54 protein-coding genes and 3 tRNA genes (1 of these 57 only partly in view) are annotated in these 56,805 nt (G+C 67.5%); 32 read left to right on the top strand and 25 right to left on the bottom strand.

Annotated elements, in window-relative coordinates; translation table 11 throughout:
- Positions 1 to 362, top strand: partial view of a hypothetical protein gene (locus tag TF1_RS12075; protein ID WP_049755095.1) — the final stretch only. 895 nt of this gene lie to the left of the window's left edge; 362 of the gene's 1,257 nt are visible here — the last part of the coding sequence; its start codon lies beyond the left edge, outside the window; its stop codon occupies positions 360 to 362.
- 49 nt (positions 363 to 411) lie between these two features.
- Here the strand turns inward: TF1_RS12075 and hisC are convergent, their stop codons facing one another.
- The gene (hisC, locus tag TF1_RS12070) at positions 412 to 1,497 is read right to left on the bottom strand and encodes a histidinol-phosphate transaminase (RefSeq protein ID WP_016189417.1); all 1,086 of its coding nucleotides are present in this window, start codon (positions 1,495 to 1,497) and stop codon (positions 412 to 414) included.
- A 188-nt stretch (positions 1,498 to 1,685) separates the two neighbouring features.
- On the opposite strand from hisC, the gene TF1_RS12065 reads away from it, so the two are divergent.
- Positions 1,686 to 2,405 carry a hypothetical protein gene (locus TF1_RS12065; protein WP_011293436.1) on the top strand — a complete coding sequence of 240 codons (720 nt, stop codon included), beginning with the start codon at positions 1,686 to 1,688 and terminating at the stop codon, positions 2,403 to 2,405.
- Positions 2,406 to 2,618: 213 nt separating this feature from the next.
- Here TF1_RS12065 and TF1_RS12060 read toward each other — a convergent pair whose 3' ends face one another.
- Together TF1_RS12060 and TF1_RS12055 are read right to left on the bottom strand one after the other, a co-directional pair.
- Positions 2,619 to 3,389, bottom strand: coding sequence for a MauE/DoxX family redox-associated membrane protein (locus tag TF1_RS12060; RefSeq protein ID WP_011293437.1), 771 nt, complete (start codon positions 3,387 to 3,389; stop codon positions 2,619 to 2,621).
- The gene (locus TF1_RS12055) at positions 3,386 to 4,357 is read right to left on the bottom strand and encodes a hypothetical protein (protein WP_081430439.1); all 972 of its coding nucleotides are present in this window, start codon (positions 4,355 to 4,357) and stop codon (positions 3,386 to 3,388) included. Before TF1_RS12055 ends, TF1_RS12060 begins: the two co-directional genes overlap by 4 nt.
- A 316-nt stretch (positions 4,358 to 4,673) precedes the next feature.
- Here TF1_RS12055 and TF1_RS12050 point away from each other — a divergent pair, with 316 nt between their 5' ends.
- Together TF1_RS12050 and TF1_RS12045 are read left to right on the top strand one after the other, a co-directional pair.
- On the top strand, positions 4,674 to 5,201 hold the full coding sequence (locus TF1_RS12050; RefSeq protein WP_011293439.1) for a SigE family RNA polymerase sigma factor: 528 nt from the start codon (positions 4,674 to 4,676) through the stop codon (positions 5,199 to 5,201).
- Between the two features lie 182 nt (positions 5,202 to 5,383).
- Positions 5,384 to 5,472 (top strand) — tRNA-Ser (locus TF1_RS12045).
- 101 nt (positions 5,473 to 5,573) lie between these two features.
- On the opposite strand, the gene TF1_RS12040 is transcribed toward TF1_RS12045, so the two are convergent.
- A complete protein-coding gene (locus TF1_RS12040; RefSeq protein ID WP_011293440.1) occupies positions 5,574 to 6,086 on the bottom strand; it encodes a flavodoxin domain-containing protein in 513 nt (170 codons plus the stop codon).
- Between the two features lie 248 nt (positions 6,087 to 6,334).
- Here TF1_RS12040 and TF1_RS12035 point away from each other — a divergent pair, with 248 nt between their 5' ends.
- From TF1_RS12035 to TF1_RS12025, 3 genes are all read left to right on the top strand, one after another.
- Positions 6,335 to 7,093 carry a DUF4389 domain-containing protein gene (locus TF1_RS12035; protein ID WP_061783903.1) on the top strand — a complete coding sequence of 253 codons (759 nt, stop codon included), beginning with the start codon at positions 6,335 to 6,337 and terminating at the stop codon, positions 7,091 to 7,093.
- Between the two features lie 66 nt (positions 7,094 to 7,159).
- A complete protein-coding gene (locus TF1_RS12030; RefSeq protein ID WP_011293442.1) occupies positions 7,160 to 8,302 on the top strand; it encodes a glutathione-independent formaldehyde dehydrogenase in 1,143 nt (380 codons plus the stop codon).
- An 11-nt stretch (positions 8,303 to 8,313) separates the two neighbouring features.
- On the top strand, positions 8,314 to 8,712 hold the full coding sequence (locus tag TF1_RS12025; protein ID WP_011293443.1) for a GlcG/HbpS family heme-binding protein: 399 nt from the start codon (positions 8,314 to 8,316) through the stop codon (positions 8,710 to 8,712).
- Positions 8,713 to 8,859: 147 nt separating this feature from the next.
- On the opposite strand, the gene TF1_RS12020 is transcribed toward TF1_RS12025, so the two are convergent.
- From TF1_RS12020 to TF1_RS12005, 4 genes are all read right to left on the bottom strand, one after another.
- Positions 8,860 to 9,507, bottom strand: a complete 648-nt coding sequence (locus tag TF1_RS12020; protein ID WP_011293444.1) for an NADPH-dependent F420 reductase — start codon at positions 9,505 to 9,507, stop codon at positions 8,860 to 8,862.
- A gap of 150 nt (positions 9,508 to 9,657) precedes the next feature.
- The gene (locus TF1_RS12015; RefSeq protein WP_011293445.1) at positions 9,658 to 10,176 is read right to left on the bottom strand and encodes a MarR family winged helix-turn-helix transcriptional regulator; all 519 of its coding nucleotides are present in this window, start codon (positions 10,174 to 10,176) and stop codon (positions 9,658 to 9,660) included.
- Positions 10,177 to 10,222: 46 nt separating this feature from the next.
- Positions 10,223 to 10,585, bottom strand: a complete 363-nt coding sequence (locus TF1_RS12010) for a fluoride efflux transporter FluC (RefSeq protein ID WP_016189422.1) — start codon at positions 10,583 to 10,585, stop codon at positions 10,223 to 10,225.
- Entirely contained in the window at positions 10,585 to 11,055 is a 471-nt protein-coding gene (locus TF1_RS12005; protein WP_011293447.1) for a fluoride efflux transporter FluC, read from the bottom strand. Before TF1_RS12005 ends, TF1_RS12010 begins: the two co-directional genes overlap by 1 nt.
- A gap of 124 nt (positions 11,056 to 11,179) precedes the next feature.
- On the opposite strand from TF1_RS12005, the gene TF1_RS16595 reads away from it, so the two are divergent.
- Positions 11,180 to 12,853, top strand: a complete 1,674-nt coding sequence (locus tag TF1_RS16595) for an LLM class flavin-dependent oxidoreductase (protein WP_061783902.1) — start codon at positions 11,180 to 11,182, stop codon at positions 12,851 to 12,853.
- Between the two features lie 28 nt (positions 12,854 to 12,881).
- On the opposite strand, the gene TF1_RS11995 is transcribed toward TF1_RS16595, so the two are convergent.
- The gene (locus TF1_RS11995) at positions 12,882 to 13,805 is read right to left on the bottom strand and encodes a universal stress protein (protein ID WP_011293449.1); all 924 of its coding nucleotides are present in this window, start codon (positions 13,803 to 13,805) and stop codon (positions 12,882 to 12,884) included.
- Positions 13,806 to 14,069: 264 nt separating this feature from the next.
- On the opposite strand from TF1_RS11995, the gene TF1_RS11990 reads away from it, so the two are divergent.
- The 4 genes from TF1_RS11990 to TF1_RS11975 are packed head-to-tail and all read left to right on the top strand — an operon-like array spanning position 14,070 to position 17,314.
- Entirely contained in the window at positions 14,070 to 14,747 is a 678-nt protein-coding gene (locus TF1_RS11990; RefSeq protein WP_011293450.1) for a helix-turn-helix domain-containing protein, read from the top strand.
- Complete coding sequence (locus tag TF1_RS11985) at positions 14,744 to 15,688, top strand: universal stress protein (protein WP_011293451.1); 945 nt, start codon at positions 14,744 to 14,746, stop codon at positions 15,686 to 15,688. Before TF1_RS11990 ends, TF1_RS11985 begins: the two co-directional genes overlap by 4 nt.
- A 36-nt stretch (positions 15,689 to 15,724) precedes the next feature.
- Entirely contained in the window at positions 15,725 to 16,396 is a 672-nt protein-coding gene (locus TF1_RS11980) for a response regulator transcription factor (RefSeq protein WP_011293452.1), read from the top strand.
- Between the two features lie 27 nt (positions 16,397 to 16,423).
- Positions 16,424 to 17,314 carry a universal stress protein gene (locus tag TF1_RS11975; protein WP_011293453.1) on the top strand — a complete coding sequence of 297 codons (891 nt, stop codon included), beginning with the start codon at positions 16,424 to 16,426 and terminating at the stop codon, positions 17,312 to 17,314.
- A gap of 629 nt (positions 17,315 to 17,943) precedes the next feature.
- On the opposite strand, the gene TF1_RS16540 is transcribed toward TF1_RS11975, so the two are convergent.
- From TF1_RS16540 to TF1_RS11955, 3 genes are all read right to left on the bottom strand, one after another.
- The gene (locus TF1_RS16540) at positions 17,944 to 18,231 is read right to left on the bottom strand and encodes a UTRA domain-containing protein (protein WP_234351634.1); all 288 of its coding nucleotides are present in this window, start codon (positions 18,229 to 18,231) and stop codon (positions 17,944 to 17,946) included.
- A 757-nt stretch (positions 18,232 to 18,988) separates the two neighbouring features.
- A complete protein-coding gene (locus TF1_RS11960; protein ID WP_061783901.1) occupies positions 18,989 to 21,706 on the bottom strand; it encodes a cation-translocating P-type ATPase in 2,718 nt (905 codons plus the stop codon).
- A 54-nt stretch (positions 21,707 to 21,760) separates the two neighbouring features.
- Positions 21,761 to 22,612 (bottom strand): universal stress protein, encoded by an 852-nt coding sequence (locus TF1_RS11955; protein ID WP_016189428.1) that lies wholly within the window; start codon positions 22,610 to 22,612, stop codon positions 21,761 to 21,763.
- A gap of 316 nt (positions 22,613 to 22,928) precedes the next feature.
- Here TF1_RS11955 and TF1_RS11950 point away from each other — a divergent pair, with 316 nt between their 5' ends.
- From TF1_RS11950 to TF1_RS11930, 5 genes are all read left to right on the top strand, one after another.
- Positions 22,929 to 23,645, top strand: a complete 717-nt coding sequence (locus TF1_RS11950) for a CBS domain-containing protein (RefSeq protein WP_061783900.1) — start codon at positions 22,929 to 22,931, stop codon at positions 23,643 to 23,645.
- A gap of 132 nt (positions 23,646 to 23,777) precedes the next feature.
- Positions 23,778 to 24,560, top strand: a complete 783-nt coding sequence (locus TF1_RS11945) for an HAD family hydrolase (RefSeq protein ID WP_016189430.1) — start codon at positions 23,778 to 23,780, stop codon at positions 24,558 to 24,560.
- Positions 24,557 to 26,971 carry a glycoside hydrolase family 65 protein gene (locus TF1_RS11940; RefSeq protein WP_061783899.1) on the top strand — a complete coding sequence of 805 codons (2,415 nt, stop codon included), beginning with the start codon at positions 24,557 to 24,559 and terminating at the stop codon, positions 26,969 to 26,971. Before TF1_RS11945 ends, TF1_RS11940 begins: the two co-directional genes overlap by 4 nt.
- Before the next feature lie 81 nt (positions 26,972 to 27,052).
- Complete coding sequence (locus TF1_RS11935) at positions 27,053 to 27,556, top strand: universal stress protein (RefSeq protein ID WP_011293462.1); 504 nt, start codon at positions 27,053 to 27,055, stop codon at positions 27,554 to 27,556.
- 152 nt (positions 27,557 to 27,708) lie between these two features.
- A complete protein-coding gene (locus tag TF1_RS11930) occupies positions 27,709 to 29,427 on the top strand; it encodes a sensor histidine kinase (protein ID WP_061783898.1) in 1,719 nt (572 codons plus the stop codon).
- Between the two features lie 163 nt (positions 29,428 to 29,590).
- On the opposite strand, the gene TF1_RS11925 is transcribed toward TF1_RS11930, so the two are convergent.
- Positions 29,591 to 30,430 (bottom strand): phosphatase PAP2 family protein, encoded by an 840-nt coding sequence (locus TF1_RS11925; RefSeq protein WP_016189432.1) that lies wholly within the window; start codon positions 30,428 to 30,430, stop codon positions 29,591 to 29,593.
- A gap of 655 nt (positions 30,431 to 31,085) precedes the next feature.
- Here TF1_RS11925 and TF1_RS11920 point away from each other — a divergent pair.
- The 4 genes from TF1_RS11920 (at position 31,086) to TF1_RS11905 (ending at position 35,454) form a co-directional block, all read left to right on the top strand.
- On the top strand, positions 31,086 to 31,763 hold the full coding sequence (locus TF1_RS11920) for a GntR family transcriptional regulator (protein ID WP_011293465.1): 678 nt from the start codon (positions 31,086 to 31,088) through the stop codon (positions 31,761 to 31,763).
- 271 nt (positions 31,764 to 32,034) lie between these two features.
- Positions 32,035 to 33,132 (top strand): pyruvate dehydrogenase (acetyl-transferring) E1 component subunit alpha, encoded by a 1,098-nt coding sequence (gene pdhA, locus TF1_RS11915; protein WP_011293466.1) that lies wholly within the window; start codon positions 32,035 to 32,037, stop codon positions 33,130 to 33,132.
- A 20-nt stretch (positions 33,133 to 33,152) separates the two neighbouring features.
- Complete coding sequence (locus TF1_RS11910) at positions 33,153 to 34,148, top strand: alpha-ketoacid dehydrogenase subunit beta (protein WP_011293467.1); 996 nt, start codon at positions 33,153 to 33,155, stop codon at positions 34,146 to 34,148.
- A gap of 10 nt (positions 34,149 to 34,158) precedes the next feature.
- Positions 34,159 to 35,454, top strand: a complete 1,296-nt coding sequence (locus tag TF1_RS11905; protein ID WP_011293468.1) for a dihydrolipoamide acetyltransferase family protein — start codon at positions 34,159 to 34,161, stop codon at positions 35,452 to 35,454.
- 184 nt (positions 35,455 to 35,638) lie between these two features.
- On the opposite strand, the gene TF1_RS11900 is transcribed toward TF1_RS11905, so the two are convergent.
- From TF1_RS11900 to TF1_RS11875, 6 genes are all read right to left on the bottom strand, one after another.
- Positions 35,639 to 36,418 (bottom strand): hypothetical protein, encoded by a 780-nt coding sequence (locus TF1_RS11900; RefSeq protein WP_016187936.1) that lies wholly within the window; start codon positions 36,416 to 36,418, stop codon positions 35,639 to 35,641.
- Between the two features lie 416 nt (positions 36,419 to 36,834).
- Positions 36,835 to 37,782: a prephenate dehydratase gene (gene pheA, locus TF1_RS11895; RefSeq protein ID WP_016187937.1), complete on the bottom strand. Its 948-nt coding sequence runs from the start codon at positions 37,780 to 37,782 to the stop codon at positions 36,835 to 36,837.
- A gap of 10 nt (positions 37,783 to 37,792) precedes the next feature.
- Positions 37,793 to 38,596: a glycosyltransferase family 2 protein gene (locus TF1_RS11890; RefSeq protein WP_011293471.1), complete on the bottom strand. Its 804-nt coding sequence runs from the start codon at positions 38,594 to 38,596 to the stop codon at positions 37,793 to 37,795.
- Positions 38,597 to 38,609: 13 nt separating this feature from the next.
- Positions 38,610 to 38,948, bottom strand: coding sequence for an STAS domain-containing protein (locus TF1_RS11885; protein ID WP_370492689.1), 339 nt, complete (start codon positions 38,946 to 38,948; stop codon positions 38,610 to 38,612).
- A 126-nt stretch (positions 38,949 to 39,074) separates the two neighbouring features.
- Positions 39,075 to 39,557: an ATP-binding protein gene (locus TF1_RS11880; protein ID WP_051122445.1), complete on the bottom strand. Its 483-nt coding sequence runs from the start codon at positions 39,555 to 39,557 to the stop codon at positions 39,075 to 39,077.
- A 585-nt stretch (positions 39,558 to 40,142) separates the two neighbouring features.
- The gene (locus TF1_RS11875; protein ID WP_011293475.1) at positions 40,143 to 40,475 is read right to left on the bottom strand and encodes a rhodanese-like domain-containing protein; all 333 of its coding nucleotides are present in this window, start codon (positions 40,473 to 40,475) and stop codon (positions 40,143 to 40,145) included.
- 80 nt (positions 40,476 to 40,555) lie between these two features.
- On the opposite strand from TF1_RS11875, the gene TF1_RS11870 reads away from it, so the two are divergent.
- Positions 40,556 to 41,014 (top strand): SSI family serine proteinase inhibitor, encoded by a 459-nt coding sequence (locus TF1_RS11870; RefSeq protein WP_016187940.1) that lies wholly within the window; start codon positions 40,556 to 40,558, stop codon positions 41,012 to 41,014.
- A gap of 43 nt (positions 41,015 to 41,057) precedes the next feature.
- Here TF1_RS11870 and TF1_RS11865 read toward each other — a convergent pair.
- Positions 41,058 to 41,140, bottom strand: a tRNA-Leu gene (locus tag TF1_RS11865).
- Positions 41,141 to 41,365: 225 nt separating this feature from the next.
- Between TF1_RS11865 and TF1_RS11860 the strand changes: the two genes are divergently transcribed.
- The 8 genes from TF1_RS11860 to TF1_RS11825 all read left to right on the top strand — a co-directional run bounded on the left by TF1_RS11860 (position 41,366) and on the right by TF1_RS11825 (position 50,915).
- Positions 41,366 to 42,127, top strand: a complete 762-nt coding sequence (locus tag TF1_RS11860; protein WP_011293477.1) for an FhaA domain-containing protein — start codon at positions 41,366 to 41,368, stop codon at positions 42,125 to 42,127.
- Positions 42,128 to 42,380: 253 nt separating this feature from the next.
- Positions 42,381 to 42,860: an FHA domain-containing protein FhaB/FipA gene (locus TF1_RS11855; RefSeq protein WP_011293478.1), complete on the top strand. Its 480-nt coding sequence runs from the start codon at positions 42,381 to 42,383 to the stop codon at positions 42,858 to 42,860.
- The gene (locus tag TF1_RS11850) at positions 42,857 to 44,281 is read left to right on the top strand and encodes a Stp1/IreP family PP2C-type Ser/Thr phosphatase (RefSeq protein WP_011293479.1); all 1,425 of its coding nucleotides are present in this window, start codon (positions 42,857 to 42,859) and stop codon (positions 44,279 to 44,281) included. The genes TF1_RS11855 and TF1_RS11850 overlap by 4 nt, the downstream gene beginning before the upstream one ends.
- Entirely contained in the window at positions 44,278 to 45,720 is a 1,443-nt protein-coding gene (locus TF1_RS11845; protein WP_011293480.1) for an FtsW/RodA/SpoVE family cell cycle protein, read from the top strand. The genes TF1_RS11850 and TF1_RS11845 overlap by 4 nt, the downstream gene beginning before the upstream one ends.
- Complete coding sequence (locus TF1_RS11840) at positions 45,717 to 47,165, top strand: peptidoglycan D,D-transpeptidase FtsI family protein (RefSeq protein ID WP_011293481.1); 1,449 nt, start codon at positions 45,717 to 45,719, stop codon at positions 47,163 to 47,165. The genes TF1_RS11845 and TF1_RS11840 overlap by 4 nt, the downstream gene beginning before the upstream one ends.
- Positions 47,158 to 48,657, top strand: coding sequence for a serine/threonine-protein kinase (locus TF1_RS11835; protein ID WP_061783897.1), 1,500 nt, complete (start codon positions 47,158 to 47,160; stop codon positions 48,655 to 48,657). The genes TF1_RS11840 and TF1_RS11835 overlap by 8 nt, the downstream gene beginning before the upstream one ends.
- Positions 48,658 to 48,701: 44 nt before the next feature.
- Entirely contained in the window at positions 48,702 to 50,498 is a 1,797-nt protein-coding gene (gene pknB / locus TF1_RS11830; RefSeq protein WP_011293483.1) for a Stk1 family PASTA domain-containing Ser/Thr kinase, read from the top strand.
- A gap of 159 nt (positions 50,499 to 50,657) precedes the next feature.
- Positions 50,658 to 50,915: a cell division protein CrgA gene (locus TF1_RS11825; protein WP_038042970.1), complete on the top strand. Its 258-nt coding sequence runs from the start codon at positions 50,658 to 50,660 to the stop codon at positions 50,913 to 50,915.
- 198 nt (positions 50,916 to 51,113) lie between these two features.
- Here the strand turns inward: TF1_RS11825 and TF1_RS11820 are convergent, their stop codons facing one another.
- Entirely contained in the window at positions 51,114 to 51,830 is a 717-nt protein-coding gene (locus TF1_RS11820) for a rhomboid family intramembrane serine protease (RefSeq protein ID WP_338010685.1), read from the bottom strand.
- Between the two features lie 190 nt (positions 51,831 to 52,020).
- On the bottom strand, positions 52,021 to 52,545 hold the full coding sequence (locus TF1_RS11815; RefSeq protein WP_011293486.1) for a peptidylprolyl isomerase: 525 nt from the start codon (positions 52,543 to 52,545) through the stop codon (positions 52,021 to 52,023).
- A 263-nt stretch (positions 52,546 to 52,808) separates the two neighbouring features.
- Here TF1_RS11815 and TF1_RS11810 point away from each other — a divergent pair, with 263 nt between their 5' ends.
- Entirely contained in the window at positions 52,809 to 53,372 is a 564-nt protein-coding gene (locus TF1_RS11810; protein WP_061783896.1) for a hypothetical protein, read from the top strand.
- Between the two features lie 68 nt (positions 53,373 to 53,440).
- Here the strand turns inward: TF1_RS11810 and TF1_RS11805 are convergent, their stop codons facing one another.
- The 3 genes from TF1_RS11805 to TF1_RS16380 form a co-directional block, all read right to left on the bottom strand.
- On the bottom strand, positions 53,441 to 54,061 hold the full coding sequence (locus TF1_RS11805) for a DUF1707 and DUF4870 domain-containing protein (RefSeq protein WP_227480952.1): 621 nt from the start codon (positions 54,059 to 54,061) through the stop codon (positions 53,441 to 53,443).
- A gap of 569 nt (positions 54,062 to 54,630) precedes the next feature.
- Positions 54,631 to 54,703: transfer RNA gene (locus TF1_RS11800), tRNA-Ala, on the bottom strand.
- 141 nt (positions 54,704 to 54,844) lie between these two features.
- A complete protein-coding gene (locus TF1_RS16380; RefSeq protein WP_218016133.1) occupies positions 54,845 to 54,967 on the bottom strand; it encodes a DLW-39 family protein in 123 nt (40 codons plus the stop codon).
- 903 nt (positions 54,968 to 55,870) lie between these two features.
- Here TF1_RS16380 and TF1_RS11795 point away from each other — a divergent pair.
- Positions 55,871 to 56,179 (top strand): hypothetical protein, encoded by a 309-nt coding sequence (locus tag TF1_RS11795; protein ID WP_011293491.1) that lies wholly within the window; start codon positions 55,871 to 55,873, stop codon positions 56,177 to 56,179.
- Positions 56,180 to 56,805 lie beyond the last annotated feature (626 nt).

The following is a 56,805-nucleotide window of genomic DNA, read 5'->3' as shown; positions in this document are numbered from 1 at the left end:
GCTCCCAGGCCACGACCCGGCAGAGCTTCGCGGTGGACCGGGAGGGCCGCTCTCTGGTGCCCGCGCAGCGAGCCCCGCAGCGCCAGCAGAGCGAGCCGCTGCGGACCAAGGGCCGGGAGACCCTGGCTCGGCTGGCGGAGAAGATCGCCGAAGAGAACGCTCCGCTGGTGGTGGACGCGGAGACCGCGGGCCGCATGCTGGGGGTGACCCCGCGTACTGCCAGGCGGCTGCTGCGCACCCTGGTGGAGGAGGGCTTGGCCTGGCCGCTTCCCCCCAATCGCACCCTGCAGCCGGGACGGCCCCGCCAGTTGTACCGGCTCATTGTGGAGAAGCTGGACCGGGACAGGGCAGACAACAGGTAGCCGCCGGACGGCCGTCAGCTCCGGCGGCTGGCCTGCCACAGCCCGGAGGCTAGTTCCGTTTCGGATAGGTCCGGGCCACCGTCAGGAAAGCATCGTTGTCGTCGGGAAGGCCGATGCTGACGCGGACGCCTTCCCCGGCGAACGGGCGGACCGCGATCCCGGCTTGTTCACACGCGGCCGCGAAGTCGAGCGTGTCCTCGCCGAGCCGCAGCCAGACGAAGTTGGCTTCGGTTTCCGGCACGGTCCATCCGTCGGCGAGCAGCGCGGCGCGGACCCTCTCGCGTTCCTTGACGGTGACAGCCACCCGCTCCAAGAGTTCCTGTTCGGCCGCGAGCGACGCGACAGCCGCGGCTTGGGCGAGGTGGTTGACCGCAAAAGGCACGAGGGTTTTGCGGACTGCGTCCACAACCTGTGGATGGCCGATGAGGAAACCCACCCGCAGTGCAGCAAGCCCGTAGGCCTTGGAGAAGGTGCGGAGCACGGCGACGTTAGGCCGGTCCCGGTAGAGCTGCACCCCGTCGGGCACCCGGGGGTCTTGGACGTATTCGCGGTAGGCCTCGTCGAGAACCACCAGCACGTGCTCGGGGACCGTGTCGAGGAACTCGGCGAGTTCGGTCTCCCGCACCGCGGTGCCGGTGGGGTTGTTCGGGTTGCAGACGAACACCATGCGGGTGCGGTCGGTGACTGCCGCGGCGAGCGCCTCCAGGTCGTGGGTCTCCTCGCGCAGCGGGACGTGGATCGGGGTCGCCCCGGCAAGACCGGTCAGCAGCGGGTACGCCTCGAAGGACCGCCAGGCGTAGACGACTTCCGCCCCCGGCTCGGCGGTGGCTTCCAGCAGCTGCTGGAGGAGGCCCACGGATCCTGCGCCGAGCGCCACGTGCTCTTCGGGGACGTGGAAGCGGCGGGCGAGGGCAGCGGTCAGCTCGGCTGCCGCGGGATCGGGGTAGCGGTTGAGGTCTGCCGCGGCGTCCGCGATGGCCTGGCGCACCGAGGGCAGCGGACCGAACGGGCTCTCGTTGGAGGAGAGTTTCGCTGACCGACCGTCCGGCCCGACGACCTTGCGTCCCGGCCGGTAGGGCGGGATCGAGTCGAGCGCTGACCTCAGGTAAGGGGGTTTCCGCTCCGACACCGTCATCCTCTCTCAATACTTTGTGCAATCATTTGATTACTCTTAATGACCAGTGTTTGCCTCCCAGGGGAGGAACACCGCCCTCATTTCACTGAGCAAACCGCATGGGCGTCCGTTCTCGGGGTCCGCACACCCCGTCGCGGTCGCTGCCCGGTACCGCCTCCGGCGGAACACCAGAACAGGAATGACGTTTCATGAACTTTCCCCAAAAGCTGTCTACTGCCGTTGCAGTCGTGGGAGCCGCCGCGCTGGTCTGCGGACTGGCGGGCTGCGGAAGCGAGTCGGAGACCGCATCGGAGGCCTCCAACAGCCACTCCCTGTCCGCTGAGGAAGCCGCGGCTCGGCTGCACGAAGCCCAGTTGAGCGAGTTCCAAGGCTTCGAACGCGTCGAAGAGGAGAGCCGCACCGGCATCTACAGCGAGCTCGACGTGGTGCGCCAAGCCGCGGAAGAGCGCGAGGCATTGACGCTGGACAAGCCGCAGTGCGCGGACGCCGTGAACGAGTGGGAGCAGCTTCCCGACGTGCAGGAGGCGCCGGCTTCGCTGGCCCTCTTCCGCGGCGCGGAGGGCGCGCTCACCCACGTGCTGCTGGAACTCCCCGAAGACCTGGCCATTCAAGCGGTCGAGACCGTTCCCTCGGACGAGTGCGCGACCTACGAGGCGACCACGGAGGACGGCTCCTCCCACTCGTACCGGGTGCGCCAGTTCCACGTGGAGACGGTCGGCGACCAGTCCCGCGGCGTGGTCGTCGAAATGGAGTCCGCGGAAGGGGCTCCGATAGCGCTCTACAGCCTCCTCTACCGGGAGGACGGGCGTCTGGGGTCGGTGTCCATGATCGGGGGCCCGGAGACAGAGCAGCGGCTCACCGAGTTCGCCATCGCCGCCCTGGAGCACCAGCACCAGGTCCTGGGGTAAGGCACCGCCCCCTTCACGTAGCCCCCACTGTCGCGTTCCACCCTCATCGGTGGTGAGGCGAGCGGAGGTTCCCCAGCGGCGGGGGACGGACACCGGCCGGTCGTGCAGGCCGTGGCGGGTCGGGCAGCCGCCCGGTCCGCTACGGCAGGGCCGTCTCCGCCCCCGCCCCCTCGCCTCCCACAACCGTCCGCGGGCCGCCACTATCAGCACCCCCTATTCCGCCGGAGGTTCCACGACCAGGGACCGCACGTCGGGGCGGCGCCGCCCCACCTCAACCGCGAAAACCACGGAGAACTCCCGATCCCCTTCCTGACCGGCGAAGCGGGCGAACCACCAGCAGCCGTGCCGCCACGTGTCCACGGGCTCCGGGGAGGCCAAGAGGGGACGCTGCTTGTGCCACTCCCGGCTGGCGTGCAGCCGCCGCACCATCTGCTTTCGGGACACTTCGCGCAGCTCGCACGGGACCGGGGAGCGCAACCGGACTACGGCTTCCCGCAGTTCCGGGGAGAGCACCGCCACGACAGCGACTTCTGCAGCGCACAGCACCCCATGCCAGGGCGTGGCATGGACGAGGGCCGCCCATCCGGAGTGCGGCAGGCCGAACGTGGCGACCGCTGCCGCAAGGAACAGCCCGCTGCGGGTCAGTGCCCGCCAGCCGATGGGCTCCGTGCTCAACCCGCCGAAACAGCCGCACCCCATCTCCGGGTCGCGCTGCCGCAACCGGACGAGCGCCACCAGGCCGACCGCGAAAAGAACCGCAGTCGCCCCTCTGACGGCATATGCCGCGCCCCCGGAGCAGAAGAGCAGCCCCGCCGCTAAACCCGCTTCAACGGCCGCGTGAGCCACGGTGAACGGCCGCCGCAGCGGGACCGGGAGCAGCACTGCCGGTCCTTGGGCGGTGCGGTCCACCGCCTTGGTTCCTGCGCCGAGCAGCAGGACAGCGGTCAGGATCCACAACTGGACGTCTTGGAGGGTTTCGCTCACAGTCCACCTACGGTCAGGGTCGCGCTCCAGCAGCCGGATTCCGGCTGTCCCCCCAACGCCACGAAGGCGGCAAGGGTCAGTTCCGCGATCCGACCGCTGGCCGGGGCGTCGCACACCGTGCAGCGGTCACAGAAGTGGCTGGCTGCCGCCCCGCAGGCCACGACAGGCAGGACCGCGAAAACACGCGTGCACTCGTTGACCACGCGGACTGTCGCCCCGAGGGACAGCAGCGGCAGCGGTGCGCACGGGGTTGCCCGGTCGCAGGCAGGGCCGCAGTCGCCCGTCCGGTCCAGGGCCGGGTAGGCCACCCCCATGAGCATGCCGTCCGGGTCGGTGTCCGTGTCCTGTCCGCGCACCGGGTCGTACCAGGAGGCGATTCCTGCCACCTGCGCGCTGGAGCGGTGCTGCGGGGGCCGCCGCGGAGTCTCCACTACGGGGTAGGGCGGCTGGGTGGTGGCGGGGATGAGGGCCCGGACCGTGTCCCCGTCGCGCACGCCCACCGCGTCGAACAGGTATCCCGGTTCCAGGCGGGGGTGCCGGACCCGCATCCGCCCGGATGCCCGGTAGGGGATGACCGCGGTGACCGGGGCACGGTCGTGTCCCGTGGCGACGGTCACCGTGTCGCCGTCGACCGCGGTGATCACCCCGGTGGCCCGGGCGAGGTCCGCCCAGACCCGTTCCACGACGAGTTCGGCCCCTGGAGTGCAGCGGAGGAGGACGTCCTGTCCGGGGCGCAGTTCACGGGGCGCGCATTCGCCCCCGTACCAGAAGGTGGTCTGCGGGGTGAGGATGAAACGCCGCTCGCCTTCGGGGGTGGCGAGGCCGAGCATGTGCGGGCTGATGTCCGTGAGCGTCCCCCGGACGACGTGGGCGGGGGCCGGATGGGGGTCGGGGGCTGCCTCCGGGCCGAGGAGGGCAGCGGTCAGCCGACGACGGTCGTGAATGTACCCTGTCCGGTCCGCTGCCACCGTGTGTCCTTTCCACTGGGGACCAGCGCGTCCCGCTGTCCACACGCTGGGGAAAAGCCCTCCCATTGTCCCCTAGTGCCGTGCCCAGCAACGGCACGGCGGCTGTTCTCGAGGCGTGCGCCGCCACGCGAGCCCGTCCAGCCCTGACATACCGAACCAATGTCCTCATCTCGGCAGCTTCGGACCATGGGGCGCATATCCTCCCTTTTTACCAAAGAATGCCCCTGAGCAGGGAAAACACGGACATCGTCCATGCCACAGTGAGAACACTATGGCTATGTGACGGAAAACACTCTCCCCAGGGATCGGTGGTCATGTGGACAGAGCGACGCAGGCCACGCACGACGAGTTCGCCGAATACGTGCGGCGCCGTGGCCCTGCCCTGCGGCGCATGGCGCAGTCGCTCGTGGGCAACCACGCTGACGCCGAAGACCTCCTCCAGAACGCGCTACTCAAAACGTTTTTCGCCTGGGACCGCATCACGAGCCCGAACGCCAGGGACCAGTATGTGCGCCGCGCGATGGTCAACACGCAGATCTCCGAGTGGCGACGCCGCCGTCTCGACGTCTACCCCACCGACGAGATCCCCGAGCAGCGGGTCGACGATCCGAGCTGGCGCACCGACCTGACCGACACGGTCAGCCGCGCCATCAACCGGCTGCCGCACCGGCAGCGCCTCGCCGTGATCCTGCGCTACTACGAGGACATGTCCGAAGCAGAGATCGCCTCAGTGCTGGGAATCAGCGTGGGCACGGTGAAAAGCACGGTCTCCCGCGCCGTGGCGAAGCTGCGGCACGACGCCGACCTGGTGCGGGAACAGCCCTCCCGCCCACGATCCGGCTGACGCTACGCCTGCCCCCGCTGGGCCCCGCCCCACCCCAGCAACCTGCGCGTTCCCGGCCACAGGAGCCGTCTCCCGTCCCACTGTCCCCAACCGCAGAACCCCGCTAAAGTATCAGTAGGTGGACGGGTGCTCAGTTTTGTTTTGCACCTTGGCCCCTTCTCTCTGTACCCTTGTCCCAGCCAGGAGGATTCGCCTAGTCCGGTCTATGGCGCCGCACTGCTAATGCGGTTAGGGCGTAAGCCCTTCCGGGGTTCAAATCCCCGATCCTCCGCGACAGAGCCGGGACCTCGACACGAGGTCCCGGCTCACTGCTTTTCCCGCTCTTTGCCTCACCCGGGTCAAGCCGACCCCCTGGCACAGGCCCGCCCCGGCTTACCTGGTGACCATGGTCAACTGGGCAGCGATGCTCTCCGCCCAGTCGTCCACCTCTGCCCAGTCCCGGAAGTCGCCGTAACGTCCCCCCATCGCCTTGTAGAGGAAGCGGCCGAACACCGGCAGATGGCTGGGCTGGATCGCCCCCGCGAACAAGTGGTGGTCGCGCGCCCCGGTGTCGCGGATCACCTCCGGCACTCCTTTAGGCACGTCCCCGGCGGAAGCGAACCGGCCGCCGAGGACCCGCGCCAATCCGACACTGAACAGCCACACGGGCCGCCGCGACAGGATCTCCGCCTCCCGCTCAGCAAAGCCGGTGGCCTGCCGCAGCCACGACCCGCCGTGCACGGCACTGCCCAGGATGAACGCGTCGTAGAGGACGAGCGCATCCATGGGCTTGTCCAACGGCCGGACGTCCACGCTGTGGCCGTAGGCGCGGAGACGGTCGGCTAACCGCCGCGCAATCCCCTCCGTGGAACCGTGCACGCTCGCGTATCCGATCATCACCAGCATGTCGTGCCTCCCGAAACCGTGTCCGGTGTCCCCTACCCGGCGTCGGCCGGTTGTGACCTGGTACGACGGCACGGGACAGGCCGACCGCGCCAGTGGGCTCGCGCACCCGCTCTTTGCCGCGCCCCGCCCAGCGCCTGCTTTCCGGAGTGTTGGCTGCTTGCTTGGACTGCGCGGACCGGGAGTGGTGAATCGTGGTCATCCGGCTGGGTAGCCGCGTGCCTACCGCACAACCTCGAGGAGGTGGCGAGGTGTCCGAGTTCGCGGTTCCTACCCGGCACTATCCGCTCCATGTCAGCGGCACTCTCGACCCCGGGGTCAGCCGGTGGCTGTGGCTTGTCAAATGGCTGCTGGCGATCCCGCACTACATCGTGCTGTTCTTCCTGTGGATCGCGTTCGCTGTCCTGACCGTGGTCGCTTTCTTCGCGATCCTGTTCACCGGCCGCTATCCGCGCGGCATCTTCGACTTCAACGTGGGCGTGCTGCGCTGGAGCTGGCGGGTCACGTTCTACGCCCACGGGGTACTGGGCACCGACCGCTATCCGCCGTTCTCGCTCTCCGCCGACGTGGACTATCCAGCACAACTGGATGTGGCCTATCCCCAGCGGCTGTCCCGAGGGCTGGTCCTCGTCAAGTGGTGGCTGCTGGCGATCCCGCACTACCTGGTGGTCTCAGCGTTCTCTTCCGGCGGGTTCCGGAAGTCCGGAGGCATGGACTGGTTCAGCGACAGCACCACCACCGTGTCGGAGAACGGCCAGTGGATGATGCAGGGCTGGTTCATGCCCAGCCTGATGAGCCTGCTCGTCCTGATCGCCGCGCTCGCGCTGCTGTTCACCGGCGGATACCCGCGCGGCATCTTCAACTTCCTGCTGGGCCTGCACCGCTGGGCGCTGCGGGTCGTCGCCTACGCCGCGCTGATGACCGACCAGTATCCGCCGTTCCGCCTCGACCAGGGCGGCCCGGACCCGACCTCGAACACCGGACCGCAACCTACCCGGCAAGCCACGTGACCGGGGCATAGGGGGCAGCGACCGCGGGTAGCCGGCCCCCAACCGGCAACGACGTGAGGAGGAACTGTGAAAGCGGTCGTGTACAAGGAGCCGTTCACTGTCGCAGTGGAAGAGGTGGCCGATCCGCGGATCGAGGATCCCAACGACGTGATCATCCGCGTGACCACGTCCGCGATCTGCGGCTCCGACCTGCACATGTACGAGGGGCGCACCGGCGCCACCCCCGGCATGGTGTTCGGTCACGAGAACATGGGGATCGTCGAAGAGGTCGGCTCCGGGGTGGCGAGCATCCGCAAAGGCGACCGGGTGGTTCTCCCGTTCAACGTGGCGTGCGGGTTCTGCAAGAACTGCCTTGCGGGCAAGACCGGGTTCTGCCTCACCGTCAACCCGGGCTTCGCGGGCGGCGCGTACGGCTACGTGGCGATGGGCCCCTACCAAGGCGGCCAGTCCGAATACCTGCGGGTGCCGTTCGCGGACTTCAACTGCCTGAAGCTGCCGCCGGGCACCGAGTTCGAAGACGATTTCGCGCTGCTGGCCGACATCTTCCCCACCGGCTACCACGCCACAGAGTTGGCGCAGGTCAGCCCGGGGGAGACGGTGAGCGTGTTCGGTGCGGGACCGGTGGGGCTCATGGCGGCCTACTCCGCGATCCTGCGCGGCGCTTCCCGCGTGTTCGTGGTGGACCGGGTGCCGAGCAGGCTGTCTTTGGCCGAGCGGATCGGAGCCATCCCCATCGACTACTCCAAGGGGGACCCGGTCGCCCAGATCAAGGAGCACACCAACGGCGAGGGCACGGACAAAGGCATCGACGCGGTTGGCTACCAGGCGACGGCCCCGGAAGGCGAAGAGCAGCCCGCGCTCGTCCTCAACACGCTGGTCGACACGGTCCGTCCCACGGGCGCTCTCGGGGTGGTGGGCCTGTACGTCACCGAGGACCCGGGCGCCCCGTCGGAGAGCGCGAAGCAGGGCGAGCTGCTGTTCGCGATGGGCAAGCTGTTCGAGAAAGGCCAGCGGATGGGCACCGGGCAGGCCAACGTCAAGGCCTACAACCGGCAGTTGCGCGACCTGATCATCGCTGGGCGGGCCAAGCCGAGCTTCGTGGTTTCGCAGCGGATCCCGCTCCAGCGGGCTCCCGAAGCCTACGAGAAGTTCGACAAGCGGGAGGAAGGCTGGACGAAGGTCCTGCTCAAACCGCAGCAGGAGAGCTGAGGGGGAGTACGGTGAGTGTGACGTTGGCGGAGGCCCGCCGGGTCATCGAAGCTGGCGAGGCCAAGGCAGCCGAGATCGGGCAGCCGATGAACATCGCGGTCGTGGACGCGGGCGGCAACCTGGTGGCGCATGTCCGGATGGACGGCGCGTGGATCGGCAGTATCGACATTTCGATCAACAAGGCGTACACGTCGCGAGCGTTCGACATCTCCACCAAGGAGCTGGCCGAGCACTCTCAGAGCGGAGGGCAGTTCTTCGGCATCCACGCCTCCAACGGGGGCCGCGTGATGATCTTCGCGGGCGGGGTCCCGCTGCGGCGCAACGGCACGGTCGTGGGTGCGGTCGGGGTGAGCGGCGGAACCGGGGAGCAGGACCAGGCGGTGGCGGAGGCCGCCGCAGCCGCGTTCTGACCGCTGCCGCACCTGAGGCCGACGAGGGCGCCCCGCCGGGTGGGGCGCCCTCTGCTGTCGGCTGGGAGGCTGCTGCCTGCCCTCACGCGTCCCACCCGCTGCTTCTCGGCAGGCAGCGCCTCCGGCTGCGGGGTGTCCGAGCGCTGCTCAGATGGGGGTGAGGATTTTCAACCCGGTGTTCCAGTTGAAGTCCTGTTTCGCCGGATCGGCTTGGAGCGTCATCATCAGGAACTGGAACCCTTCCAGCTCCTGGGCGCGGCGCAGCGGTCCCACGTCGATGGGTCGCAGCCCCATCTCCTCGACCAGGTTCGCGACCGCGCGTTTGGCTTCTGCGTCATCCCCCGCGATGAAGACGTCGAGCGGCTGGCCCGCCACTTTCCCTTCGGTCAGGGTCTCGGCGAACGTGGTGTTGAACGCTTTGACGACGGAAGCACTGTCGGGGGCGAGGTCGGCAATGATTTCGGCTGCGGAAGTGCCCGGTGGGACGACCAGCGAGTCGAACGTGGCGAAGTCGACGGGGTTGGAGATGTCCACGATGGTCCGTCCGGCCAGGGCGTCCCCGTAGGAGCGCACCACGGCTTTCGCTGATTCGAAGGGCACCGCCAGCACGACGATGTCCCCGTCGGGGGCGTCGCCGACAGCTCCGGTGAGGATGTCTCCTCCTAGCTGGACGGCGAGGCTCCGCGCCTTGTCCGGGTCCCGGTCGAGGAGTTGGATTCTGCGGCCCGCCGCGACAGCACGGGTGCCGATTGCCCGGCCCATACTGCCAGCGCCGATGATCGTGATACCGGTCATGGTTGGCCTTCCTCGCGCAAGGTGACAGGGACAGGGCCTGCGGTTCGACAGCGCCCAGCACGGGCGCTGGGCGTGGGAACCGCGCGGCCGTGACTGCCGACTACCCGGGAAGGCAGTCCGGTAACGGCGGCCGCGGCTGTGCAGCAGGGCTCAGCGGCTGTCTCGGCTCGGCTGGCCGGTGCCGGACGCAGCCTCCCGAGGGGGTTCCTGGTCTCGGCACACCAGGTGGGCGAGCACGGTCTCGCTGATCTCGGTGAGCGCGTCGAGCTGTGCGGGGGTGAGCAGGTCGAGGAAGTCGGCGCGGAGCCGCGCCAGATATTCGGGGGTGGCTTTCTCGATGGCTCGGCGGCCTTTGTCGAGCAGGCAGACGACGGCGCTGCGCGCGTCGGCGGGGTTGGGTTCCCGGCACAGCAGTCCGCGTTCGGCCATACGGCGGACCTGGTGGGAGAGGCGGCTCTTCTCCCAGCCGAGAGCGCAGCGCAGGTCCAGGGCCGGGAGTCGGCCCTCCGGGCTGGAGTGCAGGGCGCGCAGCACTTCGTAGTCGGCCCAGGACAGTCCTGTGTCCCGGTGGAGGGTCTGCTGCAGGTGCGCGTACAGCGCGGCGCTCATGCGCTGGTAGCTGGTCCACGCGCGGAGTTCCCGCGGTCGGAGGGGGGTGCTGTCGCCCATGCCCCCAGAATAGTTGACAGATCATCCAGTGCCTGGGGCTGCGCGGTCACCGCAGGAACCAGCCGACCGCAGCCATACCGAGCACTGCCGCGCCAACCCCTGCGGCGAGGTTCGCCCCGATGTTGCCCAGCGCGTGCGTCCACTTCCTCTCGGCGAGCAGCCGCACCGTTTCGTAGCTGAACGTGGAGTAGGTGGTGAGTCCCCCGCACAGCCCGGGACCCGCCAGAGCCGCTACCGCTGCAGGCAGCGGCAGCGCGGCCAGCGCCCCGGCGAGCAGGCAGCCGAGAGTGTTGACACACCACGTGCCCCAGGGAAAACCGGTGGTGCCGCGGGCTGCTGCGGCACAGTTGAGGCAGTAGCGCAGTAGGGCGCCGAAAGCCGCTCCTACTGCGGTGAGCAGCGCTGTCATCACGTCTTCTTCCGTTGCGCGGCCCGGTCGAGGAGCGTCGCGGTTGCGCCCGCCGCGGCACTGACGGCGAGGAGGGCGCCGATCAGGTTGGCGGCGATGGCGAGCAGCGCCTCTCCTGGCTGGTGGGCAGCGAAAGCGTCCGTGGCGTCGGTTATGGCAGCGGAAAACGTGGTGAAACCGCCGAGGACGCCTACGCCAAGAAAGGGGCGGAGCAGCGGATGGGGGTTCGGGCGGCGGGTAAGGGTCTCCATGAGCACGCCGATCAGCGCGCATCCGAGCACGTTGACCAGGACTGTTCCCCAGTCCGCGGTGGCCGGATGCTGCGGGGTGGCGGCGAGGAGCCCTGCGCGGGCGAGTGCGCCCAGTGCGCCGCCTGCGGCCACAGCCGCCAGCACCGGCCAGGACATCGCGGTCTGCCCGGGTCTGGGCGTGGCGGGGGCGGCAGGCGAGGTTTGACCCCGGTCAGCCATGGGTTTCCTTTCCGCGGGTTGTCGCGGGCGTGCCGGTGCCTGGCACCACACCCACCCTAGGTTGATAGATCACCCACGTCGGATAAGGTTGATTAATCAACGATATGGACGACGGTGTCGGGGCATGCGACGCCCCGGCCGCTTCCTCGGGGGACCGCTCTTGACCGACTACGGCCACGAACTGCGTTTCGGCACCTTCCTCACGCCAAGCAACCAGAATCCCGAACGGGTAGTCGGCCTCACCCAGCTCACCGAGCAGTCCGGGCTGGACCTCGCCACCTTCCAGGACCACCCCTACCAGTCCGCGTTCTTCGACACCTGGACCCTGCTGTCCTACCTCGCCGCCCGCACCGAGCGGATCACCCTGGCAGGCAACGTGCTCAACCTGCCGCTGCGCCAGCCCGCCGTGCTGGCCCGCAGCGTAGCCAGCCTCGACCTGCTCAGCGGCGGCCGTATCGAACTGGGCTTGGGCGCGGGCGCTTTCTGGGACGCGATCGAAGCCATGGGCGGCCGCCGCCTCACCCCCGGCCAGAGTGTCCAGGCGCTCACCGAAGCCATAGAGATCATCCGCGGGATCTGGAACACCGAGGAGCGGCGCGCCCTGCGCATCAACGGCGAGCACTACCGGGTGGCGGGCGCAAAACGCGGCCCCGCCCCCGCCCATCCCATCGAAATCTGGCTGGGCGCCTACAAGCCGCGCATGCTCCGCCTGGTAGGCCGCGCCGCGGACGGCTGGCTGCCTAGCGTGCCCTACCTCTCCAGCCTGGGCGACCTCGCCCGCGGCAACGCGATCATCGACGAGGCCGCCGCGGAAGCAGGCCGCGACCCCGCCGCGATCCGCCGCCTGCTCAACATCAACGGCGTGTTCGCCCGGTCCAACAACGGCTTCCTCAACGGGCCCGTGGACCAGTGGGTGGAGGAGCTCGCCGAACTCGCCCTCACCGAAGGGATCAGCGTGTTCCTGCTCGGCACCGACCACCCGGAGGCAATCCAGCGGTTCGCCCACGAGGTCGCCCCCGCGGTCCGGGAACTTGTCGCCGCGGAACGGTCCCGCCCGCGTCCCGCGGACGCACCGGGTGCCGCCCTCGTCACCGAACCTTCCGCCGCCGAACCGGCTTCCAGCCAGGCACCGGCCGCCTCCGAGCAGGGCCAATACGAACGCCTCGGCGTGGCCCCCACCCCCGACGACGGCACGCGCCTCCACCCGCGCAGCCGGGAACTGCTCGACGAAGACACGCGGCCCAGCCGTCCCGAATCCGGTCCCGACGTCGCCTACGACGACGTCTCCCGTGCCCTCGGCCAGCACCTCATCGACGTGCACGACCACTTGCGCGCCGAACTCCGCCGCCTACGGGAACTCATCGACCAGGTCCGCGTGGGGACGCTGAGCGCCGGGGAAGCCCGCTCCGCGATCAACCAGATGACCCTGCGCCAGCACAACTGGAGCCTGGGCGCCTACTGCGCCTCCTACTGCCGGGTCGTCACCCAGCACCACACCCTGGAAGACGACTCCGTCTTCCCGCACCTGCGCACCCAAGAGGAGGCACTGGAACCCGTCATCGACCGGCTCACCGAGGAGCACCAGGTCATCCACCGGGTCCTCAACGACGTGGACCGGGCCCTCGTCGAGTTCATCTCCCAGCCGGACGACTTCGCTCCGCTGCAGGAAGCCGTCGACGTCCTCACCGACGTGCTGCTGTCCCACCTCTCCTATGAAGAGCGGGAACTCGTGGAACCGCTGGCCCGCTACGGGTTCTACGAAGGGCAAGTCCGCTCACTGCGCCGCTCCCCCCGGTGATACGAGAGCGGCGCTGCGCGGCGGCTGCTCACTCCTCCCAATCGTCGTTCCGGTGCCGCACCACCGCGACCGGTGCAGCAGAACGGTGCAGCACCGACTGGCTCACCGAGCCGAGAAACAGCCCGGCCACGCTCCCCCGCCCGTGCGAGCCCACCACCACCAGGTCGGCGTACCGGCTGGCATCGAGCAGCGCCTGCACGGGGTGCTCGTAGACGATCCGCACCCCCACGGGCACGTCCACAGCCTCGTCAGCCCTGGCCTGCTCAACCAGCTCGTCGATGTATTTCCGGGTGCGCTCCTCGAACACGGTGAAGTTCATGGTGTACCCGGCGGCAGACAACGCCATGGGGTCGAGGGGTGCGGGCAACTGCCAGCCGTGCACCACGGTGAGCGAACCGTCCAGCCGAGCTGTCTCCCGAAGCGCGAACCGCAGCGCTTCCGTGGACACATCCGAGCCGTCCACACCCACCACGACCTGGCAGCCGTACCGGTAATCCACCTCGGCACCGGGCGGAACCACCACTACCGGGCAGGACGCCCGGGCACTCACCCCCACACTCGTCGACCCCAGCAGCAGCGAGGCGAGCGCCCCGTGCCCGCGCGTTCCCACCACCAGCAGTTCCGCGGTCTGCGAGGCGGTGCTCAGCGTGCTGACTGCCCCTCCCGGGACCATCGTGGTCTGCACGGCCAGCCTCGGGTACGCGGCACGCGCCTGGCTTTCCGCTCGGGCCAGGAGTGCACTGGCCTGGTTGAGGGTGTCGTCGGCGTCCGCGGCCAGGGGGTCGACGAGGGCGTACACGATCTCCAGCCCGGTGCCGCGCTCCACCGCGGCCCGGGCCGCCCAGTCCAGTGCCCGCCAGCTCTCTTCGGAACCGTCCACTCCCACGACGACTCCGAACCGGGTGCGCCCGCCGTGCTGCTCCACCCCCTGCTCCGCGCTTTTCGTCGCCACGTGGCCCCTCCATCTCCCGGTTTTTCCCTCCGCACACTGTGTTATCCCGAACGGCCCTACCGCTGACAGTGCCCATCGGAGCGGACAATTCAGGACGTTCGTCCTTCCATTTCTCCTGGCTGGGGAACGTTAGGCGCCGAGGGAAGGGACTCCTGTCTCGGCCACTTGGCCCGAACGGCCCGCTACAGGTCTGAGCGCGCCGAGCATGATCAAGGGGAAAGGGGTTAGTCGCGCAGGTGAGGCACCAACAACTGGGAGGATGTCGTGAACATCAAGGACCAACGGGCCCGGGGTGATCTCGGACGTCGGGTTGCCTACCGCCGTGCCGAACTGGGCCTTTCCCAGGAGGAAGTGGCCGAACGCGCGGGCATGGCCGCAGGGTACATCGACTATCTGGAACGCAACCCGCCCAATCTGAGCCCGGGCGCGCTCTCCCGCCTCGCCGACGCGCTTCAGACCACCCCGGAAGCACTCCTCGGCATGGGCTTCGACGAACCCGAAGGAGCCCACGTCACCCGGGTTCCCAAACCCAAGCTCCAGGAGATCGACTCGCAGGAATGCATGGAGCTGATCAAAGCCGGCGGGGTGGGGCGTATCGCCTTCACCATGCCCGGTGAAGCCGCGCCGACTGTGCTTCCCGTCAACTTCCTCGTCCGCAACGAAACCATCATCTTCCGCACCTCAGGGCACGGAATCATCGCCGAACACGCGTCCAACCAGTACATCTCCTTCGAAGTCGACCGCTTGGACGGGATGACCAACGAAGGATGGAGCGTGCTGGTCGTGGGACTTGCCCGCCCAGTCCGCGACCCCGTCGAACTGGAGCGGCTGCGGAAGACCGCGCCGGTCCAGCCGTGGGCGGCCGGGGACCGGGACTTGTTCATCACCATCATCCCCAAGCAGGTCACCGGGCGGCGCATCGAGCACGAGTCGATGCCATGACCGCGCAACCGCAGTCTCTGCCGATCGTGGTGGGGGTGGACGGTTCAGCCAACGGGGACCGTGCCCTCGACTGGGCCGTCCGCCACGCGATCCGGGCGCAGCGGCCGCTGCGTATCGTGCACGTGCCCGAGCCGAGTCTGCTAGCCCGCCTGTTCCCTGCGCGCCGGAGAGCCGGCGAGCAGGCGGCCCGCCAACTCGCCCAAGAGCTCGTGGACTCCCGGGTGGCGCGCGCTCGCGCAGCCGACGCAGCCCTCGACGTCGTCGGGGAGGTGGTGTCGGGGCCGCGCGATGCCTGCTTGGAGCAGGAGAGCCGCCGGGCCGAGCTGATGGTGGTGGGCTCTCGCGGTCTCAGCGGAACCGTGGAGTCGCTGGTGACCGGGTCAGCCACGACTCGGCTCGTGCTCCGCGCCTCTTGCCCGGTGGTCGTGGTTCCGGAAGGAGCGTCCCGCACAAGCCTCTCCCGCGTGGTGGCGGGCACCGATGCCTCACAGCAGTCGCGTGCCGCTGTCGACCTGGCGTTCACCCTGTCCCGCACGTGGCAGGCCCGGTTGCGTGTCGTCTTGGCGTGGGATCCGTCAGCGTTCGCCTGGCTCACCGAAGAGGACCCCTCGTGGCCCGCCGAGCAGACCCCATCCCCCGAGCAGGCCCGCACCCGCATCTCCGGTTTTCTCACCGCTTTGCAGGACGAATACCCGGATGTGGCACTGGAGTGGGATGTCGTCCCGGGCGCAGCGATTCCGGTGCTGGTTGCCGAAAGTGACCAAGCGGACCTTCTCGTGGTGGGTTCGCACGGACGCGGGCACGGCATCATGGAAGTGCTTCAGGAATTGGGATCGGTGAGTTGCGGAGTGTTACGTTACGCGCGCTGCCCGGTGGCGGTCGTCCCCCAGCGGTGGACGAGCACATCCGCGAGTTCACCGGCTGCTGCGCACTCCGCGTGAAGGCAGGAGCAGGCCACACGAGGGAAGGACAAGCCGATGGCGGAAACCGCGGACCCCATCCGGGTCTTCCTCGTCGACGACCACGACGTGGTGCGCCGTGGCATCACCGCCTTTCTGGAGTCCGAAGGCGACATCGAAGTCGTCGGTGAAGCGGCGACCGCGGCCGACGCGATCGCCCGGATCCCCGCGGTGCGCCCAGATGTGGCAGTCCTCGACGTGCGGCTTCCCGACGGCAGTGGGGTGGAGGTCTGCCGCGAGGTCCGCTCCCGGCTCCCGGAGCTGGCCTGCTTGATGCTCACCTCCTACTCCGACGACGAAGCCCTCTACCAGGCGGTGATGGCGGGGGCCTCCGGGTATGTGCTCAAGCAGATCCACGGCTCGGACCTGGTGGGCGCAGTCCGCACAGTGGCGGGCGGCGGCTCCCTGCTGGACCCGCAGAGCACGGCCCGCATCATGGAACGCCTCCGCGAACGGGAACGACGCGAGGACCCGCTCGCCAAACTGACGGAACAGGAGCGCCGCATTTTCGAACTCATCGGTGAAGGGCTCACCAACCGGGAGATCGGCGAGCGCGTGTTCTTGGCGGAGAAGACGGTGAAAAACTACGTGTCCAGCATCCTCGCCAAGCTGGACATGCAGCGCCGCACCCAGGCTGCCGCCTATGCGGCCCAGTTGAAAGCGGAAGCGGCGCGCCGCCACATCGAGTAGCGCCCGCCGGTCCTTCGAAGGAGCACCATGTCCACACCCAGCAGCGGCCTGATCGTGGCGGCAGTCGACGAGTCGGAGGGGAGCCTCCGCGCACTCGACTGGGCGGCGCAGGAGGCGCGCCTGTGGGGCCGGAAGCTGCGGGTGGTGCACGTTGTCGACCATCCGTTCCGGAAGCGGGCGTCCCGCGACGCTGAAGGGGGGACCGCGGAAAGCCACGCCCGGCAGCTCGTACACGAGGCCGTGGAGCGGGTGCGGAAGCGGGAACCCGACGTCGAAGTGGATGCTTTGCACGTGGTGGGCGCCCCCGGTCCCACACTGGTCCAGCAGTCCGAGGGGGCGCACGTGATCGTGGCGGGGTCCCGCGGGCTTGCCGGGCTGCGCGCCGTCCTGCTCGGCTCGGTCGGCATCCAGCTTGCGGCGCTCGCGGAGTGTCCGGCGGTCATCGTGCCGGACCGCGAGGAGCGGACGCTGACGAACCGTGTCGTGGTGGGGGTGGACGGTTCCCCAGCGGCGTGGGCCGCGGCGGAACGGGCGTTCGCGGAGGCGGCGGCCCGACAGGCGACCGTGCGGACGGTTGCGGTAGCATCCCGTGCCTCCCACGGGGTGTTCGCCGCGCTGGAAACCCCTGACGCCGAGGGCACTCCGGAGCAGGGTGCAGCTTTGGCGGAGGCCCGCCGGTTCCTCTCCGAGTCGCTGGCCGGGCACCGGGAACGCTACCCGGACGTGCCCGTGGAAGAAGAAGTGGTCGTCGGGCATCCCGCCGAGGTACTGGTCACCGAGTCGCAGCACGCGGATCTAGTGGTGGTGGGGTCCCGGGGCCGCGGCGGTTTCACCGGCATGCTGCTGGGCTCGGTCAGTCAGACCGTGCTGACCCACGCGTGGTGCCCGGTCATGGTGGTGCACGCCGAGAAGCGTTGACCGGCAAAGGAATCCGGATTCCTGCCGGGGCAGTCTCGGGGCGACGAGGCGCCTTCCCCCGCAGCGCATGGGATGCTTCATTCTCGTCCCCAGGCGCGGGTGGTTGCGGATTCCATGTGACGGTGAACATGGACACCCGCGGGATGCATACCGAGCCCCGCACCCAGGGCACCCTCCCCCACGCGACCAAACCTGAGGACCTGCTGGCCGAGCACGAGCGTGGTTTGTATCTGGTGGAGCAGCTCGCCACCACATGGGGCACCCTCGCCCCGACACCACGGCGTCTACACCCACCTCACCTGGGACAACAGCCAGCCCTGAGGTCAATGAGGAAGCAGCTCTAGCACTTCCTTGCAATAGACGAAGGCTGTTCCCCGGACTTCGGATCCGGGGAACAGCCTCTCCTCCTTACGCCAAGAAATGCGACGCCTGAGCACATCCGCTTGCAGGGAGCCGGTTCCTGAGTCACCCGTCGAACGAGGAATCCCTGGGCAGGCATTGGTAAGGAATTCCTCGCCGACTGGTGTCCCTGTTCCAGAAAACCCCGTGAACCCCACCGGTCAGGAAACCTGGGAGAACACCTCGGTGATCACCACAAAAAGTCCTGGTGTCCACGCTTCACTGCGGGTCTAGAACTGGTCGGAGCCAGCAACCTGGCCGATAGTGAAGACATGGCGGGACGCAGCGCACACTGTCTCCAAAGCGTGGATCGGCACATCGTCGGTAGACACGCTCACCCGCAGGATCTGCACCACCCACTCGCCGGGCACCTCCAACAAGTCCGCCTCGTACAGAGTGGGCGGGCGCGCAACCAGCGTCTCCGTAGCGCGAGAAAACCGGTGTCCCAGCTCTTCGATCGCTGCTTGCAGGCTGGGGAGGACGAACCCGTCTTCGGCAAGCCGGGTGCCTTCTGCCACGTCGGTACGGACAAAACATTTTGCGGCGGGCGATGACATCGTCGCCGGGATCAATCCGCAGCCCGGCAGCAACATGCTCACTGGCGGGTTCCCGGCCGACATAGAGCATCTTCCGTTCCGCCGCCAGTCCTTGCTGTTCTGTCTCGGTCAAGCACAGGTTTTGAGAACCACGCACCCGCGGCGGTGTAGACAGGGCACGCTCCACCAAAACCCGCGGCTTGGGCCCGGTAGCCCCGCGACAGGGGGACGGTGTGCGTCCTTTTCCATTCCTGCTTTCTTCATCTGCGAAATCCGCCCCGGTGTCACCCCAAGCTGGCGAGCAATCTCCTCCTGCCGCATCCCGACCTGCTGGGCTTCGACAATCGCCTGGCAGCGAATCCGAGACAGTTCAATCGACTGTCCCTGCAGCGTTGCCATGGCGTTTGAGGCGGCGCGGGCCTGGTCAAGCGGATCGGGTAGAGCTGCGATGTCGTGCAGCGTCCTGACGTCCACGTTGATCATCCCCTGTCGGTTGTCCGCTCACGAATGTTCATCCCCCGTAAAAAGGCGGTAGGCGGACACGCGCACACCGCAACGCATTCGGCTGCTCAAAGAATGACAGGAATACTCACCAGCGGTCGATCATGGGCAGCGCGGATTTCGTCTCCGAGCTACTGCCAGCCTCCCCACCTGGTCCCTAGAAAAATCGGCCGACATTGTCGGTGACGACAAACCCGCGGCCGCCCGTGGCTACAGATCAGCGGCCAGCCGCACGCGGCTACTGCCGGGCCCCTGATGGCTCCCCGTGCCGCGCCCACGCGCGGCGCACCATCTTCTCCAGCTCAACCACCACCACGACACTGACCGCCACCGCAGCGATCCGCGCCCACGCGGCAGCGTCCAACGGCTCCACCCGCAGCAAAACCTGGGTCGGCGGGAAATACAACGCTGCCACGTGCAGCGCGAACGAGCCGGCCACGGCCACCACCAGGTAAGGGTTGTACCGCAGCGGCATCCCCAGCACCGACCGGGTGTCGGACCGGGCATTCCCCGCCTGGAACGCCATGAACACCACCATGGTCGTCAACGCCATCGTCTGCGCCGCCGTCAACGATGCGGTGCGCTGCCACTCCCACCAGAACATCGCGAGCGTGCCCGCTGCCATCACCACACCCGTCACCCCCACCCGCTGCCACAGCAGCCGCGAGAGAATGCCCTCGTGCACCGAGCGCGGCGGCCGCCGCAGCAGGCCCGGTTCGGCGCGTTCGAACACCAAAGCGATGTCCTGCACCCCGCTCGTCACCAGGTTCAGCCACAGCAACTGGGCGGGCACCATGAGCAGCGGCCACCCCAGCAGCGTGGACACGGTCAACGCCACCACCATGGCCGCGCCGATCGACACCAGGAAGAACACGGCGCGCCGAATGTTGTCGAACGTGACCCGCCCCTCCTCCACCGCGTGCACGATCGTGGTGAAGTTGTCGTCAGCCAACACAATCTCGGCTGCCTCCCGCGCTACATCGGTGCCTTCCTGGCCCATCGCCACACCCACCGATGCCGCTTTCAACGCGGGCGCATCATTGACCCCGTCCCCGGTCACCGCCACCACTTCGCCGTTGGCTTCCAACGCCCGCACCAGCCGCAGCTTGCCTTCCGGGGGAATCCTGGCGTAGACGTTCACCTGGGCGACCGCGGCCCGCAACTCCTCGTCGTCCAACCCCGCAATCTGCTGGTAGGTGAGCACCGGCGCATCCGGCTCGCAGATCCCCAGCTCTGCGGCGATCGCGCGGGCCGTGACCGCATGGTCCCCGGTGATCATCACCACCCGGACCCCTGCCTCGCGGCAGTCCTGAACCGCCTCCCGCACCCCGGGGCGCGGCGGATCCATGATGCCGACCAGGCCGAGCAGTACTAGCCCCGACGGGTCGTGCGGATCCACGGATACGGCTCCCGGCTCGTACGGTCTGCTCACCGCCAAAGCCAGCAGCCGCAGCCCTTCCGCGGCCATCCGCTCCCCGGCCGCGTGCAGCTCCCCGGGCCGCAGCGCAGCGGGCTGCCACCGTCCCGCTTCCACCCGGCCCACTTGGGCGTCGCACATCTCCACCACCCGTTCCGGGGCTCCCTTGACGAACAAGACCTCCCGGTTCCCCCAGCGGCGGGCCGTCGCGGAAAAACGGCGGGCCGGTTCGAAATGCACCTCCGCGGTCTTCGGAAACCGCACATCCCGTGCCGTGTGCAGCAGTTCCGCGTCGTACGCGGCTTCCAGCAGCGCCACCTCGGTCGGATCCCCGGAAGCTTCCCTCCCCTCCTCGGAAGCCATCGTGGCCTCATTCGTCAACGCCCCGCACAGCACCAGCAGCACATACGGGTCGACCTGTTCGAGAGGCAGCTCCGTGATATTCCCCCAATAGGGGGTGACCGCTGCCGGGCCGGCCTCCCCGCCCGCCGGGCTCCACAACCGCCGCACCGTCATCCGGTTCTCGGTCAGCGTGCCCGTCTTATCCGAGCCGATCACCGTGGCGCTGCCCAGCGCTTCCACCGCGAGCATGCGGCGCACGATCGCGTTGCGGCGGGCCATGCGGGTCACCCCGACCGCCAAAGCCACCGTGAGCACGATCGGCAGCCCTTCGGGCACCGCGGCAACCGCGAGCGCCACCGCCACCAGCAGCAGCTCCATCGGGTCGCCGCCCCGCACCAAACCGATCGCCATGACCAGCAGCGCAGACACCAGGGTGGCGGCCACAATCACCCGGGACAGCCGCGTCATCCGCTCCTTGAGCGGAGTCGCCGTCTCCGGTTCGCTCTTCAACAGCCCAGCGATCGCGCCCAGCTCGGTGCGCCTACCGGTGGCGTACACCACCCCCATGCCGCGCCCGCTGACCACCATCGTCCCCGAAAACGCGACGCCGCTGCGGTCCCCCACCCCGGCGTCGGCGGCCGCCGTCGCCGTGGACTTCACCACCGGCTCCGACTCCCCGGTCAGCAGCGACTCGTCGACCTCCAGGGCGTGCGCCTCCACCAGGCGGATGTCAGCGGGGATACGGCTGCCGGACTCGATGAACACCACGTCCCCGGGCACGAGATCGGTGCTCTCCACCTCGCGGCGGCGGCCGTCCCGCACCACGCGGGCACGAGGCTGACTCAGATTCATCAGCGCCCGCACCGCCTGTTCGGCTTTGCGCTCCTGGACGAAACCGATACCCGCGTTCACCAGCAGCGCTGCCGCGATCACCGCGGCGTCCAGCCATTCACGGAGGACAACCGTGAGGAGCAAAGCGAACAGCAGGATCGCGATGACCGGGCTGGCGAACTGGCGGAGGAACACCGCCACGGCTGACGGAGGCGGGGCCTCCTCCAACCGGTTCGGCCCGTACTCGGCGAGACGACGACGCGCCTCCTCCTCGGTGAGCCCGTCCGGGGACGTCTCCAAGGCCGGGAATACTTCGTGGGCGGCCACAGTGTGCCACTGCCGGTCCACAACCGCTGGTCCAGTCATCCGGTTTTGTCCCTCCACGCCTGGAACAGGACCCGTCCCGCCGGTCTGCCCCGGTCATTGGACCGGCACAACCATGACCGGCCGGGACGCGTTATGCAGCAGACCGTGGGCGGCCCCGCCCAACGCCAGCCGGGTGATCCCCCGGCCGCCGCGCGCGCCCACCACGATGAGCCGGGCCGCGCGCCCGGCCTCGGCAAGCACCACCGACGGCTGGCCTTCCACTACGTCGCGGACCACGGTGACATCCGGGTAGCGTTCCTCCCACGGCCGCAGGGCCTCCGCCAGCTCCCGGGCGTGCGACCCCCGCACCTCGTCCGGGTCGTACAGCAGCGGCCGCATCTCCGGCGACGGCAGGATCGGCTCCGACCACGCGCGCACCGCACGCAGCCGTTTGCTGCTCGCAGCGGCGGCGGCGAACGCTTCCGCCAGCACAGGGGCGGCGCGGTGGTCTCCGCTCACCCCCACCACGACCTCGGTGTCACCCAGCGGCACCACCCCCGGCACTACCACGGTCGGCACCGGCGAATGCGCTGCCAGCCGGTAGGACACGGAACCGATCCGCAGCCCGGGGAACCCGCCGCGGCCCCGCAGGCCCACCACCACCATCGCCGCGTCCCGGGCCTTGCGGAGCAGAGCGGACACGGGCGAATCCACGATCACCGCGTCGTCGACCGCAAGCCCGGGAGCCACCTCCTGGGCGCGTTCCCGAGCAGCGCGAATCACGCTGGCCGCGTCCTCTTTGATCGCCTCCGGCGACCATCCGAACGCGGCCTCCGCCCGCGGCATCACATAGGCGTTCACCACGAGCAGTCGACAATGCCGCCGTGCGGCCTCATCAGCGGCCCAGGCAACCGCGTCCAACGCTTCCGCGGACCCGTCGACCCCGACCAGGATCGCTTTCTCCATGCCGACCTCCGGTTGCCGCCCTACTACCCCTCCCGCGACCGGTCCGCCTGCTTTCATCCTCACACCGTCCGGCCCGGCGGCACAGTCCCGAAAGTCGCGGACTCGACGGTCGTCCTCCCACGACATCCGCGACACCAAGGTCTGATCACCCAGGCCCTAAGGCACTACCGAAAAAGGTGTTGCGAGTCGCACAGTGGTGGGCAGAGGGCGATGGGAGCGGACTACCCGGTCCACGGCACGACATGCGCCTCAACAACGCACGGAAGGGCTGCCTTCCACCGGGGGGTGAGTCCGCGAAGTCCAAGGGAGTGAACAGATGGACAGCACCGTCGTCCGTGATGTCATGACAGCCGAACCACCATCGGTAGTCGCCTCCACCAGTTTCAAAACCATCGTCAGAACCCTCATCAACCACCGGGTCAGCGCACTGCCCGTCGTCGACGAAGCGGGCCGGGTTGTCGGCGTGGTGTCGGAGGGAGACCTCCTCCACAAAGAAGAGTTCATTGGCGGCGACGACTATTCACCGCCGCTGCGCGCCCGGCTCCGCGCCCGGATCAGTGGGGCGGGCGGGGCCAACAGTGCGGAGAAAGCCGCTGCCAACCGCGCCGACCAGTTGATGTCGCACCCCGCGGTCACGGTCTCCCCTGGAACATCGGTGGCCCGGGCTGCCCGGGTGATGGAACGGCACGGGGTGAAACAACTGCCGGTGGTGACCGAAGGCGACTACCTGGTGGGCATGGTCACCCGCCGCGACCTGCTCATGGTGTTCCTGCGCAGCGATGAGGACCTTGCCAGAGAAGTCCACACCGAACTGGTGGCAGCCCTCCAGCCCGTGGGAGGAGAACCGCCTGCCCTGTCCGTGGACGACGGGATCGTCACCCTGTGGGGCACCGTGGAACGGCGCAGCCTCGCCCAAACCCTGGTGCGGCGGGCCAGCCACGTGGAAGGCGTGGTGGACGTCGTCAGCGAACTCGACTGGCGGGTCGACGACGTCGTCCCCGAGTACGTGCACTGGCGCGGCAGTTCCTGGTGAGTGGCGGCCGCACGCCCACCGTCCTCGCCCCGTGCCAGCCGTGTCGGCGTCACCCGGCGCTGCTGGAACACCGGAACGCGGCCTTCGCCGCAGCCGCCCCGAACCTTGTTCGAACGACGTGAAGGAAACACAGTGACGGTGCGCGACACAACCAGGCAGGTTCTTCCGCTCGACCGGATCACCGCGGTGCTCTTCGACATGGACGGGGTGATCACAGACACCGCGTCCGTGCATGCGGCCGCCTGGAAACGGACCTTCGACGAGTTCCTCCTCGACCTGTCCCGCAGTGGCGGGCCCCCGTTCCGGCCGTTCGACCTCATCGAGGACTACCGCCGCCATGTGGACGGCAAGGCACGGACCGCAGGCATCCGCGACTTTCTCGCCTCCCGCGGCCTCACCCTGCCTGACACCGCGCCACCCGACCGGCCCGAAACCATGACCGTGGCGACGCTGGGCGACCGCAAAGACCGCTACTTCAAGGACTACATCGACCAGTACGGCGTCACCGCCTACCCTGCCACGGTCCGGCTCATCCACCGCCTGCGGGAGCGGGGCATCCGCCTCGCCGTGGTCTCCGCGAGCCGCAACTGCGCCGCAGTGCTGCGCGCTGCCGGAATCAGCGACCTGTTCGACGTCCGGGTTGACGGGGTTGACGCGGCCCGGCTGCGTCTGCCCAGCAAACCCGACCCTGCCCTGTTCCTGGAAGCGGCCCGCCGGTTAGACGTCTCCCCCGCTACCACCGCGGTCGTCGAAGACTCCCTATCCGGGGTCGAAGCGGGCCGACGCGGCGGTTTTGCCCTGGTCATCGGGGTCGACCGGGCGCATCAGCGCGCCGCACTCTACGAGAAAGGGGCGCACATCGTCGTGTCCAGCTTGGCGAGCCTGGAACTCACTGGTGCGGAGGTATCGCCATGAACCCGTGGCTGCTGCGCTACGACGGTTTCGACCCTGCCACGGAAGGACTCCGGGAAGCGCTGTGCACCCTCGGCAACGGCGTGTTCGCCACCCGGGGCGCAGCCCCCGAATCCCGAGCCGACGGAGTGCACTATCCCGGCACCTACCTTGCCGGCTGCTACAACCGGCTCACCTCCATCGTCGCCGACCACGAAGTCACCAACGAAGACCTCGTCAACATCCCCAACTGGCTGCCGTTCACCTTCCGCGCCGCCGACGGGTCATGGCTCGGCGACGGCGCCGAGCTCACCGACCAGCAGCTCGAACTCGACATGCGGCGCGGAGTGCTGACCCGCACCGGAACCGTGGTCGACAAGGAAGGCCGCCGCACCCGGCTCGTCCAACGCCGCCTCGTCTCCATGGACGACCGGCACCTCGCCGCATTGGAAACCACCCTCATCCCAGAAAACTGGGCCGGGCCGCTCACTGTCCGAGTCGGCTTGGACGGGCGAGTCACCAACAGCGGGGTTGCCCGCTACCGGGACCTCAACAGCGACCACCTGCGCCCAGGCGGCACCGAGGGCGATGAAGCAGGCCGCATGTGGCTGCGCTGCCGGACCTCCACCTCCGACATCGAAATCGTCCTCGCGGCCCGCACCACGGTCACCACGGGACCAGCACCCCAGAAAACCCAGGTGACTTGCCAAGACGAACTAGTGGAACAGACCCTGGAGATTCCCGCAGCCCAAGGGGAACAGGTCACGGTGGAGAAGATCGTGGCCGTCTACTCTTCCCTCGACCACGCGGTCAGCAACCGCAGGGAAGCGGCCCGTGCCGCCGTCGAACACGCCGCCGACTTCACCGGCCTGCTCCACCGCCACGCCACCGCGTGGCGGCACCTGTGGCGCCGCTGCGACGTGACCATCAGCAACCCCGAGCACACCATGGTGCTCCACCTGCACCTGTTCCACATCCTGCAGACCCTGTCCCCCCACACCGCCGACCTCGACGTGGGCATGCCCGCGCGCGGCCTGCACGGGGAGGCCTACCGGGGGCACGTGTTCTGGGACGAACTCTTCGTCTTCCCCTTCCTCAACACCCGGTTCCCGCAGATCGCGCGCTCCCTGCTGCGCTACCGGTGGCGGCGCCTGCCCGCCGCGCGCGCTGCCGCCCGGGCCGCCGGCTACCGCGGCGCCATGTTCCCCTGGCAGAGCGGCATGGACGGCCGGGAGGAAACCCAGCGCCTGCACCTCAACCCGCGCTCCGGGCATTGGATTCCCGACGCCTCCCACCTGCAACGCCACGTGGGTCTCGCCATCGCCTACAACGTGTGGCAGCACTACCAGGTCACCGAGGACGTGGACTTCCTCCTCGACTTCGGGGCCGAACTGCTCGTGGACATCGCCCGGTTCTTCGCTTCGCTCGCCACATTCGACCGGTCCCAGAACCGGTATGTGATCCGCGGAGTCATGGGGCCGGACGAATACCACGAGGGCTACCCCGACCGGGACGAGCCCGGCCTCGACGACAACGCCTACACCAACATCATGGCCGTGTGGGTACTGCGGCGGGCCCTCGACATCCTGCGGATCCTGCCCGACGGCAGCCGGGCTGAACTCATGGAACGCCTCGGCATGGGGCTCGACGAGCTAGCGCTGTTCGAAGACGTGCGCACCCGCATGCGCGTGCCCTTCCACGAAGGGGTCATCAGCCAGTTCGCGGGCTATGAGCACCTCGTCGAACTCGACTGGGAGCACTACCGGAACACGTACGGCGACATCCGCAGGCTCGACCGGATCCTGGAAGCAGAAGGGGACACCTGCGACCGGTACAAGGTGTCTAAACAAGCCGACGTGCTCATGCTCTTCTTCCTGCTGTCCCCGGACGAGTTCGCCGACATCCTCACCGACCTGGGCTACGAGTACGATCCCGGCCTCATCCCGCGCACCATCCACTACTACCTGGCCCGCACCTCCCACGGGTCGACGCTGAGCGCCGCCGTCCACGCCTGGGTCATGGCCCGCACCCGGCACACGGCCTCATGGCAGTTCTTCGTGGAAGCGCTGCGCTCCGACATCGCCGACGTGCAAGGCGGCACCACCGCGGAAGGCATCCATCTGGGGGCGATGGCGAGCACCGTCGACCTGGTCACCCGCTGCTACACCGGCTTGGAGATCCGCCACGGCGTGCTGCACCTCGACCCGGAGCTGCCCTCCGAGATCGGCTCCCTCTCCTTCGTCCTGCCCTACCAAGGCCATTGGGGAATCCGGCTGTCGTTCCACCGCAACGAGGTGCGCATCAGCGTGCCGCCTTCCACCGCTCCCCCCGTTACCGTGCACGTGGCGGGGCAGACCGCGCGCGTGCCTGCCGGCTGCGACCACGTGTTCGTCCTGGGAGGCGGCGCTTCCCAGGACCAAGGTCCCCCGCTGTGACCCCCTTCTCCCGTAGACGGGTGTCACCCCGCCTGATTGGTTGGGTAGTGGGTGGGAAAACCGCACGCAGGGGGACTTCCGATGATTCCGACACAGCGGAAAAACCGGATCGTTGTGGGGTTCGACGGTTCGGCGATTTCCCTCGCTGCCCTCAAATGGGCGACTGAAGAAGCGCGTTCCCGAGACTCCGAACTGTGGGTCGTGCACGTCCTTGAAGAAGAACAAGTCACCTGGCCCAGCTACGCGGGCGCGCCTCCCTCCGCCGCAGAACGCCATTCCCGGCTCGTCCGGCACCTGCGCCGTGCCGTGCGCGAAGCGGAACGCCTATGGCCGCGTATTGTCCCGTTCGTGGTCGGCGGCAGCCTCGTCGCCCCCGCCCTGCTGCGCGCTGCAGCAGAAGCCGACCTGCTCGTCGTGGGCACCCCGGAACACCGCTCCCTGGACACTCCCACGCTCAGTTCCACGGCCGCGGCCTGCGTGCGTGAAGCCCGCTGCCCCGTCGTGATCGTCTCGCACGTGCCCGAACCGGCAGTGGGGGAGCGGAGCCCGCTCGCCCTCCTGCCCGCCACCCCCGTCGGATCCTGAACCACCGCCCGGCTGTCCTGTTCCGGGCGTCTTGTGAGGTCGCCAACCAATCGCTACCTCACGATCACTTTTCTGGGGGCATGCCTAGACTGGCCCCAAGGACGAAGAATCGTCTACCGCAACGGAGCGGACACCCACAGGTGAGGGCAGGCATGGCCGACGACACCCCCAACGGCGAGCGCGGCAGCGTGTTCGTCCCCCAGATGCGCCTGGACGAGCTGCTCAGTGAACTCCAGGTTCGGATCAACGCCGTCATGCTCGTCCGGGACCGTGTGCGTTCCCTCCTCGACGCGGTCGTCTCCATCGGCAGCGGCCTCGACCTGGAGAGCACGCTACGCCGCATCGTCTCCACCGCCATGGACCTGGTGGACGCCCGCTACGGGGCGATGGGGGTCATCGGCCCCGGGGGAGAACTGGAACAGTTCATCCCCCTCGGCATGAGCGACGAGGAGATCGCCGCCGTCGAACACTGGCCGGAAGGGCGCGGCCTGCTCGGCATCCTCATCAAAGAGCCGAAGACCCTGCGTCTGTCGTGCATCTCCGAGCACCCCGAGTCTGCGGGCTTCCCCCCAGGACACCCCCCGATGCGCACCTTCCTCGGTGTGCCGATCCGGGTGCGCAACGAAGTGTTCGGCAACCTCTACCTGACGGAGAAGCGGAACAACGCGGTCTTCGACGAGGAAGACGAGGCGATCGTCACCGCCCTCGCCACTGCGGCCGGGATCGCGATCGAAAACGCCCGCCTGTACGAGGAGACACGCCGCCGCGAAACCTGGCTGGACGCCTCCGACGAGATCACTACGCGCCTGCTCTCCGGAACCGCGCCCCGCGAAGTCCTGCACCTGGTCGCTAAGAAAGCCCGGCACATGGCCGACGCCGACCTCGTCGCCATCGCCACCCCCGACCGGGACGAGGAAGAGCTCGTGGTACGGATCGCCGACGGCCCGGACGCGTCCGTGGTCCGCGGCCGCTCCACCTCGGTGGAAGGATCGCTGACCGGGCGTGCCTTCCGTGGCGCGGACCCGATCATCACCGAACTGGCCCGCGAGTCCGCTACCTCCCCGACCCTGTTGCACGGGCTCGACATCGGCCCGGTAGTGCTGGTGCCGTTCGGTGCCCCCGACTCCCGCCGGGGAGTGCTGATCCTCGGCAAACGTGCCGGACGCCTCCCCTTCCCGATGCCGACTGTGCAGATGCTGCACGCGTTCGCCGGGCACGCCGCGGTCACCTTGGAGCTGGCTGAGGCGCGCCGCCACGCGGAACGGCTCATCGTCCTGGAAGACCGCGACCGTATCGCCAAGGACCTGCACGATGTGGTGATCCAACGGCTGTTTGCGATCGCGATGTCGCTGATGAGCTCGGTGCGGCGGATCGAAGACGACACGGTGGCGCAGCGGATCCAGCAGGCTGTCGACGACCTCGACGACACGATCCGCCAGATCCGCTCCACGATCTTCGCGTTGCAGCACAACACGGAAGGGGGCCCGGCCTGGCTGCGGAGCCGGATTCTCGACGTGGTCGGTGCCGCCACCGAGTCGCTGGGCTTCTCCCCCGGGGTGCGGCTGGACGGCCCCATTGACAGCGCGGTGCCGGACTCTATCGCCGAGCATGTGCTCGCCGTGCTGCGGGAAGCCCTGTCCAATGTCGCCCGGCACGCCCGCGCCTCCCAGGCCGACATCGTCGTGCAGGTGGACTCGCACGTGACCCTGACCGTCACCGACGACGGGGTGGGGCTTCCCGAGCAGGGGCGCCGTAGCGGGCTACGGAACCTCGCGGAACGCGCCGAATCCCTAGGCGGTTCCTTCGAAGCGGCGCGTCGCCCTGAAGGGGGCACCATGCTGCGCTGGCAGGTGCCGCTGCCGCGGGAGTAACCCCGCTGCTCCGGGGCTGGTGCGCCGCGGTCTTCTCGAGTACAGGCCGGATTTGTCCGCCGGTTCCCGGACTGATTCCGCGTTCCTGCCACGCCGAGCAGCGTGGCAGAATTGACCGTGAAACGCCCCGTTCCACGGGAAACCAGGAAGTCTCCGCGCGTATTCAGCGGGGATGATCAGGGGGTCGTTCCCAGTCGTCGGCTGTGGTCCGCCGGTCGGGACCGCGAGGGAGCTGCCGGCCGGAGCCCGCTTCGTCCATTCTCCGGAACAGAAACGGCCAGGACCGGCCGTGGAACGGCCACCACTGCGCCGTGCGCCCTTCGGGGATCATTTCGTCCAGCTTGATGGTCAGCCGCAGCGCGAAAGCGCCGGCGACCATGCCGGTCGCCAGGTCACTGAACCAGTGGAAGTGCAGGTAGATCGAGACCACGGCTTGCAGGAACGCGATTCCTGCAATGCAGTAGGCCAACCGGGGCACGATATGCGGCCGTACCGCCCGGTAGCGCACGATGAGGAACAGCACGAGGCCGTAGATGAGAATGGCGTTCGCCCCGTGCCCCGACGGGAACGAGACACCGCCCTCCGTGAAGAAAGAGGGGTCGTTGGTGCGCGGGTGTGACCGGCCCAGGATGAGCTTCATGCTCGCAACCAGGCAGATCATCCCGAATACGCCGCCGGTTCCGAGCACAATGGGCCGCCAGGAGCGGTGCCAGTACGCCAAGTGCAGGGCGACTACTGCCAAAACTGGTAGGGCCACGGCTCGCGAAGCGACCGTGTCAGGCCATAAGATGAGAAACGTCCTGATCTCATCTTCGAACGGGCGCGGCAGCGTGTTGATCATGACGTCGATCGGCTGGAGTGCGCCCGCAGACAGGACTGTCAACGTGACCAGGACCACAGCCAACAGAATCGCGGTCTTGTCCGACGCAAGCCCCCAGGCGATCTCGCTCGCACTGGGCCATTCCACGACCTCGGACCGTCTCGGCTCCGTCGGGCGGGTCATCACCCTCCCCTCTTGGGGACCGTGGTCGACGCTATGTCGCTTGGGGACAGATACGGGCCTTCCGTCGGGGTAGTGCGGTCTTGGTCGGATCCGCGATGTATGCATCATGTGCTCAGTGCTCTCTCCCAGGTGTGGGCTAGCCTGCGGCACGGTTGGACAAGGGGATAGCTGGCTACTGAAGGTCCTCAGGGTCGCAGGGATGCGTCCACGCCCTTCACTCGTGGACGCATGGACCGGTTGGGGGAACCGGCCACTTGACGGCTGTCCTGTCCAGTGCCGCCACCGACGGATGCGGGGGGCACAACTGTCGGCAGCGCACCGGCATGGCCGCTTTCGACGCGGGGTTCCGCCCCGAAAGCGGCCGGTGATCAGAACATGTCCGACAGATGAGCATACCTGGCGACTCTGTCAAGAGACTCTGATACCCATTGGCTACGATCGCTCCTACCTCGTGTTTTCATGTCCGGCAGGGTTCTGCTAGGGCACTGTTCACGGGGCCGAGACCCAGGTGTGAGCGTTTCGTGAAGCAACAGCGCCCCAAGGCACGCATTCGGCGGGCCGCGGGGGTATGCGGGAGGCGACCGAAATTCGATATGGCACGCTTGATCAGCCCGCCCGGCCGTCGTCTACACAGCAAAGCAGAGAAAGGCCGTCGATGGTCGAACTTTCCCAGAAACCGGGGGACGCCTCCCGTCTGGATCGCAATCCGCTCCGCGAACAGATCCGCCGCGTCCTAGTCGACGGCTTGCTCTCCGGCCGGTGGAAGCCGGGAGAGCGGATTGTGGAGCGCCGGGTGGCAGCCGAGCTCAACGTGAGCCAGGCCCCGGTCCGTGAAGCCCTGCGCGAACTCGAAGCACTGCGGTTGATCGAATCAGTGCCCAACAAGGGCGCCCGGGTCCGAGACTTCGGCGTCGCGGACATGGCCGAGATCTATCCGGTGCGTGCCGGACTGGAACTGGTCGCGGCCCGCCTCGCCGCTCCCCGCCTCGCGGAAGACATCCGGCCACTGGAACGCGAAGTGGAAGCGCTGCGCGAAGCCACCGCCGCGGGAGACGTGGACGGACAGATCAAACACAGCGTCGAATTCCACCGCGAAATCGTGCGCGCCGCCCACAACAGTGTGCTGCTGCACACCTGGGAATCGCTGGGCGTGGAAGTGTGGACCGCGCTTTCTGTGCGCTGGCTCAACATGGAGCTCCATGCCAAGGTCGCCGACCACTGGGCGATCACCCAGGCGTTCCGCAACCGGGACCCCCACGTCGGCCAGATGCTCAGCGACCACGTGCTTAACTACGTCGAGGCGGCACTGCGCTCCCGCGACTCCGTGAGTTGACTCGCTCCTCCCCGGAGCTCTTCTCCGCTATCTGCGAAAACAGAGGATTGCCCGTAAAGTCGTATTGATCGATCATCGATCGATACCTAAAGTGGACGCGACATAGATCACATCAGCCACAAGAAAGACGGAGAACCCAGCCACACCGCGCACCACCGTTGAGCCCGGTGGGTAGCGCACCGGTCGTACCGCGCTCCGTCCGCGGCACGACCCCGGCCCGTGAAGGGTCAACACCAGACACGGGTCCTTTCACACACAGAAAGGCAGCGACATGGCTGACACGGCCAAGCCGAAGGCGACCGGCAAGACCGGTTCTCGCCGCCGCGCGGCCCGTAATAACGCCGACTCTCACTTCAACGGTGAGAAGCCCGAAGTACTCCTCGACTACTACCGGCAGATGCTGCTGATCCGCCGCTTCGAGGAGCGTGCCGCGCAGGCCTACACCCAGGCGCGTATCGGTGGCTACTGCCACCTCAACCTCGGTGAAGAAGCCACCATCGTCGGTCTCATGGAGGCGCTCCAGGAGCGCGACTACCTCTTCACCAACTACCGGGAACACGGCTACGCCATCGCCAAAGGCACCCATCCGCGGGAAGTGATGGCAGAGCTCTACGGCCGCTCCACCGGCGTCTCCAAGGGCTGGGGCGGCTCCATGCACCTGTTCGACGCCCGAACCCGCCTCCTGGGCGGCTACGGCATCGTCGGCGGCCAACTGCCGCTCGCCGTCGGCGCTGCCCTCGCCATCACCTACCGGGGCAGCGACGAAGTCGTCATGTGCCAGATGGGCGACGGCACCACCAACATCGGCGCGTTCCACGAGTCGCTGAACATCGCCAGCCTGTGGAACCTGCCGGTGATCTTCGTGGTGATCAACAACTTCACCGGTATGGGCACGCCGGTCGAGCGCTCCTCGGCAGAGCCCGAACTGTACAAGCGCGGCTCCGCTTACCGGATTGAAGGGGTGCGCGTCGACGGCCGGGACGTCCTCGCCGTCCGCGACACCGCCACCACACTGGTGGAGCGGGCCCGCAGCGAACACCGCCCCTTCCTGCTGGAAGCCTTCAGCTACCGGATGAAAGGCCACTCCGTGGTGGACCCGGCCAAGTACCGCACCAAGGAGGAGGCGGAGGAGGCCCTCGCCAACGATCCGATCGCCATGTTCGAAGAACGCCTGACCGAGGCGGGCATTCTCACCGACGAGATCAAAAAGGAGATCGCCGAATCGGTGAAAGCCGAGGTCGCCGACGCCGCCGATTTCGCGGAGAACAGCCCGCACCCCGAGGTGTCCACGCTGTTCGACTACACCTACGCCACCCCGGTGGCCAACGAGTCGCGCCGGATGCCCGCCGACCCGGTGTTCGCCGAGTAGACAAGGAGCGACTCCGCACCATGCCCGTCATCACCTACCGTCAGGCCCTGCGCGACACCCTGCGTGCCGAGATGCACCGCGACGAAAACGTCTTCCTCATGGGTGAGGAGATCGGCGTTTTCGAGGGCTCCTACAAGATCACTGAAGGCCTCCTCAAAGAGTTCGGGGAGCGGCGCGTCCGCGACACCCCCATCGCCGAGGAGGGGTTCGTCGGTGCAGCCGTCGGCGCAGCCATGCTCGGCCTGCGCCCGGTCGTCGAAATCATGACGATCAACTTCTCCCTGCTCGCCCTGGACCAGATCGTCAACCATGCCGCGAAGATCTACGGCATGTTCGGCGGCCAGAACAGTGTGCCGATGGTGATCCGCACCCCGGGCGGCGGCGGCCAGCAGCTCGGCGCCACCCACTCGCAGAACGTCGAGCTGTACTACGCGTTCGTGCCCGGGCTGAAAGTCGTGGCGCCCAGCACGCCCGCTGACGCCGCAGCCCTGCTGCGTGCCGCGATCCGCGACGACGACCCGGTGCTCTTCCTGGAGAACCTCGGCCTGTACAACACGAAGGGCGAAGTCCCCGACGAAGAAGTCGTCGGCGAAATCGGCCGGGCCGCCGTCGTCCGTGAAGGCACCGACATCACCCTCGTCGGCTACTCCCGGATGGCCATGATCGCCACTCAGGTGGCGGACCGACTCGCTGAAGAGGGAATCAGTGTCGAGGTCGTTGACCTGCGCTCCCTGCGTCCGCTAGACCGGGAGACGATCGTGAACTCGGTGAAGAAGACCGGGTGTGCGGTCGTTGCCGAAGACGACTGGTTGACCTATGGGATCGGCGCGGAAATCGCCGCATCCATTCAAGAAGGCGCATTCGACTACCTCGACGCTCCGGTGCGCCGGGTGGCGATGGCCGAAGTGCCCTTGCCGTACGCCAAGCCGTTGGAGAACGCCGCACTGCCGTCAGCGGAGTCGGTCACGACCGTGATCTACGAAACCCTGAGAGCCGTCGGCCGGAGAGTCGGTTAAGGAACCACAGATGTCTGAAATCTACATGCCGCGCCTCTCCGACACCATGGAGGAAGGCGTCATCAGCTCCTGGGTGAAGCAGGTCGGTGACAAGGTCTCCGTGGGCGACGTGCTGGTGGAGATCGAGACCGACAAAGCCGTCATGGAGTACGAAGCCTACGAAGACGGCTACCTGGTCCAGCAGACGGTCCGCGAAGGCGAAACCGTGCCGATCGGCGCGGTCATCGGGGTGATCGCCGACAGCCCGGACGCTGTGCCTGCCGCCCCGGAGGGCGGGGAGGGCGCCGAGCAGAAGGCGGAGGAGCCGCAGCAGCCCGCGCCCGCCGCCCAGGAGGCCAAGGAAGAGCAGCCCACGGTCCCGGCCCCGGCCGCCCCGGCAGAGCAGGGAGGCAAACCGCGTCCGCTCTCCTCGCCGCTGGCCCGCCGCCTGGCCCGCGAATACGGTCTCGACATCACCAAAATCCAAGGGTCGGGCCCCAAAGGCCGGGTGGTGCGCGCCGACGTGGAAGCCGCAGCCCAGCAGAAGCGGGAGCAGGAGGCTGCTGCACCGCAGCCCGCTGCCGCCAAGGCACCCGCCCCTGCCGCGGCCCCGCCGCAGCCGGAGTTCGAGGACCTGCGTGCCTCCGAAGAGGTTCCGGTCACCAACATCCGCCGGGTGATCGCCCGCCGGCTGACCCAGGCCAAGCAGGAGATCCCCCACTTCTACCTGCGCCGCCGGATCGACGCCGAAGCGCTCAGAGAGTTCCGGGCGCAGATCAACGAGCAGCTCGCCCCGACCGGGGTGAAGGTCAGCGTCAACGACCTGATCGTCAAAGCCGTAGCCACCGTGCTGCGCGACCACCCGGAGGTGAACTCCTCGTGGGTGGACGACAAGCTGCTGCGGCACAAGCGGATCAACGTGGGCATCGCGGTGGCTGTGGACACCGGCCTGGTGGTCCCGGTGCTGCACGACGCCGACACCCTGGCGCTGTCGGAGGTCGCCCGGCGCTCCCGCGCCCTGGTGGAGAAGGCCCGCGACGGCAAGCTGAGCCCGCAGGACATGAGCGGCGGCACGTTCAGCGTCAGCAACCTGGGCATGTTCGGTGTGGAGAGCTTCTCCGCGGTGATCAACCCGCCGGAGGCGGCGATCCTCGCCGTGGGTGCGATGCAGCAGGAGCCGGTGGTGCGCGACGGGGAGATCGTGGCCCGGCACACCATCGCGCTGGAACTCTCGGTGGACCACCGCGCGGTCGACGGCGCGGTCGGCGCCGCCTTCCTCAAGGACCTGGCCGAAGTGCTGGAGTCCCCGATGCGGATCGTGCTGTAGCCCGTATCCCGTGCAGAGCCCGCCCTGCCTTCCGCGGGGCGGGCTCTGCCGCGTGTTCCGGAGCCCACCCGGCCCTGCCTGTGCTTCGCGGTACGGCGGAGGGCCCCGCCTGCCAGCACCCTCCCCCATGTCAGGACCGGCAGACGGGGCCTCGCCGTTCACCACCCCAACGAGGTCGCGCTGTCTACGGGGTGGTGAACACTTGGTGGGGCTGGAAGATGCAGATGTTGGTCTCGCTCTGCACGTTGGAGTCGGTGATCTCCACAAAGTAGGCGTAGGTGGTGTCGGGCTTCAGTTCCGCGGCCACGGTGACGCTGTCCCGGTTGAGGCCCGCGGTCGCGTCTCCGCGGAGCTTCTGGAAGAAGATGTTGTCCCACCAGGTCAGGTTCTGCGTGTCGAACTCTCGCGCGGAACCGCCCTCCGCGAGCCGGTAGATGTAGTAGGCGTCGCGGCCAGCCAGCTCTTTGAGGGTGCGCCACGAGCACACCAGGTCGGTCAGCGCGGTCCCTTCCGGCAGCCGCTGGCGGCCCGAAGGCGCAAAAGAGTCCAGGATCTGCTGCCGGTGTTCCCGGTAAGCGGGGACGAGCGCGTCGGTGGACTCCTGCCGCTGCATGCGGGACCGGCGGTCCACGGTGCCGTCCTTGCCCGTGACCTCGATGGTGTACTCGCCTTCCGGCAGGAAACCGGTGGCGAGGTTGACCATGTACCAGTAGTAGTCGAGGGTCCGGTCGTAGATGTAGCCGTTCTTGTTGTCCGGGGTGAACCGCTGATTGGCGAACTCTACACGGTAGCCGTCGGGGCCGTAGGCGACGATGCTGTCGATCAGCTCGGGCGTGGGCGCACCCTTGGTGGGATAGAACGAGACCAGGAACTTGTGCTGTTCGCGGGGCAGGGGCGAACCGTCAAAGTCCCAGTAGACATTGCAGGCCATGATGTCGAAGATCCGGACGGTGCTCTCGGCCATGGTTCGCGCTCCCTCATCGTGATCGGCTGCGCGGTAACGCCGATCCGGTGCTGCTTCCTCTTCCAGCCTGAACCGAACACCGCCTCACGCCTATCGGTAAGATGACCAGTTCTCGCGCGCCCGTCGCCTGGCCAGCAAGAACTCAGGGCAGGCATCCGTGCCCGCCGGGCGCGGCGCTCCCCGGGCACCCGACAGGCCCCGCTGCAAGGAACCAGCAGGCACATCCGGGTGAGTCCCGCCGCCGGCCGCCGACAGTCCGCGGACCGGCACGCACCGTCACCGCAGGAAAAATGCGGCAAGCACAGCGCAGCCCCGGGGCGTTGATGATGAGACCGCAGTGGCGCGCCCGCCGACGGTGTTCCCCGCCGAACCGGTTCTCCCCACCCGGGCAGGCCCGGCCGCACCCGGCCTGGGTGTCAGTCGACCTGTCCCGCGCGGATGCGGGCCAGCCACCGCTCTGCCTCGTGGAAGTCGTCGTCCGTAGTGCTGACCCGGGCCTGCGGCCGCCTCTGCTGCATGCCTGCGTCCGAACGCGGATAGCTGCCCAGGAACCGCACGTCCCGGCAGATGCGCCGCAGCCCCATGAGCGCCTCGCCGATCCGGGCCTCCGCCACGTGGCCTTCCGCGTCCATGAAGAAGCAGTACGTGCCCAGCCCGTCCCCGGTAGGCCGCGATTCCAGGCGGGTCAGGTTGACGTCGCGGACCGCGAACTGGGTGAGCAGCTCCACGAGCGCCCCCGGATGGTCGTGGGGCAGGAACGCCACCAGCGAGGTGCGGTCAGCCCCGGTGGGCTCGGGCAGCGGCCCCGGCCTGCTGAGGTAGATGAACCGGGTAGCGGCGTCGGCGCGGTCCCCGATCCCTTCCGCCAGAGGCACCAGCCCGTACCGCTCTCCCGCGATCCGCGCGCAGATCGCCGCGTCATAGGGGGACGCGGGATCGGACACGGACTGGGCTGCCGCGGCGGTGGAGGAGACCACGTACGACTCGGTGTTGGGCAGGTTCTCCGCCAGCCATCCCCGGCACTGGGCCAGTGCGTGCGAGTGGGTGGCGACCCGTTTCACGTCGTGGAGCGTGGTCCCAGGGCGGGCGAACAGCGTGAACTCCACCGGCACGGTGATCTCCGCGGTGATGAGCAGCGGTTCACCGTTGACGAGTTCCGCTGTGGTGGCGCTCACCCCGCCCTCCACAGAGTTCTCCAGCGGGACCACCCCGCCCTCGACCTCACCGCTGCGTACCGCCGCGAACACCATGTCCACGCCGTTGCACGGCACAAACTCCGCGGATGGCGTCTCCGGTTTGAGTGCGCGCAACGCAGCCTCGGTGAACGTGCCTTCAGGGCCGAGGTAGGCATAGCGGTTCGACATGTACAGCAGGCTACTCCGCTCGTTGGACCTGTTCGTTCGCTATCCGCCCTAGAAGATCGGCCCGCGCTCTCCGCGCCCGTACGCCGCGCAGCTCCCGCACTGCGAGAGCGCGGGCCACGTCGACGAACTGGCGGGCCCGGTGCAATTGGGAGCGGAGATCGGTGCCGGTGGCACGGTGCTCCATCGGCACTTCCACTTCCACCACCCGGAACCCGCGGCTTAGCAAGTCGATCGTCAACCCGGTCTCCACCCCGAACCCCGGGGCGAGCGGGCTGGCCGCGTCGAAAGCACGCCGGGTCATACAGCGCTGCCCGTTGAGCGGCTGCTCCATCTCCCGCCCCGTGGCGCGCCGGATACCTTCGCGGGCCAGTCGGACGACCATGCCGTGCCCGCCGAGCCGCAGCCGGGTGGCCGGGAACCGCGCGATCGTCATGTCCGCTTCCCCCGCGCAGACCGGTTCGATCAGAGCCGCGGCCGCGCCAGCGGTCTCCCCAAGGTCGGCGTCCACGAACAGCAGGTGCCGGGGGGCCACGTCAGCGCCGGACCGCCGCTCGTCCGCTTCATAGCCGCGGACCCCTTCCGCACCGGTCTCCATGGCCGCGCCTTTGCCCCTGTTTCGGGCATGCCGGAACACGCGGGCCCCCGCGGCACGGGCCACGGCCGCTGTCTCGTCGCGGGACCCGTCGTCCACGACCACGACCAGGTCCACGTGGGGCAAGGCGCGCACCGCCCGCACTGTGGCACCGATCCGCTCCTGCTCGTTCCTGGCAGGGATGACGGCGGCGACCCGGCCCGGTCCCCTGGTAGATGCCATGGCTGCTCTCCGGCTAGGTGGCGACTCCCGTAGCAGTCGCCACGAAAGTGTCGACGGACTCGTGGATGGTGAAGACCTCGTCCAGACCGGTAATCTGCAGAATCCTGCGGACTGCGGGTCGGGGAGCTGCGAGTTCAAGGTCGCCGTTGTTTCCGCGTGCCTGTTTGAGCGCCGCTAGGAGCACCCCCAGGCCGGTGGAGTCGCAGAATTCCACCTCGCCCAGGTCGACCACGGTCTTCCCACCGGACACCACCGCGTCGGCGAGTTCCCCCCGGAGCACCGGCGCGGTGTACAGGTCAATCTCCCCACAAACGGATACTATTACGTGATCTAGGCGATACTTCTTTGAGATCTTCAGCTCCACAGGGCTGACTGTAGCGACCGGAGGCCGACCTCGGCCAGCGCCCGAACGGTGTTTCGCCCTACCGTTTCCTTCCCGTGCGTTTTCCGCGCTGACCGGCGCAAACACGGTGAAGCGTCATGCCGAGGAGGCACGCGGCAGTTCTGCAACGGCTTCCGTCACCGCGATCACTGGAATGTCGATCATCGCCCACACCGTGGTGGTGTTCGCATCCAGCTCCGTGCCCCACTTCGCGGAGATCTGCTGCACAATGCCCAAACCGCGGCCGCCCCGGGCCGAAACCGACGGCCCCGCTACCCGCGGCAGGGTCTCCCCGCCCCCGTCGCTCACCGCGATCTCCACCCAGTGGCCGCCGTCCTCCTGGCTCTCCTGGTCCTCGGCACACACCAAGCGCCACGCCACCCGGACCCGGTTCGGCGGGTACGGCGGGGGGAGCGGGCTCGCATGCCGCAGCGCGTTGACCAGCAGTTCAGTGAGGACAAGTGCAGCATCGTCCACGAGCGACCGAGCAATCCCCGCAGCACGGAGGTCAGCGCACAGGTATCGGCGCGCAACGGCGACGCTCGACAACGCATATGGCAACAGTACGGCCCGCGACACGTCCCCACTCCTCAGTTCTCCGAAGGCCCGCCCGCCGCCCTGCTCTCCCGGGGCAGCGACCCTACCCGTCTCCTGGTTGTGCTGGTTCTCGGCTGATCAGCGCGCGACGCCGTCCCTGAATACCACCAGGTGCGGGATGCCCGGTTCGGCTTTCCAGGAAACCCGCGTGCCCGTGGCGGTATCCCCCCCGCGGTCCTCGACTGCCGAATTGATGTCCGCACCCCCAGCCAGGTTTTTCTACTCTCCCATCCGAGACGCCCGTAGGGCCGGAAACGCACTGTAATGTGAATCTCATCTGCGTTTCTCCTGGTCGACGGGCATACGAGGCTTTTGTCCGCGACTGCGGCGGCTCTGCCGCCGCCCGGAGACACCGCGGGCCGCCTACAGGCCCGCCCCACCGTGGGAAGACCAGAACAGAAAATCGCCGCGACACCAAGACGACAGCCGCGGACACGCCCTCCAGCCGGGCACAGGCCGGCGTGCCGTGCCCGCAGCACTCCTCGCCTGCGGGCGATCCCGTCTCCCTTCCGACAGCAGGAAAGGGCCGCCGCAGCGGCCCCCACGCTGAGCGCTCGTGCAGCCCGCCTAGAGCACGACCGGAGGCTCTCCCGTCTCACTCACCATGGGACGCCGCGCCAGCGCCCAGGCGCTCATCCCCCCAGCGACGTTCGCGGCCCGCCACCCTGCCTCGTTGAGGGCCTGGACGGCACGTGCGGAGCGTCCACCGACCCGGCACAGGACATACACCTGGGTGTCCTTGGGAATCTCCGCGGCGCGCTCCGCCAGTTGCCCCAGCGGAATGTGGACGGCGTTAGGCGCGTGCCCTGCCCGCCACTCGTCCTCCTCGCGCACGTCGAGCAGGTAGCCGTTCTCCGGAACCGCGCTCACCTCGACCACCGGAATGCTGACACCGGACACCTAGACCCCTCTCCGCACTGAGAAGATCACGATCAGTAGCAAACGGAAACCCTATCCCGTTCGTACGCGTTTGACAGAGTATGCGCCGTCTCGTTACCGCCGCCGTGGGAATCCCGGTCACCGCTGTCTGCATCCTGCTCTGCGGCTGCAGCCCCGCCACCGACACCTCGCCGCCCGCCACCACACCCGGCGTCTCCCCGCAGCCACAGACCGAACTGACCATCGAACGCTTCTCCGCCGTCGAGGACAGCCCCACGCCCCGCGCCGAGCCCTCGCCAGACGTGTGGACGCTCACCTGTGGACCAGCCGGCGGCACCCACCCCGACCCTGCAGCAGCCTGCGCCGCCCTCGACCGCGCCGGCACCGACGTGTTCGAACCGGTTCCCGCCGACCAGCCCTGCATCCTCGTCTACGGGGGCCCGGAAACCGCCACCGTGCGAGGACGCATCGACCACACGGACGTCAACGCCGAGTTCTCCCGCACCAACGGCTGCGAAATCGCCCGATGGGAGCAACTCGCCCCGCTCCTCGACCCGTAGCCGTCGGAAAAGAACAAGGCCCCGGCACTGCCGGGGCCGCTTGTGGGCGGGGAGGGATTTGAACCCTCACATCCTCTCGGACACACGGACCTGAACCGTGCGCGTCTACCGTTCCGCCACCCGCCCGAGTGGCATTTCATTGCCATTGTATCCGCCGTTGACAGTGCCCTGACCCTGCGGGTTCGGGATCCCTGTCCGCGGTGTGCCTCAAGGCTAGCACGGTCTCAGAGGAGTCCGTGCATCTTTTCTCCTTCACCGGTCACTTGGTAACGACTCCGTCCAGTGAAGCAAAAGAGGCCTTAGCCCGGTTACGATCATCTCATCGGGACGTGGAGTCAAGGGAGGTACCTCGTGGGAGTGCTTCAACGCTTCGAGCGCCGGCTCGAAGGGATGATCGAAGGCACCTTCGCGCGAGCCTTCAAGTCGGAGCTCCAGCCCGTCGAGGTCGCCAGCAACGTGCAACGCGAGATGGACGAACGCGCCGCGATCGTCGCTCAAGGCCGCACCCTGGTCCCTAACGACTTCGTCGTGGAACTCTCCGCCTCCGACAGGGAGCGCCTCGCCGTCTACGCCGACAACCTCGGCCAGGAACTCTCCAAACTCGCCCGCGAGTATGCAACCGAACAAGGCTACTCGTTCGTTGGTCCCGTGCGGGTGAGATTCGAGACGGCCGACGACCTCCAAACCGGTCGCTTCCGGGTTCGCTCCGCGGTGATCCGCGGAGACACTGTCAAGGACGGCGAAATCATCAAACCGGTCACCGACCATCCCCGCCGCGGTAGCGTGATTCCAGGACGTCCCCGACTGCTGCTGTCGCCCGGCGGCGCAGCAGCCGACGGCTCCCTCACCGCTCAGGGAGCCCAGCAGGCCTACGAGCTCACCTCCGAGGTGACGCTCCTGGGTCGGGGTACCGACTGCGACCTGCGCCTGGTGGACAACGGGGTCTCACGCCACCACGCCGAGATCCGGCTGGAAGGAAACGAGGCCATCCTGGTGGACCTGAACTCCACCAACGGGACGTTCGTCAACGGCCAGCAGGTCCAACGGGCCCGCCTCGTGGACGGCAGCCGGATCAGCCTCGGCAGAACCACCATGACCTTCCGGCGGGACTAAACAACTGAACGGAACCGAGACCCGCAACGTTACGCGACGGAGCGGGTCTTCCTCCATAGCTACACCCGTGAGAATGACCTATCCCCCGACCGAGACTTTATTCCGAATACCGCTTCAATCGGGCACAATAACCGGGTCCAATGGGTTCACCTGGCTTCCGAGGCGGTAGACACGGTTCAACGCGACAGCATGCGCTGGCGGAGCCATCACCGCTGACCCAGCCGGAGCACGACAGGGGCTGAAGAGCACTGCAATGTCCGAGTTGACTCTCTTGTTGATCAAGCTCGCGTTCCTCGCGGTGCTGTGGCTGTTCATCATCATGGCGGTGGGAGTGATCCGCACCGACCTGTTCGGCCCGGCCACCAGCAAGAAACGCAGCTCCGCCCGCGGCCGAGAGGCCGGACGCCCCAGGCCTGCCCGCCCTGCACGCAGGCGACGCAACGAACCTCGCTCCCTCGTGATCGTCAAAGGCCCCCTCGCCGGGACGAGTATCGACCTCACCTCCCAGCCGATTATCATCGGCCGCGCCAAAGACTCCACGCTCGTCATCAACGATGACTACGCCTCAGGTCGCCACGCCCGGCTCTTCCCCGACAACGGCCGCTGGATCGTCGAGGACCTCGGTTCAACGAACGGCACCTACCTCGGCCAGTCCCGCCTGACCCGTCCCCAGCCCGTCTCCATCGGACAGCCCATTCGCATCGGCAAGACCGTTCTGGAACTACGCAAATGACTATCGCACTTCGCTACGCGGCGTACTCCGACGTCGGCTGCCTGCGAGAGGGCAACGAAGACTCCGGTTACGCGGGCCCCAACCTGCTGGTCGTGGCTGACGGGATGGGAGGTCACGCGGGCGGCGAAATCGCCAGCTCCCTGGCCGTGCACTCGCTGATGCCTCTCGACGAGGACATCCCCAGCGGCGAGATGGTCAAAGCCCTCCAGGAAGCTGTCGCGGCAGCAAACGAGGCACTGGCCCGCAAGGTCATCGAAGAGCCCCACCTCGAAAACATGGGCACCACCCTGACCGCCATGCTGTGGTCAGGCTCCCGCATGGTCCTCGTTCACGTGGGCGACTCCCGCGCCTACCAGCTCCGCAACAACGAGCTCAAACAGATCACCAGCGACCACACCCTCGTGCAGACCCTGGTCGACGAAGGCAAGATCACCGAGGACGAGGTCGCCACCCACCCCCAACGCTCCCTCCTCCTCCGCGCCATCCAAGGCCAAGGCCGCGTCGACCCGGACGTCTCCGTGTGGAAAGCCGAAGTCGGCGACCGCTACCTCCTCTGCTCCGACGGCCTGTCGGGTGTGGTGAGCAAAGAAACAATCCACGAAACCCTCGCCAGCGCTCCCACCCCCGCAGATGCGGCGTCCCGCCTCATCGAACTCGCCCGCCGCGGCGGCGGACCCGACAACATCACCGCGGTCGTCGCCGACGTCATCGACACCGCCATCGACCCGGTGGGGCCCACCGCTACCCCCACCGTGGTTGGCGCGGCAAGCCAACGCCGCGAACCCTTCTTCACCCCCTCTGACACCCCTGCGGGACGCGCCCAGGAACTCGCCCGCGCCACCACCGCCAACGCTGGCGACACCGCCGAAATGGAGCGCATCCCCCCCTACGAACCGGAGGAAGACGACTTCGAACCGCCCCGCACCCGCCGCTGGTGGCCGATGGTGGTCACTTTCCTCATCATCGTGGCCGTCGTGGCCGGCGTGGGCTTCTACTTCGGCCGCCAATTCCTCCTCAGCCAGTACTTCGTGGGGGCGAGCCCCGACGGCGAAGTCGCCATCTACCAAGGCATCAACACCGACATCGCGGGCTATAGCCTGGCTACTGAACTGCAGCGCACCGGCATCCCCCTCGACGGGCTCCCCGTCACCGAACGCGAGTCGGTTGAGCGCAGTATCACCGTCGACAGCCTCAGCGAGGCCGAAGAGCGGGTCGCTGCCCTACGGGAGACCTTCGAAAACTGCCAGCGTGACCCTGCCTCCTGCGGCCTCGACGACGCCGACGACGACCCCCAGCCGCCGGTCACCCCCAGCCGGGGCACGACGACGGACACACCAGCAGGAGGACCCTCCGCCCCCACCCCCGCCACCGACGCGGAGCAGCGGGCGAACGACGCGCAGGGCAATGGAGGCCAGCAATGAGCGAGGCACTGTCGGCCGCGCTGCCGCCGGTCAAACGGCGCAACGCCGAACTGGTCATGCTGCTGTTCGCGATCGGCATCACGCTGTTCGCGCTCATTGAAGCCAGCCTGACCCGCAACGGTGAAATGCCGCCGAACCTCTTCCTGTACGGCGGGCTGTTCGGCGGGCTGGCGCTGCTCGCGCACGTCTTCATCCGGTTCTTCGCCCCCTACGCCGACCCGCTGCTGCTCCCGCTGGCCACCCTGCTCAACGGACTGGGCATCGCCATGCTGTGGCGCCTGTTCGAAGCCACGGGCGACACTTCGCGAGGCAGCGCGATGGACCAGTTGATCCTCACCGCTGCCAGCCTGGTCGTCTTCGCGGCGATCGTGTACTTCCTCAAAGAACCCCGCGTCCTGCAGCGCTACCCCTACATCACGGCGCTCACCGCGGTGTTCCTGCTCCTGCTCCCCCTCATCCCCGGCCTGGGCATGACCATCAACGGTGCCCGCCAGTGGATCAACCTGGGGATCACCAGCCTCCAGCCGTCCGAGTTCGCCAAGATCGCGCTGGTCATCTTCCTCTCCGGCTACATGGTCACCAAGCGCGACGTGCTCTCACTGGTCAGCAAGCCGCTGAAAATCGGCCGGGTCAAAGTGCTCGACCTGCCCCGGATGCGCGACACGGCGCCGATGGCAGTCATGTGGGGCTTCTGCATCATCGTCCTGGTCATCCTCATGAACGACCTGGGCACCTCGCTGCTGCTGTTCGGCACCTTCCTCGCCATGATCTACGTGGCCACGCAGCGCTCCTCGTGGATCATCCTGGGCCTGACCGCGTTCTTCGGGGCCTGCGTCATGCTGTACCCGCTGGTCCCCCACTTCCGCACCCGCGTGGTCACCTGGCTGGACGCCTTCAACCCCGAAGTGTTCTGCACCGACGAGGTCATCGCCAACAACGCCGACGCTTTCTGCGTGCAAGCCGGGCAGAACAGCCAGCAGCTCGTCCAAGGCCTGTTCGCCATGGGAGAGGGCGGCATCCTGGGCGCCGGACTCGGCGGCGGCAAGCCCGGCCACGTCCCCGAAGTGCAGAACGACTTCATCTTCAGCGCCTTCGGCGAGGAGCTCGGGCTCACCGGTCTCATGGTGATGCTGCTGGCGCTGGCCCTGCTCGCCCAGCGCGGCATGCGCATCGCCCTCGCCTCCCGAGAGCTGTTCGTCAAAATGTTCGCCTCGGGCATCTCCTTCCTCATCGCTTTCCAGAGCTTCGTGGTCATCGGCGGCGTCACCCGCGTCATCCCGATGACCGGTGCCACCATCCCCTTCGTGGCCAAGGGTGGTTCAGCCCTGCTGTCTAGCTGGATCATGCTCGCCCTACTGGTCCGGATGAGCAACAACGCCCGCAAACCGGCCCCCGTGGCCATCCAGGACGAGGGTGCGACCCAGGTGATCTCCCGATGAACAAGCCCATTCGCAGACTCGCGGTGTTCTCCCTGGCCTTGTTCGGGGTGCTGCTGCTGAACACCACCTGGATCCAGGCGTTCCAAGCCGATTGGCTCCGCGAGCACGAGTTCAACCGGCGCGACGTCGCCGAACGGACCTCCCTGCCGCGCGGCCCAATCGTGGTGGGCAACGAACAGATCGCCACCTCCACCTACAACGAGGACGGGGAGTACTACCAGCGCGAGTACCCTGAAGGGGAGCTGTACGCGCACCCGGTGGGCGTGTTCAACCCGATGGGGAACTTCGGTATCGAACAGACCCACAACTCCTACCTCGACGGTTCCGACGAAAGCCTCATGGTCCGCAACTTCCTGGACATGCTGACCGGAACCGAGCCCCAGGGTGCTTCCGTCGTCCTCACCCTCAACCCGGACGCCCAGCGGGCAGCCCTGGAAGGGCTGAAGGCGTACGCCACCAACGGCCGGGGAGCAGCCGTCGCCCTCGACCCGAAGACCGGCGCGGTGCTGGCCGCGGCCTCCATCCCCACCTACGACCCGAACTCGGTCGCTGACCTGAGCGACGTCAACACCTCGGTGGAGAACTGGAACAAGCTGGCCGACGACAAGAACCAGCCCCTGCTCAACCGGGCCTTCAACGAGCTCTACCCGCCCGGCTCCACGTTCAAGATCGTCACCGCCGCCACGGCCCTGGAAAACGGCCACACCATCGAATCCACTATTGACGCGCCCGCGTCGATCCAGATCGGCGGCAGCCAGCTCCCGAACGCGTTCAGCGGCCCGTGCAACGGCGGGGCACCCGACTCGATCGCGCACTCGATCGAGATCTCCTGCAACACCTCGATGGCGAACTGGGCCATCGAACTGGGCGCTGAAGCCCTGCACGAGCAGGCCACCGCTTTCGGGTTCAACTCCGGCCCGATGGACATCCCCGTCCGGGTGACGGAAAGCTCCGCACCGCTGGAGCCCGACGACAACCTGCGCGCCCAGATGGGCATCGGGCAAGGCCAGTTGCAGGCCACCCCGCTGCAGATGGCGATGGTCGCAGCCGCGGTAGCCAACGACGGCACCCTCATGCAGCCCTACCTCGTCCAAGAGATTCTCGGACCGGACATGTCCGAGATCGAGTCCACCACCCCCAAGGTGCTCAGCGAAGCAATCAGCGCCAACACTGCCGAACAGCTCACCCAGGCCATGATCCTGGTCACTGAAGGAGACGAAGGCAGTGGCAAAACCGCGGCGATCCCCGGTATCCAAGTAGCGGGGAAAACCGGTACCGCTGAGGTCGGCGACGGCGACACCCACAACTGGTTCATCTCCTTCGCTCCCGCTGACGACCCCCAGGTCGCGGTGGCGGTCGTCATCGAGCGCGGTAACGCCAGCGGTGGCACTCTGGCGGCTCCGGTAGCCAAAGCGATCATGGAAGCAGTGATCAACGGTGAGTGAGACCCCTGAGCGCGGACTTGGTTCACGGGCCGGGGTGGTACTGGTCGACCGGTACCGCCTCGACGAGCGCATCGGCGTGGGCGGCATGGGCGAAGTGTGGCGGGCCACCGACATACTGCTCAGCCGCCCCGTGGCAGTGAAGCTCCTGCACCTTGCCCAGGTCAGTGACCCGGTCTCACAACAGCGCTTCCGCACCGAAGCGCAGATCACTGCGGCGCTGTCGCACCCGAACATCGCCCAGGTCTACGACTACGGCGAACAGGACGGCTTCTCCTTCCTGGTCATGGAGCTGATCACGGGGGAGTCGCTGTCCGCCATCATCAAACGCAACCCAGGCCTCGACCCCGACATCACCCTGGACGTGGTGGACCAAGCCGCCCAGGCGCTGTCCGCCGCCCACGCCAACGGGGTCATCCACCGCGACATCAAACCGGGCAACCTGCTGGTGACCGAAGACGGCACGGTGAAGCTCACCGACTTCGGTATTGCCCGCGGCAACGAGTCAGTGACCCTCACCCAGACCGGCATGGTGATGGGCACTGCCCAGTACATCTCCCCGGAGCAGGTATCGGGAAAACCCGCCAGTCCGCTGTCGGACATCTACGCGCTGGGCATCGTCGCCTACGAGTGCCTGGCGGGCCACCCGCCCTTCACCGCGGACACTCCGCTGGCGCTGGCACTCGCCCACTCCCGGGAGCCTCCCCCGCCCCTGCCGGACAGCGTGCCGCCCGCGGTGCGGGAACTAGTGGAGTGCATGCTGGCCAAAGACCCGCAGGAGCGCCCCTCGTCTGCTGCCGAAGTATCCCAGTGGGCCCAGCGGCTCCGCGCCGCACTCAACGGAGGAGACGCCACCGAGGCGCTAGGACTGGTGTCGGCCACGGCGGCCACCGCAGTGGTCCCCGCCCAGCCCGGCCCTCCTACCGGGGACAGCACCCCCGTTGACGGCCCGCATTCGGGCGCTCAAGCTCAGACGTGGCCTCCCCCGCAAGGCAAGGACTCGGATAGAGTTGCCGAGAGATCTGCAGCACCGAACAGCCGCCTGAACCTACCCGTCGTGTTCGCTCTGATCGCAACCGTCGGAGCTGTCGCGGTGGGGATCTTCCTGGTCGGGCTGCTGGGGAAGGAACCTGGTACCAATGGGGCTCCAACCAGTCATCGGTCGGTCGTCCCGACACTCTCTCGATCCCCCGACACAACAGAGAACATAACGACCGACTCGCAGACCCCTGTCCCAGACAATCCCGGCGGTCAGCTTCCCCCGCTCAACGACGAGCCGGAGGAGAGCTACTCGCCGGCCCCGCACCCAGAACCAACGACGCCTCCACAGTCCGAGTACCCCTCCCCACCCGGGGACGGCGCCGACTCCACACCCGATCCCGGGGAGGAACCCGGTGGCCCTTCGGACGAGGACGACGCGGATGGCGGCGGTGCGGCACCGGGCGGTCCCACCGGAGGCACCGGTGAGGAGTCGCGAGGCTCCACGCCGCCCTGACGGCCGCTCAGGTCCTTTCACGACTGTGAGGAACAGTTCACGACATGTCTCAGCCACGGCTCCTTGGTGGCCGCTACCAACTTGAGGCCCCCGTTGGGCGGGGTGGCATGGCCGAGGTCTTCCGTGCCCGTGACCTCCGTCTCGACCGGCTGGTGGCCGTCAAGACCCTGCGCTCAGACCTCGCCCGGGACCCCACCTTCCAGGCCCGCTTCCGCAGGGAGGCGCAATCCGCTGCCTCTCTGAACCACCCGTCGATCATCGCTGTGTACGACACCGGCGAGGACGTGATCGACGGCGTACCCATCCCGTACATCGTCATGGAGTACGTGGACGGGCGCACCCTCAAGGAGCTGCTCGAGGACAACCGGCGTCTGCTGCCCGAGCGGACGCTGGAGATCACCGACGGCATCCTCCGAGCCCTGGCGGCGGCCCATGCCCGAGGCATCGTGCACCGCGACATCAAACCGGCCAACGTCATGCTGACCCGGCAGGCCGAGGTCAAGGTCATGGACTTCGGCATCGCCCGGGCCATGAACGACGCCCAGGCCACGATGACGCAGACCTCACAGGTCATCGGCACCGCCCAGTACCTCTCCCCGGAGCAGGCACGCGGTGAGCGCGTCGACGTCCGCAGCGACATCTACTCCACCGGCTGCGTGCTGTACGAGCTGCTGACCGGCCGTCCGCCGTTCGTGGGCGACTCTCCGGTGTCTATCGCCTACCAGCACGTGCGGGAGGAGCCGATCCCGCCGACGGAGCTGGACCCGGAGATCCCGGAGTGGATCGAAGCGATCGTGCTGCGCGCAATGGCCAAGGACCGCGAGCAGCGCTACCAGACTGCGGAGGAGATGCGCGCCGACATCCAGCGCGGCCTCCAAGGCATGCCGACCGCGGCCAGCACGATGGCGCTCTCCGCGGCGAACGACGGGGCGACGACCGCGCTTCCCCCCACCCGGGACGACGGCTACGACGATTACGACGACTACCCGTACGACGACGAGGACCGTCGCCGCGGCAGCGGAAACAAGGTGCTGTGGGTGCTTTTGGGGACCGCAGTGCTGGCGGCCGCCGCGTTCCTCGGCTGGCTGCTGTTCAACCCGGGTACCGACAACATCACGATCCCCAACGTGGCGGGCATGTCGGTGGAGGAGGCCACCGAGACGCTGCAGGAGAAAGGCTTCGAGAACATCGAAGTCGCCGACGAGCCGACCCCGAGCAACGAGATTGAAGAGGGAAAGGTGGTCGGCACCGACCCGGAGATCGGGGAGACAGTCCCGCCGGACACGGAGATCACCATTCTCATCTCCGGTGGACCGGAGATGATTGAAATGCCTGACCTGGTGGGGATGAGCCAGGCGGACGCGCTCGGGGAGATCAACCGGGCCGGCCTGGCACGCGGCGAGATCACCCACCAAGAGTCTGACGAGCCGCAAGGCACCGTGCTGTCCACCGACCCCAAGGCGGGGACCGAGGTGGAGCCGGGGACCAAGGTCAACCTGGTGGTCGCCAAGGCCAGCACCAAGGTCGAGGTGCCGAGCCTCGCCGGCATGAACGAGGACCAGGCCCGGGAACGGCTCGCCGAGCTGGGTCTGACCCTCGAGGCGCAGACCCAGGAGACCAGCGACGCGACCCCGGGGACCGCGATCGCCCAGTCTCCGCAGGCGGGCACCAAGGTGGAGCGCGGCACCACGGTCACGGTGACCTTCGCCAAGGAACCGCAGCGACCGGAGCCGCCGACCCCGCCGGATCCGGGCTCGCCGGGCGACGAGACTCCCTTCCCACCGTTCCCGCCGGACATGGAGGAATGGAACCCGTTCAGCAGGCGCGGTGAGGGAGACTGACCACTGACGCCGGGGGCCGTACGATCCGCGGATCGTACGGCCCCCACCAGCGTCGATAACGGTCCGTCGTGAGAAGTATTCGCCCGCACGTCCGGTTGTGCCGTAGACTGCGTACCGTCTCGGAGTATCTTTCGATCACCTGTATTTGGAGCAGCGACCGTGCCCAAGTCTCGCGTTCGCAAGAAGAAGGCTGTTTACACGCCACCCCCGACGGCTCCCCAGCCGAAGATCGGCGGGCGCTGGGTGCTCCCGGTCATGCTGACGTTCTTCGTCCTGGGCATCCTGTGGATCGGGACCTACTACATCATCGGCAACTTCATCCCGGTCTCGTTCCTGGAGAAGCAGCCCAACTGGAACCTGGCTATCGGGTTCAGCGGCATCATCATGGCGCTGATCGTCTCCACACGCTGGCGTTGATTGTCCACAGGACATAAGTGGCGCTGTTTTCCCAGCTCAGCAGGGATATTGTGAGCTTTATCCACAACTTATTCACAAGGTTATCCACAGAGTTATCCACAGGCTGGTTCCAGCGCCACCACACGGATTTCCCGGCAGCACAGCCGGCATAGCAGGCCACACCGTCGCAAAGACGAACCCCAGCCGGCGGCCCGCGCCTCACCCCAGCGACGCGATCGGTGCCACCGCTATCGCGACGCCCAGCAGCACCAGGTAGGCCACGGTGACCCCTCCGTGCCAGAGCGCGCGCTGCCACGGCTTGCTCTCCCTGCCCGCCTTCGGCGGAAGGTAGGCATACCCCAAGCCCAGCAGCAGACCGCTCACGAGACCGCCGATGTGCGCGGTCCAGGAAATCCCCGGCACCAGGAAGGTGATCAACAGGTTGGCGACAAGCAGGCCCAGGATGAACCGGGTGTCCAACCTGAGCCGCTTACCGAACACGAAGACCGCGCCGAACAGTCCGAAGATCGCCCCAGACGCCCCCACCGACATCACTGTCGGCTGCACCAGCAGTCCAAGCACCGACCCGCCGAGGGCGCTCACTCCCCACAGTGCCGCGTAACGCAGGTGGCCGAGCCACCGCTCCAACTGCGGCCCCAGCACGTACAGCGCGAACCCGTTGAACGCCAAGTGCATGAGGCCGCCGTGCAGGAACACCCCGGTGAGCAGGCGGTACCACTGGTGCCACGCCAGGACCGCCCCGCCCCACATCCCGAACTCGTAGACGAGCGGATCAGCGGTGGTGCCGAGCCGGACGAGACCGCCCGAGGACACGACCTGGGCCGCGAACACTGCACCGATCAGCCCCAGCAGCGCCCAGGTCACATAGGGCTTGGCGATGATCCTGCCCCCGAAGACGGTGCGCGCCTCTCGCACACTCCGGTTCCCCTCAGCGACGCATTCCACGCACTGGAACCCGACCGAGTCCTCCCGCATGCAGTCCGGGCAGATGTACCGGTTGCACCGGCGGCACCGGACATAGGTCTCGCGCCCCGGGTGTCGGTAGCAGACCGGGACCGCCTGGGACGTCGGTTCAGAACTGGGAGAGGCGCTCATACCGCTTCGCCTACCTACGTTCGATCGTGACGGACTCGAGGACGACCGGCTCCAAAGGCTTGTCCATCTGGTCGGTGGCGACCTCGGAGATCGCCACAGCCACCTCACTGCCTTCGACAACCTCACCGAAGATCGTGTGACGGCCGTTGAGCCAGTCGGTGGGCGTCACAGTGATGAAGAACTGGGAGCCGTTGCTGTTCGGGCCGGCGTTCGCCATCGCCAGCAGGTAAGGGCGGTCGAACTTCAACGACGGGTGGATCTCGTCGTTGAACTTGTATCCGGGGCCACCGCGTCCATTACCCAGCGGGTCGCCGCCCTGGATCATGAAGTCCTTGATGACCCGGTGAAACACCGTGCCGTCGTAGAGCTTGCTCGTCGTCGGCCGTCCCGTGCGGGGGTCCACCCACTGTTTGGTTCCCTCGGCGAGCCCGACGAAGTTCGCCACCGTCTCCGGCGCCTTGTCGGGGAAGAGCCTGACGACAATCGTGCCCTTGGTGGTGTTCAGCCGAGCGAAGAGCTCCTTGGTGTCGGACACCCGAATACCTTTCCGTTGCGGATGCTTACCCCTGACACGTTACCGCCCGTTCAGCTCCCCCATTACTGCCCCGTCCGGTCCGCCAGCGGAAAAAGAGACTTCAGACACGACCTTCAACACGTGATTGGCCACGATCAACCACGTATGTTGAGATAACACCCCGATAACGGGCGAGTCGAAAGCTTCGGGACTGACGTCTCAGGTATAGAACGTCCTGCTCGGGGGGAGGGCACCGAGCAGCCTGCGAACCAAAGGAGGACCACGTGTCGATCGTGTTGCAGCGTGGACAGACCAAGAAGGGAGCCGAGGAGGCCCTGAGCCGTCTACAGGAGGTAGCCCGGGAGCAGGCAGAACGGTTTGCCCCCTACGCCGCGCAAGCCAAAGAGGCCGCAGTCCAGCGCATTGAACAGGCCCGAGGGTGGACCGCTCCCCGGCTCCATAGCGCGGCCCAGCGCGTGGAGGACACCGTGGCTCCCCGCGTCGCCGAACTGCTGAGCACCGCCGCGCAGAAAGTGGACCCTGCCCCCGCCCCTCCGCGCCGTAAGCTGCCGCGCGCGCTCGTCTACGTCGGTGCCGGAGTCCTCGGCCTCGCCGCCGTGTACGCCGTGCTGCGGCTGCGCCAGGCCGCCCAGGACGCCGAGTGGCACGCCCACCTGGAGAACGCCCGGGAGCAGGTGCGTCAGACCCGCCAGCAGCTCGCTGCGCGAGCCCGCCAGACCCGTGGAAAGCTCTGGGACAGCCCCGAAGCCGCTGAGACCGCAGCACCCCCCGAGGCTGCGGCCACCGGGTCCACCTCGAGCGAGTTGAACAGCCAGATCAAACAGTAACCACCGTCCCTGTGTCGTCCACGAACGCTGGGCCCCGCACGATGCGGGGCCCAGCGTTCGTACTGCCTTCACTGAAGCGGCGGCGTTTCTGGGGGGCGGGGATGCTCTTTGACGATGTCGATGGTGAGCGGATACTTCCAGTTGCTTCCGATCAGCGAGGCCACCCCACCGACCAGCGGGAGGAAGACCCACCCCAGGAACAAGAAAAGGTAGATGGGGATCGTGACGAGCAGGAAGATAGCGAACGGCGCCAGCACGGTGGCGATGAGCAAGTTCAGGTGGTAGTTGAGCGCTCGGATCGCCTGGGTACGCGCGTACGGGGAGCCGTTTTTGACCAGCATCACGATCAGCGGGCCCAGGACGGGGAGGAAGTACCCCGACAGGTGACCGCCTGCCGCCCAGAGACGCTCCTCCTTCGTCGGTTCCCCTTGCTGCACGGGGTGCGGGACTGCCGCTGAAGCGGGGGTAAGAGACAGGTCGGCGACCAGCGGCTGCAAGTCTCCCCGGGTTTTCGCTTTCATCGCCCGGCTCAACCGCTCGTCGAGCTCCTCCTCGTCGAGCTGTCCTTCCGCGTACGCATCCCGGAGCATTTCCGCGATGCGGTCACGTTCCGCATGGGTAACGCGCATCTGGGACGGCGGGACGGGGCGTCCCCCATAAGAGGGGATTGGAGGTGTCGGATTGCTCACGGCCACGTTCACTCCCTGCCGCGCTCTATGGGTGTCCTCTGGCTGTTCTTCCGCTGCGTGAAGTCTGTGTGTCTCTTTCTATCGTTCAGGGGATGCGGCACTCTGCGCCAGCGGGATTTCCCTGAAAATCCCCTGATACGCACTTCTGTCACCGGCGGCTCATCAGAAGTATCGCCTGTGGCCAACAGACGCACGCCCTCAAGGAAACGTTCCACGCGACGCCGCGGGTTCCGCACCGGGTCTTCGTCACAGGCGAGGACGAGCAGCCGCCTATCCCCGCTGTGCCGTTGGCGGCCGCGACTCGTCCCAGCGGGCAGGGGAGGACTGCTGCCCCGCGAAGACCCCGCGGATGGGCGGTGTCCACTCCCTTAGACGCTTGGAGCCGGCTCGGTGAGAGAGGAAGACCGCATACCCCCTGTAGGAGCACGTGGCTTGGCCAAGGCCGTGAAACGGGCAGAGGAGCGGCGCTGCTGGGCCTCACGCGCCCCTTGAGGGCACTGTGCCGAGGCCTAGACATGCGAAACGGAGACCTCCGGGGAGGTCTCCGTCCCAGTTCTGATCTGCTGCTGTGGAGCCAAGGGGAGTCGAACCCCTGACCTCCGGTATGCAAAACCGGCGCTCTGCCAGCTGAGCTATGGCCCCTCGGCACATACTCATTGTCGCATGTTTCTACAACAACGATTGAAGAGCATACCGCTCTTTCGCCTCGGGTGGGCAACCGGTGGTCCAACAACCGGAGGACAGCGCCAGGGTTCTGTCGGTGGAGTCCGGTGATGTCTCCGCTCAGCTCTCGTTAGCCGCCGTGGCCTCGGTCCAGAGGTCCAGCTCGGCGCGGTCAGCCTGGATCTTGCGGTAGATGGCGAACGCTCCGAGGGCCACCAGCACCAGGACGAGGATCTTCTTCACGTTCACGGTGAGGACCCCTTTACTTTCTTGTGGGATGTTGAGAACGAGACTTCACGCACAGCCCTAGGCCAGGCTGATGAGTCACAGCCGACAGGTCGGTCCCCGTCCACAGGTCCGCCAAACCGGGCCTAAGGCGTCTTTACAGCGCTTTATGGGTTGCTCTTCAGCAGCCTAGCAACCTCACAGCACTGTCACCTTGAATAGCGTACGGTGACGCGCCTGCCGCCACTCCTTGATTTTTTCATTATCGTCTTCGAAAGCCGGTAAACGAGACCGGGATTGCGACCGTCCCCTGGCCACACTAGGACACCAAATACCGGTTGACTCACATCTGGCTGCCGTGTCCTCCGGCTTTCCTCCCCGTCCATCACGGGATGCCCTGGTGTGCGGGCAGCCTGCCCCACGACGCAGCACAGCGGCGCTGCTCCGGCAGGAGTCGGAGTGCGGCCCGACGTCGTACTCGGCGAGCACCGGGCTCGCCTCCCCTGCTGTCCAGGCGTGGCTTCACGAGGGTTTCGGAGCCTCAGGCCTGTTCAAGCACCCGGCACGCTTCGGGAAGGCGCTCGTGGCCGACTCTGCCGGCCTGAGGCATGCCGCGTCCAGCCCCGCGGGCAAATCCTGAGACTTCCAGCGGTACACCGGCGGTTCCAAGCAGTGAAGCTGCAGGAAGGCTGCGCGGTTTTCCCCGGGAAATCACGCAAACTCTGACGCGATAAACCGGAATCGCTACGGTGAGCTACAGGCAATGCGTTCCCAGAAATATTCATCTTTGTGTCAGGGAACGTATTGGTTATGCTCGCCACTCTCTCCTTAGGGAGAAAGCGATGATTTCGATCTGAAGACCGCGTACGATGCGGTTGAGTCAGGAGGACATCGAAGCTTCCGTCCACTCATAGGAAACCGATGAATTACCCCATTGATGACGTCGAGCAGGTGATTGAGGCGACGGAGAGGGAGTTCCCCCCGTCTACGCGCTCCAGGCTGATTGCGAAGCTCCGCAAGGGGATTCACCTCGACGACGCCGCACGCGAATTGGGCACGACTCCACAACGCGTGTTCGCCGCGGCACGTGTCCTCCGCGAGTTCGGGGACCAACTCGACGCCACTCTCATGGCGGAACGTGACCCTGCTCTGCCGCACGGTACCGTCACCGGCTACAACAAGCGGTGCCGTTGCCCCGAGTGCCGTGCCGCCATCCAACGGCGGATGTGACCCTGCTTGAGCCCGTATTCGCAGGTCAGACCAGTAAATCCCGAGAATGAGGTGAGATGTCCTAGAACGTCGCTCAGTTCTTTTTATTTTCTCAGCCAGACACATGCTTATTGATCTTGCATTCGGGGAACCGCGTCATCATGAACGAGCATGTGGACTGGGCTGCGATGAGCGATGAAGAGTTCATAGCGCTGGTGCGCCAGTTGCTCGAGGTGCCTGCGGGGGTGGATTCCGAAGAGGATTGACACCCCTTTCTTGGTTTGTGGTCGGTTCTTTTCCCGGGTCGCATCCATCGAAACGTTCCCCATAGAGACATGAGCGCCAGTTAGGGTGGCCCGTCTCTCGTTGAGGCCTGCGATTCCGGTTGGGGGGCAGACCGGTGGTTCGGGGATTCTCCACCGAGCTGGCTCGGAGACACTCGACAACCACCAGGCGTCCTGAACGCCGGCCTGGTCGAGCGTGGCGGCGGAACGGGAACAGATCCGTCCGCATGCGCAGGTTGACCTGTTGAGCCCTCGTCGCCCCAGTTTTCTTCCCAGGGGCCTGTGGCCGTGCAGCGACGGCGGAACTCCTGCCTCGTCCTGCAAGCCGAATTCTGTAGGTCCAGTATTTGTTTTAACGCAGAG

Source organism: Thermobifida fusca NBRC 14071 = JCM 3263 (assembly GCF_001592045.1).
Taxonomy (GTDB): domain Bacteria; phylum Actinomycetota; class Actinomycetes; order Streptosporangiales; family Streptosporangiaceae; genus Thermobifida; species Thermobifida fusca.
The sequence above is the reverse complement of the archived record's forward strand: the minus strand, read 5'-3'. Positions and strand labels throughout refer to the sequence as shown.

Coding starts and splice junctions, on each gene's coding strand:
- hisC (WP_016189417.1), bottom strand. CDS start 1,497: ATGACGGTGTCGGAGCGGAAACCCCCTTACCTGAGGTCAGCGCTCGAC.
- TF1_RS12065 (WP_011293436.1), top strand. CDS start 1,686: ATGAACTTTCCCCAAAAGCTGTCTACTGCCGTTGCAGTCGTGGGAGCC.
- TF1_RS12040 (WP_011293440.1), bottom strand. CDS start 6,086: ATGCTGGTGATGATCGGATACGCGAGCGTGCACGGTTCCACGGAGGGG.
- TF1_RS12020 (WP_011293444.1), bottom strand. CDS start 9,507: ATGACCGGTATCACGATCATCGGCGCTGGCAGTATGGGCCGGGCAATC.
- TF1_RS12015 (WP_011293445.1), bottom strand. CDS start 10,176: ATGGGCGACAGCACCCCCCTCCGACCGCGGGAACTCCGCGCGTGGACC.
- TF1_RS12010 (WP_016189422.1), bottom strand. CDS start 10,585: ATGACAGCGCTGCTCACCGCAGTAGGAGCGGCTTTCGGCGCCCTACTG.
- TF1_RS12005 (WP_011293447.1), bottom strand. CDS start 11,055: ATGGCTGACCGGGGTCAAACCTCGCCTGCCGCCCCCGCCACGCCCAGA.
- TF1_RS16595 (WP_061783902.1), top strand. CDS start 11,180: ATGCGACGCCCCGGCCGCTTCCTCGGGGGACCGCTCTTGACCGACTAC.
- TF1_RS11985 (WP_011293451.1), top strand. CDS start 14,744: ATGACCGCGCAACCGCAGTCTCTGCCGATCGTGGTGGGGGTGGACGGT.
- TF1_RS11980 (WP_011293452.1), top strand. CDS start 15,725: ATGGCGGAAACCGCGGACCCCATCCGGGTCTTCCTCGTCGACGACCAC.
- TF1_RS11975 (WP_011293453.1), top strand. CDS start 16,424: ATGTCCACACCCAGCAGCGGCCTGATCGTGGCGGCAGTCGACGAGTCG.
- TF1_RS11960 (WP_061783901.1), bottom strand. CDS start 21,706: ATGACTGGACCAGCGGTTGTGGACCGGCAGTGGCACACTGTGGCCGCC.
- TF1_RS11955 (WP_016189428.1), bottom strand. CDS start 22,612: ATGGAGAAAGCGATCCTGGTCGGGGTCGACGGGTCCGCGGAAGCGTTG.
- TF1_RS11950 (WP_061783900.1), top strand. CDS start 22,929: ATGGACAGCACCGTCGTCCGTGATGTCATGACAGCCGAACCACCATCG.
- TF1_RS11940 (WP_061783899.1), top strand. CDS start 24,557: ATGAACCCGTGGCTGCTGCGCTACGACGGTTTCGACCCTGCCACGGAA.
- TF1_RS11935 (WP_011293462.1), top strand. CDS start 27,053: ATGATTCCGACACAGCGGAAAAACCGGATCGTTGTGGGGTTCGACGGT.
- TF1_RS11930 (WP_061783898.1), top strand. CDS start 27,709: ATGGCCGACGACACCCCCAACGGCGAGCGCGGCAGCGTGTTCGTCCCC.
- TF1_RS11925 (WP_016189432.1), bottom strand. CDS start 30,430: ATGACCCGCCCGACGGAGCCGAGACGGTCCGAGGTCGTGGAATGGCCC.
- TF1_RS11920 (WP_011293465.1), top strand. CDS start 31,086: ATGGTCGAACTTTCCCAGAAACCGGGGGACGCCTCCCGTCTGGATCGC.
- pdhA (WP_011293466.1), top strand. CDS start 32,035: ATGGCTGACACGGCCAAGCCGAAGGCGACCGGCAAGACCGGTTCTCGC.
- TF1_RS11910 (WP_011293467.1), top strand. CDS start 33,153: ATGCCCGTCATCACCTACCGTCAGGCCCTGCGCGACACCCTGCGTGCC.
- TF1_RS11905 (WP_011293468.1), top strand. CDS start 34,159: ATGTCTGAAATCTACATGCCGCGCCTCTCCGACACCATGGAGGAAGGC.
- TF1_RS11900 (WP_016187936.1), bottom strand. CDS start 36,418: ATGGCCGAGAGCACCGTCCGGATCTTCGACATCATGGCCTGCAATGTC.
- pheA (WP_016187937.1), bottom strand. CDS start 37,782: ATGTCGAACCGCTATGCCTACCTCGGCCCTGAAGGCACGTTCACCGAG.
- TF1_RS11890 (WP_011293471.1), bottom strand. CDS start 38,596: ATGGCATCTACCAGGGGACCGGGCCGGGTCGCCGCCGTCATCCCTGCC.
- TF1_RS11870 (WP_016187940.1), top strand. CDS start 40,556: ATGCGCCGTCTCGTTACCGCCGCCGTGGGAATCCCGGTCACCGCTGTC.
- TF1_RS11855 (WP_011293478.1), top strand. CDS start 42,381: ATGTCCGAGTTGACTCTCTTGTTGATCAAGCTCGCGTTCCTCGCGGTG.
- TF1_RS11850 (WP_011293479.1), top strand. CDS start 42,857: ATGACTATCGCACTTCGCTACGCGGCGTACTCCGACGTCGGCTGCCTG.
- TF1_RS11845 (WP_011293480.1), top strand. CDS start 44,278: ATGAGCGAGGCACTGTCGGCCGCGCTGCCGCCGGTCAAACGGCGCAAC.
- TF1_RS11840 (WP_011293481.1), top strand. CDS start 45,717: ATGAACAAGCCCATTCGCAGACTCGCGGTGTTCTCCCTGGCCTTGTTC.
- pknB (WP_011293483.1), top strand. CDS start 48,702: ATGTCTCAGCCACGGCTCCTTGGTGGCCGCTACCAACTTGAGGCCCCC.
- TF1_RS11795 (WP_011293491.1), top strand. CDS start 55,871: ATGAATTACCCCATTGATGACGTCGAGCAGGTGATTGAGGCGACGGAG.